Genomic DNA, 41,929 nt, shown 5'->3' on the forward strand with positions numbered 1-41,929 from the left:
TGAATCCTGCGACCGCGGTGCAGGTCACCTGTAGGAGCGAGCTTGCTCGCGATCAACGCTTGACTCTGTAGTCGACTACAGACTATAGCCTATGCACTTGAATCAACATGGACACCGCCATGCAACACCTCAGCATCGGTCAGCTCGCGCGCCGCAGCGATGTCGGCGTGGAGACGATCCGCTTCTACGAGCGCGAGGGGCTGATCGCCGCGGACGGCCGCACGGCGAGTGGTTACCGCCGCTTTGCCCCCGCGGTCACCGAGCGGCTCGGCTTCATCAAGCGTGCCAAGAAACTCGGGTTTTCGCTGACCGAGATCCGACAACTGCTGGAACTCGCCGAGGCGGAAGGCGACCGCGCCAGCGTGAAAGCGCTGGCCGAACACAAACTGGCGGAGATCGAACACCGGATCGGTGAGCTGCAGCGCATGCGGGCAGCCCTCGCCGATCTCACGCGGCAGTGCTCCGGGCATGGTCCCGTTGAAGGCTGCCCGATTATCGAGACGCTCAACGAGGACGCCGGTCATGAGTGACCACTGCGAGCACGAGAAGACCACCAGCGCGAAACAGCAGAGCACCTGCTGTCATGGCAATGCCGCGGAAAGCGCGCCCGAAACCACGGACCACGGAAGCGGGTGCTGCGGCCACGCCGATTCGCGTCCCGCGGATACCGGCAACACGCCCGGCAAGTACATCTGCGCCTGCTGCCCGGGCGTCGAAGCGGACGAACCCGGCAACTGCCCCCACTGCGGGATGGCTCTGCAGCGGGTCGGCGGGTCCGCGACGACCACGCGCTACACCTGCCCGATGCACCCCGAAATCGTGCGCGACGAACCGGGCGATTGCCCGATCTGCGGCATGGCGCTCGAGCCTATGACGGTCACCGCCGACGAGGGTCCGAGTGCCGAACTGGTCTCGATGACGCGACGCTTCTGGATCTCGGCCGCACTGTCGATTCCACTGATCGTCCTGACCATGGGCGGCATGGTCGGCCTTGACGTCGATGCGTGGATCGATCGTTCGATCTCGGGCTGGCTGCAGCTCCTGCTGGCGACGCCGGTCGTGCTGTGGGGCGGCGCGCCGTTCTTCCAGCGCGGCTGGCAGTCGGTCGTCAATCGGCGCCTGAACATGTTCACGCTGATCGCGCTGGGTACCGGTGCGGCGTTTGCGTTCAGCCTGGTGGCATTGCTGTTCCCCGGCATCCTGCCGGCGGCGTTCCTGGAAGGCGGTCACCCACCGCTGTACTTCGAGGCCGCGGCCGTCATCACCACGCTCGTCCTGCTCGGCCAGGTGCTGGAAATCCGCGCCCGCGAGCGGACCTCGGGGGCGCTGAAATCCCTGCTGGAACTGGCACCGCCGCAGGCCGTGCGGATCGATGCCGACGGCAACGAGGAAACGGTGCCACTGGAACGCGTGACCACCGGTGACCACCTGCGCGTCAAACCCGGCGAGAAGGTGCCGGTGGACGGCGAGATCCTCGAGGGATCGAGCAATGTCGACGAATCCATGATCACCGGCGAGCCGATGCCCGTGAGCAAGACTACGGGCGACCGCGTCACCGGCGGGACCGTCAACCAGACCGGCGGTTTCGTCATGCGGGCCGACCAGGTCGGCGGCGATACGCTGCTGGCGCGGATCGTCCAGCTGGTAGCGGACGCGCAGCGCTCGCGCGCACCGGTCCAGGGGCTGGCCGATCGGGTGGCCGGTATCTTCGTCCCGGTGGTGGTCGCGATCGCCCTGCTGGCATTCGGCGTGTGGGCGGTGATCGGTCCCGCGCCGGCACTGAACCACGCCTTCGTGGTCGCCATCTCGGTGCTGATTATCGCCTGCCCCTGCGCGGTCGGTCTGGCGACACCGATGTCGGTAATGGTCGGTCTGGGCCGGGGTGCCCAGGCCGGCGTGTTGATCCGCGACGCGACCGCGCTGCAGACGCTTGAGGGCGTCGACACGCTCGTCTGCGACAAGACCGGCACCCTGACCGAGGGTCGGCCGCGACTGGTGACGATCGAGGCGTGGGACGGCATGGAAGAGGACGAGTTGCTGCGCGCGGCCGCGGCGGTGGAACGCGGGAGCGAACACCCGCTGGCCGCGGCGATCGTCGCCGGGGCGCGCGATCGCGGCATCGAGTTGGGCACGGCAAAGGATTTCGACTCCGTGACCGGCCAGGGCGTGCACGCAACCGTCGGCGGGCGCGTGGTGCTCGTCGGCAACCGTGCGTTGCTGGCCGACGCCGGGATCGACACCGACGCGCTGGAGACCCGTGCGGACGCACTGCGGGGCGAAGGCCAGACCGTCATGCTGGTCGCGATCGACGGCCAGCCGGCCGGGCTGCTGGGCGTCGCCGACCCGATCCGGGAGACCACGCGCGAGGCCCTTGAGCAATTGCATGCCGCCGGCGTGCGCGTTGTGATGTGTACCGGCGACAATGCCACCACGGCCGAGGCGGTCGCGCGCCAGCTCGGCATCGACGAGGTCCGGGCCGGCGTCTCGCCGGAGGACAAACACGCCCTCGTGCAGACGCTGCAGCGCGAGGGCCGGACCGTCGCCATGGCCGGCGACGGCGTCAACGACGCGCCGGCACTGGCCGCCGCTGACGTGGGGATTGCCATGGGCGCCGGCACCGACGTGGCGCTCGAGAGCGCCCCGGTGACGCTGGTCCGCGGCGATCTGCGCGGCATCGCCAGTGCCCGCCAGCTGTCCCGGCGCACGATGACGAATATCCGCCAGAACCTGTTTTTCGCCTTCATCTACAACGGCGCGGGCGTGCCGATCGCGGCCGGCGTGCTCTACCCCGTATTCGGTCTGCTGCTGTCACCGATGATCGGCGCCGCCGCGATGAGCGCGAGTTCGGTCTGCGTCATCACGAACGCGCTGCGGCTGCGGCATGTCGCGCTGCGGTAATGACGGGTACGGCCATGCAGACCAGCGCATCGGTAGCGGCGCATGAAACGCGCGACCTGAACAGTCCGGAGGCCATCTCCGAACTCGTGGACGCCTTCTACGCGCGCGTGCTGGTGGATCCGACCCTCGCGCCGATGTTCACGAAGGTGGCGGCGGTCGATCTCGACCAGCATCTGCCCACCATCAAGGCCTTCTGGCGCAAGATGCTGCTGGGCCGCCCGGACTATGACCGCAACATGGTCGCGCGCCACGCTGCGGTGCACGCGCGCATGCCGCTCACCCGCCGGCATTTCGATCGCTGGCTGGCGCTGTTCACGCGCACGATCGACGAGCGCTTCGCGGGCCCGGGCGCCGACCGGGCCCGGACCCTGGCGGTGCGGATTGCCGCCAATCTGGAACGCAACCTGGACGCGTATGCGGAGGACACCGTAAGGACACGGAAGTAGGCCGGCCTTGCGCGGTCCCGGGCATCCCACCGTGCAATGCCGGCATTCCCCGGCGGCCGATGGTGGTGCGGGAGGCAAATGCCGCGGGCGCCGGGTAAGGCCGGCCTCTCATAGCCCGCTGATCGGGGCGTCATAAAATGTCACCCGCGCCCCTGCGCTTAAAAGCGCCGCGGGGGCCACCGCACGAACGATCCGACGGTGATCAAGGCGAACAGCAGGTACGCCACGTGCGCCTGCCACAGCGCGATGTCGTAATACAGCAGCCGCCCGACCCACTCGGCGATAAAACCGGCCTCGTCCACCGCCTGCCCGCGCCAGCGGGCCTCCAGCAGGGTCAGCGGGCAGTACACCCCGAGCACGACCTCGGCCACGACAATGCCGATCGCGCCAAGATGCAGCCAGCGGAACCAGGGGTTGCGGGTCCAGCGCCACCCTGCGAGTCCGCCCCACATGATCAGGCCCTGGCCGACCACGACAAAGGCCACGTATGCGAGGTGTGCCAGGGCGAGCAGATCGGCTGCGAGATGCGATTGCATTGCTACTCCGGAGTTCCACCGGCCCCGCTCCGGTCCGCTCGATCAGCGATTCATGGCCCCGGGGGATACGGCGTATAGTTCGCACTGACCTGGAGACAGGGTACCGCGGGATACAGACTCCCTCTTCCCCGGAACGTACGGATCATACTGCATGCCCACCAGCGATCACGCCCCCTTCGTACGCCCACTCACCGGGCTCGCCAATCGACTCAACCGCCTGGTCGAAGACCGCCTCTGGCTGAAGGTCATCATCGGGATGGTGCTTGGTATCATCACCGGAGTTCTCCTCGGTCCCGGCGTTGGCTGGGTCGAACCGGCGCTGTCGCATTCGATCGTAAGCTGGCTGGCGCTGCCGGGGCAGCTCTTCCTCGCGCTGGTGCAGATGATCGTCGTGCCGCTCGTGTTCGCGTCCATCGTGCGCGGGATCGCGACCCAGGCGGGCGGCGCCAATCTGCGGCTCGTCGGGATTGGCGGTGGTCTGTTCTTCCTCGTGACCACGGTGATCGCCACCGCCATCGGTCTCGCGCTGGCCATCGCGATCGATCCTGGCGCCTACGTGGACGTCGAACAGCTGCGCAACACCATGGCGGCCCCGGTCACCGCTGTCACGGAGCCGGCAAACCGCCCCGATGTGACCAACCTGCCCGCGCTGCTCGTCTCGCTCCTGCCGACCAACCCGCTGGACGCGATGGCCCAGGGGCAGATGCTCCAGGTGATCGGCTTCGCCTTCATCGTCGGCGTCGCGCTGCTCGGCATGCCACGTGACAAGGCGGTGCCACTGCTGGATCTGCTCGGCTCCATCCTCGAGGTCTGTATGACCGTGGTCTCGTGGGCGATGCGGCTGGCACCGTTCGCGGTGTTCGGGCTCATGACGCGACTGGTATCGACGGTCGGTTTCGGCGTACTCGCGGCCATGACGGTCTATGTGGCGACCGTGCTCGCGGGACTCCTGCTGCTGGTGGCGCTGTACCTGATCATCATCGGGGTCAGCGCCGGCCGGCGACCGCTGGCCTTCCTCGGCGCGACCCGGGAACTGCTGCTGCTGGCCTTCTCGACCTCGAGCTCGGCCGCGGTCATGCCGCTGTCGATCCGGACCGCCGAGCAGGGCCTCGGCGTGCGCGCATCCATCGCGAAACTGATCGTGCCGCTGGGCGCCACGGTCAACATGAACGGCACGGCCCTGTATCAGGGCGTGGCGACGGTGTTCCTGGCGTCGGCATTCGGCGTACCGCTCGACGCGTCGGCCCTGCTGTTCGTCGTCGTGATGGCGGTCATCGCGGCGATCGGTTCACCGGGTACGCCCGGGGCCGGCATCGTCATCCTTGCCATGCTGCTGGAAGGGGTGGGCATCCCGGCGGCGGGTGTTGCATTGATCCTCGGTGTCGACCGGCTGCTCGATATGAGCCGAACCGCCGTCAACGTCGCGGGCGACATGACCGCATGCGTCGTGCTTGAGCGGTTCGCGGGCAAGGAGAAAGCCGCCGCGGCGCCTGCAACCGCGTGATCCGTGCCCGTTCAGGCATCCAGCAGGCGCGCCGCGCGCCGATAGCGGGCGTATTCAATGAAACCGCGAACCGCCCAGATGCCAAAGGCGGCGGCCGCCACCGCCGCCGTGACCGAAGCAGCCCGTGCAGATAGCCCGGCACCCTCGTGCCAGAGACCGAGGGCCGGAATAAGGAGGACGGCGGCGGGGATCGCCGGGAACCAGCCGCGCATGGCGGCCGCCATGCCGCGCGGTTCAACGAGGCGCGCCCCCCAGGTGTGGTTGTCCCAGGCATAGGCTCGATACACGCCGGCCCGCGAGCGGCCGGCCACGGTCACCTGATCGCCCTCGTTGAGCGGCAGCGCGGCCCCATGGCGCAGCTCGACCGTGTTGCCCGCGACCCGGAAGCGATAGATATGAACGGTCGGCGCCGGCCGGCCTGCACGGCCGCGGCCCACCTGGTGCCGTTGATACTCGAGCCGCTCGACGGTGCCCTGCACTCGCTCCATGGCGCGGTCAGCCACCCGCACGCATCACGGCCGCAAGAGCGGCGACCGTGGCGACAAACCGGCGGACCAGGCCGTTACGGACGGGCACGGAAGCAACGCTCGACGTGATCGTCGACGAGACCGACGGCCTGCATGTAGGCGTAACAGATCGTCGGCCCGACAAACCGGAAACCGGCCGCCCGAAGCGCTTTCGACAAGCGCTTCGAAGTGGGAGTCTCCGACGGGATGTCCGCCTCGGAGGCGGGCCGGTTGACCACCGGCTCGCCGTCGACGAAGGACCACAACCAGTCGCTGAAGCGGCCATGGCGTTCGCGCAGATCCAGGAAAGCCCGCGCGTTGCCGACGGCGGCGTTGAGCTTCGCGCGATTGCGCACGATGCGCTGATCCTGCATCAGGCGCTCGATATCCTGTTCGCCGAACGCGGCGACCCGCTCCGGATCGAACCCGGCGAATACCTCGCGGAAGGCGTCGCGCTTTTTCAGGATCGTCAGCCAGGACAGGCCGGCCTGCTGTCCCTCGAGAACGAGCATCTCGAACAGGTGGCGGTCGTCGTGAGCGGGTACACCCCACTCCTCGTCATGGTATTCGACGTAGAGCGGGTCGGTACCACACCAGGCGCAGCGCTCGCGCGTGTCATTACGGTTCGGCAAGGTTCGTCCCGGGGCGGGAGGGGCTGTGACATCATACGCCCTTGCCATACGGTATCGGCAGGGGCCGGCCTATGGGCGCAGGGCGCGTCACGCCGACGCGACCTGTGCGGAATGTGCGGTCGCTCAATACACCAGGGTGTGAACCGGAGTACCCCATGCAACGTATGCGCCGTGCGCGCGCAGTGGCCGCCATCGCGGTCGTCGTATTGCTGGTCGCCGGATGCAGCGGGCCACCGCCGCTGGACCCCCTGGCCGACGACGCCCGCATACTCGCTTTCGGCGACAGCCTGACGCACGGTACCGGCGCGGATGACGGCGATAGTTACCCGGCCGCGCTTGAACGACTGAGCGGGCGCGAGGTCATCGAATCGGGCGTGCCGGGCGAACTGTCCGCGGAGGGACGGCGACGACTGCCCGGCGTGCTGGATGCGGTCGAGCCCGACCTCGTCATCCTTCTGCACGGCGGCAACGACATCCTGCGCGGAAAAGACCTCGGCGCCACCCGAAGGAATCTCGCGGCCATGGTCGACAGCGCCCGACAGCGCGGCATCCCGGTCGTACTGGTCGGCGTGCCAGCCCGGGCGCTGTTTTTCCAGACCACAGCGGACCTCTACTACACGGTGGCCGAGCGCGAAGGCGTGCCCCTGGAGGCGGACATCATGGAGACGATCATCGACAGCCCGGAACTTCGGTCCGACCAGGTCCATCCAAACGCGGCGGGCTACCGGCGCCTGGCGGAGGCGGTGCACCGTCTGCTCGTACGCACCGGGGCACTCGCGTCCTGATGCGTCGCCATACCGGGAACATGGCCCGTAGCGCGCCCGCGTCGAGCGGACCGCGTGGAAATCGGACGAACCCGAACGCGACCACGACTCGAATTCGATCCCGGTATACCCGGCGAAAGGACAGTGGATGAGCATGTATCGATGGGGCATCAGCATCGCGGCCGTCGCTGCAATCGCCGCCGGCGCCTGGTGGCTGCGTGACCAGGGCGTCGCACCGCCATCGACAGACCAGGGCGACAGCCGGGTCGCGGTCGAGGCCGCGCCCGTGGAGACGGGGTCGGTCGCCGACGTGCGGACCTTCACCGGTACCCTGGAGGCCGGTGATGCCTTCACCGTCGCACCGAAGATCGGCGCGCAGATCGAGCGCATCCATGTCGATATCGGCGACCGGGTCGAGCAGGGCCAGGTCGTGGCCGAGCTCGACGACGACGAGGCGACCCAGGCCGTCGCCGAGGCCGAGGCCGAGCTCGCCGTAGCCCGCGCCGAAGTGGAACAGGCGCAGGCGGATGCGCGGCTCGCCCGGCGCGAGTTCGAGCGTACCCGCTCGCTCGCCGAGCGCGATCTGGCCTCGACATCCGAACTCGATACGACCCGGGCGCGCGCGGAAGCGCAGAATGCCGCCGTCGAGGTGGCGAAGGCCCGCGTGACACAGCGCGAGGCCGCGCTCGCGCGGGCGCGGGTGCAGCTCAGCTACACCCGTGTGCGCGCTGACTGGCGCGGTGGCGACAGTGAACGCGTGGTCGGCGAGCGCATGGTGAACGCCGGCGATACGGTCGCCGCCAACACGCCCCTCGTCTCGGTCCTGGGGATCGCGCCGATCACGGCGGCCGTGTTCGCGCCGGAGAGCGACTACGCGCGACTCTCGGGCGGTCAGACCGTGGCGGTCACCGCCGATGCGTTACCCGGCCGGACGTTCCAGGGCCGCATCAGCCGCATCGCCCCACGGTTCGAGAGCGATTCGCGCCAGGCGCGCTTCGAAGTGACCTTGCCGAATGAGGATCGCGCCCTGAAGCCGGGGATGTTCGTGACAGTGCGGGTAACGGTGGCCACGGCCGACGATGCCACCCTGGTGCCCGCGGAAGCGATCGTGCGCCGGCAGGAGGGACCTGGCGTGTACCGGGTGGTCGAGGGCGATCCGCCGACCGTGCAGTTCGTGCCGGTCACCGTCGGTATCGAGGGCGACGATGGCGTCGAGATCCTCGAGCCCGAGCTGTCCGGCCGGGTCGTCACGCTCGGGCAGCAGATGCTCGAGGACGACGCGCCGGTGATCGTCTCGGAGCTGCCGTCGCCGTGAATCTTTCCGCCTTCAGCGTCCGCCGCCCCGTGCTGACGGCCATGGTGACCCTGATCGCCGTGGTCATCGGCGTGATGTCGCTGACGCGGCTGCCGGTCGACCTGCTCCCGGATATCGAATACCCGTACATCACGGTCAACGTGGCCTACCCCAACGCCTCGCCGCAGGCGATGGAGGAACTGGTCGCCAAGCCGATCGAGAACGCGGTCGCCACCGTGCAGGGCATCGAGGAGATCACGGCCTCGACCTCGGAGGGCGTTGCCAACGTCCGGCTGCGGTTCGCCTGGGGCACCGATCTCGGCTTTGCCGCGATGGACGTGCGCGCCGCGATCGACGAGGAATACGAGGACCCGCCGGAAGGAGCGGAGCGCCCGCAGATCCGCAAGTTCGATACCTCCGATGCGCCCATCATGCTCATCGGGGTGTTCAGCGAGATCGACCCGATCGCGCTGCGCAGCATCATCGACAACCGCCTCAGCTACCGGATTCAGCAGGTGCCGGGCGTCGCCCAGACCGATCTCTGGGGCGGGCCGGAACGCGAGATCCAGATCCGCCTGCGCCCGGAGCGCGTGCAGGCGCTGGATCTGCCGCTGGCCGATGTGGTCGAGACCCTGCGCGAATCCAATCTCAACCGCCCCGGCGGCTCCATCGAGCAGGGCTACACGGAATACACCGTCCGTGTGCCCGGGCGCTACGAGAACCTCGACGAGGTCCGTAACGAGATCGTGGCCGTGCGCAACGGCGCGCCGGTGCGTCTCGGCCAGGTGGCGGAGATCGCCGACACGCAGAAACGCGTGACGCGGATCATCCGGATCAATGGCGAACCGGGGATCCGCATCGCCGTACGCAAGCAGTCCGGTGCCAACACGGTCGAGGTGGCCGAGCGCCTGAAGGCCGAGATCGAACGCATGAATGCGGATTTGCCGCAGATCGACATGCGCACGCTGTTCGATACATCCGAGTACATCGAACGCTCGATCCGCAACGCGACCCTGGCGATGCTGGCCGGCGCCGCGCTGGCGATCGCGGTGCTGCTGTTCTTCCTGCGCAACCTGCGCGCCACGCTCGTCGTCGCGACCGCGATCCCGGTATCGGTGATCACCACCTTCGCGCTCATCTACTTCGGCGGCTTTTCGCTCAACCTGATGACGCTCGGCGGACTCGCCCTGGGCGTCGGCCTTATGGTGGACAGCGCAATCGTCGTGCTGGAGAACATCGTCCGCCGTCACGAGGGCAACGGTGAGACGGCGAACCAATCCGCCGACCGCGGCGCCAGCGAAGTGGCGGCGCCGGTGGTCGCGGGCACGCTCACGACGGTGGCGATCTTCGTCCCCATGTTCTTCGCCCAGGAACTCGCCGGGCAGCTGTTCAAGCAGCTGGCGTTCGTGGTCGCGTTTGCGCTCGCCTGTGCCCTGCTGGTGGCCCTGACCGTCGTGCCCATGCTCAGCGCCCGTCTGCTGCGCGGGCGGGCGCTGCGCGCGCCATGGCCGCTGCACGAGATCGGCGAGGCGATCGGGGCCGGGCTGCGCCGGCTCGAGAGCGCCTACGTCCGCCTGCTGGACGGCTTGCTGGGGCGCTTCTGGCGGGTGCTCGGCGCGGCCGTGCTCCTGCTGGGCGCCGCGGTGGCCGCCGTGCCCCTGCTCGGCACCGAGTTCATGCCGGCCACCGACGAGGGCGAGGTCGAGGTGGACGTGGAGTTCCCCGCGGGCACGCGCCTGGACACGGTCGAGCGCGGCACCGCGCAGGCGCTGGAGGTCGTCCGCCGCGAGGTCCCGGAACTCATCAACACCGTCACCAGCGTCGGCTCCGGCTCCTACCGGCCGTCGGAATCCGCGGAGGGCGAGATCCGGATCTCGCTGCCCTCGCGCGCCGAGCGCGAGCGCTCTTCCGCGGAAGTGGCGGCCGATCTGCGTGCGGAGATCGGACCGGTCGCGGGTGCCGAGGTCCGGGTCCGCACCCGGCGTCCGTTCTTCCTGCGCGCCCTGTCCTCCGGGGAAGAGTCACTGGCCATCGAGGTCCGCGGGTACGAGTTCGAGACGCTCGAGGCGCTCGCGCACGAGGTGCAGCGCCGGATCCGCGACATCGAGGGCATCGTCGACACGCGCCTGTCGCGCGAGGGCGGCGAGCAGCAGCAGTTGATCCGCGTCGACCGCGACCGCGCCGCCGACCAGGGCGTGCGCGTCTCGGCCGTCGCGGAGACCGTGGAGACCGCGATCTCCGGGCGCATCGCCTCACGCTTCCTCGACGCCGGCGACGAGATCGACATGCGCGTGCAGTTCCAGGGCAACGAGACCCTGCCCCCGCGCGAACTGCTCGACCTGCGCGTACCCCGCGCCGACGGCGGCCTCGTGCGCCTGGGCAACGTCGCCTCACTGGCGCGCGCCGAGGGCCCGGTGGTGATCGACCGCAAGGACCAGACGCGCTTCATCGAGGTGCGCGGCAACCTGGCTGGTCGCGATATGGGCTCTGTGGTCGACGATGTCCAGGCGGCGCTCGCCGGTATGCCGATCCCCGATAATTACGACATCGTGCTCGCCGGCGATTACGAGGAACAGCAGTCGGCTTTCTCGTCACTGTTTCTGCAGATCCTGCTGGCGATCGCGCTCGTCTACATGGTCATGGCGAGCCTCTACGAATCCTTCCGCGATCCGCTCATCGTGATGGGCTCGGTTCCGCTCGCGCTGATCGGCGTGGTGCTGGTGCTGTTCGCGACCGCGACTACGCTCAACGCCCAGTCACTCATCGGCTGCGTGATCCTGATCGGCATCGTGGTCAACAACGCCATCCTGATCGTCGACCAGGCGAACCGCCTGCGCGCGGAAGGCGAGACCATCAACGACGCGCTCAAAGAGGCCGGCCGACGCCGTCTGCGGCCCATCCTAATGACCGCGATGACCACCATCCTCGCCCTGCTGCCGCTCGCCATCGGCGCCGGCGAAGGCGGCGAAACCCAGGCCCCGCTCGGCCGCGCCGTGGTCGGCGGGCTCCTGTTCTCGACGCTCATCACACTGGTCCTCATCCCGGTCATCTACGAACGCGTCCACCGTAATGATCCGCCTGTCAGGGCGTGACGGTGGTTGGAACCACAGATGGACACGGATGAACACGGATTGGCTCCCGGGCTGGCAGGGCTTCCGGGAGCCTCGCTGAAATCCAGTGCCGAACGAACCGTTTGCTGGAACCACGAATGAACACGAATGGACACGAATGCTGCCGCTTGGGTTGGATCGCTCGCGGGAGCTTCGCTGACAGGCTCATTACGATTCGAACGGACAAGATCACGGAGTGGATGCGGTGTCAGCGCGAGCTCCGGCAGGCCTGGATTTCCCCAAAACCCCATTCGTGTTAATTCGTGTTCATTCGTGGTTCTGAATCCAGGTCCGATGGTGCGAGAGTGCGTCAGCTGAGCTCCCGAAAGCCGTGCCAGCCCGGGAGCCAATCCGTGTTCATCTGTGGTTCCAGTAATCTTCTATCGTGAAACTGTTCTACTGTGATCATTTCGTGTTGCCGTTGCCCGACGGGCATCGGTTTCCGATGGACAAGTACCGGCGGTTGCGGGAGCGCTGTGCCGGGGATGGGCGGTTCGAGTTGATCGAGCCGTCGGCGGCGACGGATGACCAGCTCGCGCTCGCGCACGAGCGCGGGTATATCGATCGCGTGGTCGACGGGACCATGGATCGGCGCGAGGTGCGCGCCCTCGGTTTCCCTTGGTCAGCGGGTCTGGTGGAGCGCTCGCGGCGCTCGAACGGCGCGACCATCGCCGCCGGGCGCGTGGCCTTGGCGGAGGGGGCAGCGGGCAACCTTGCGGGCGGTACGCACCATGCCCAGATCGCCGCCGCGCAGGGCTTCTGCGTGTTCAACGACTGCGCGGTCGCCGCGCGCACGCTCCAGCGCGAGGGTCTGATCCGGCGTGCGCTGGTCATCGATACCGACGTCCACCAGGGCAACGGTACGGCCGAGATATTCCAGGACGATCCGAGCGTCTACACCTTCTCCATTCACGGGGCACGCAACTTCCCCACGCATAAGGTCGACGGCGATCTCGATATCGGGCTCGACGATGGCGCCGACGACGAGGCATTCCTGCGCGCCCTGGAGCGCGGACTCGACACCGCGTTCACGGCTTTCGCGCCCGATCTGGTGTTCTACCTCGCCGGTGCCGACGCCTACGCCGGCGACCGCCTCGGGCGCCTCGCCGTCACCCCCGAAGGCCTGAACCAGCGCGACGCCCTCGTCGTCGACCGCTGCCGCCACGCCGGCCTGCCCGTGGTCGTCGTCATGGCCGGCGGCTACGCCCGCGAAATCGACACCATCGTCGACATCCACTTCGCCAGCATCCAACGCGTCGCCACCCTCGTCTGAGGGTTTCAGGAGTCCGTGCGGCCGCTGTCTGAACCACAGATGGACACAGATGAACACGGATTGGCTCCTGGCCTGGCAGGGCTTCCGGGAGCTTCGCTGAAATCCAGTGCCGAAAGAACCGTTTGCTGGAACCACGAATGAACACGAATTAACACGAATGCTGCCGCTTGGGTTGGATCGCTCGCGCGAGCTTCGCTGACAGGCTCATTACGATTCGAACGGACAAGATCACGGAGTGGATGCGGTGTCAGCGCGAGCTCCAGCAAGCCTGCATCACCTCAACCCCATTCGTGTTCATTCGTGGTTCTGAATCCTGGACCGACATTGCGAGAGTGCCTCAGCGAAGCTCCCCGGAGCTCACGGGGCCACCTGTGCCCTCTGTGTTGATCCGTGTCCATCTGTGGTTCACCACATCGTTCGGCTGACTGGCAAACGGATACGGGACTCGATCAGGCGATGGGTACGCTGCAGGCGCTGGGGAGGGTGAGGTCGACGGCTACGGGGAGGTGGTCGGACTGGCTGTCGTCGAGAACGCTCATGCGTTCGATGCGCAGCTCCGGGGTCGTGAGGATGTGATCAAAGTTATGCAGGGGGCGCCAGGCGGGCCAGGTGTTGAGTTCCGCGATGGGCTCGACCAGTTCCGTGCGGTTGAAGAAGCGGCGCATCTCCGGCGCGCCATGAGGCGCGTTGAAATCGCCCATGACGACCGCGTGCGGGGAATCGGCGATCAACTCGGCGATGAAATCGAGTTGCTGCTGTCGGGTCTGGCGCCCCAGCGCCAGATGCACGACCACGACACTGAGCCGGCCCTCACCGGAACCGAAATCGAGCATGATGCCCCCGCGCCCGGGCACGCGGCCGGGCAGCGCGAAGCGCTGAATGCGGTCCGGTTCGGTCCGCGACAGGGCCCCGATACTGTGCTGGGCCAACCGGCCTACACGGCGATTGGTGCGCTCGATCCACCAGGGATAGCCGCCGCGGCGGGCGAGGTATTCGGTCTGGCCAAGGAAGCCCGTTCGCAGGCTGCCGGCGTCCGCCTCCTGGACGGCGACGAGGTCGTAGCCGCGCATCTGATCGGCGATGGCCGCCAGCGTGCGCAGGCGTTCGCGGTGCGGCAGGATATGTTTCCAGCCACCGGTGACGTATTGGCGGAACGTCCCCGTACGGATACCGACCTGGATGTTGTAAGAGAGCAGGCGGAACAGGCCGCTCCCCTCGGTGGCCCGGGCCTGCGACGACTCAGTCGCGCTCACCGCGTGCCGCCGCCACCCGTTCGTCGATCACCTCGATCATGCGGTCGAAATTGCCGGCCATGCTGCCCGAGGTGATGTAACGCCCGTCAATGACCACCGAGGGCGTTCCGGAAACTCCGTAGGTCTGCTGCAGGTCGCGCGCGCGCTGCATTCGCGTGTTGACGCCGAGGGAGTTCATGGCACTCACGAATTCCTCACCATCGAGGCCGAGGGAGGTCACGAACTCGCCGATCTCTTCCTCGCTCCGCATGCGCTTGCCGTCCTCATGCATCGCACGGAACATTGGCATGTGGAATTCGTCGAGAACCTCCAGCGCCTGCGCGGCGAAGAAGGCCCGTCCGTGCAGCGCCCAGCGCTCCGAGAGTACCGCCGGGATATGCCGGAACTCGACTTCGTCGGGCTTCGACTCCTCCCATTGCGCGATTCTGGGGGCAAACCGGTAGCAATGGGGGCAGCCGTACCAGAAGAACTCCGTGACCTGGATGCCCTCGGAGTCACCCGGGCCTGCGGATGAATCGATGACCCGATAGTCGGCCGCAGGGACCACCGGTGCGAAAGCCAAAAGGCACAGGGCCGCGACTACGGCCTGGATGAAACGCTGCATGATCAGGGCTCTCCGGACGGATTCCATCATCCGACCATCGCGCGCCGCGGAAGTTCAGGTCCACCGCGTCGCAGGGTTCGAGCCGGCCGTATCAGTTGAGGCCGGCCATATATTCGGACACGGCCCGGATCTCTTCGTCGCTCATCTCGCTGGCGAGCGAACGCATCATGGCCGCGCGATCATTCGCCCGCTCGCCGGAACGGAAGTATTCGAGCTGCGTGATCAGATACTGTGCGTACTGGCCGCCGACATCGGGATAATTGGCAGCGGGGTTGCCGCGGCCGCGCGGGCCGTGGCATGCGATGCATGCGGCCACGCCCTTGTCCGGGATGCCGCCGAGATAGATCTTCTGCCCCCGGTCGACGCGTTCCTCGTTGCTGGCACCCATGGTCTTCTGCGGCTGATTCGCGTAAAAAGCGGCCAGATCGCGCATATCCTGCTTGCTCAGATCGGCCACCATACCGGCCATCTGGGCGTTGGCGCGCTCCTCGCCTTTCTTGAAATCCATGAGCTGCTTATAGGTGTAGGCCGCATGCTGCCCGGCGATGTTCGGCCACTGGGCGTTGGGGCTGTTGCCATCGGGCCCGTGACAGGCCGCGCAGGTCTGGCTGAGGGACTTGCCGGCCTCCGGGTCGCCGCCGTCGAGGTACGGCGTACCGTCCTGGGCCTTGGCGGTTCCGGTACCGGTGAGGAGTGCCGCGAACGCGATTGCCGTCACTGCCTTCTTCATGCTCGATCGACTCCGTAGAATGCACCCCGCCCGGCGCCGGACGGCCCGCGCTTGAGCGCCCGAAACTATACCAGAGTACCCATCCCGATCAATTACAGTGGTCCTTGCCCGGAGCGAATCGATGACCGACCCCAATCGCTATGCGCGCGTCGACTTCGGCGGCAGCGTCGCCCGGCTCGCCCAGCTGCCCCCGGACACCGGCCGTGAGGTCGCCTTCGCGGGCCGCTCGAATGCCGGCAAATCGAGCGCCCTCAACGCGGTAACGGGGCGTCGCGGGCTCGCCCGCGTCGGCAAAACGCCGGGGCGGACCCAGTTGATCAACCTGTTCGAACTCGGCGACGACCGTCGGCTGGTGGATCTGCCCGGCTACGGCTACGCGAAAGTACCGGAACAGACACGCCGCAACTGGGAGCGACTGCTCGCATCCTATCTTGAGCAGCGGCAGTCGCTGGTCGGTGTCGTTCTCATCCTCGATTCGCGCCGTGGTCTGACGAGCCTCGACTGGCAACTGGTCGAACTGCTGCAACCGACAGGTGCCGCCCTGCACGGCATTCTGACCAAGGCGGACAAGCTCAGCCGGGGGCAGGCGGCGAAGGCACTCGAGTCCGTACGTGGCGAGCTCGGCCGGGCTGGGGTGGATGCGACGCTGCAGCTGTTCTCGGCGACGCACGGTCAGGGTATCGACGACCTGCACGGCCTGCTCGACGAATGGTATGGCTGGGCGGACATTCCGTAAGAGGGCCCCGGCGCCGCCCTGGGCGTCGGGGCAAGGCATCCCGGCGGTTCGCCGGGTGCCCGCCGAGGGAGGAGGCGGGCTGGCACCCCGGGAAGGGCGCCGTATTGATTGTGACAACACAACGGCGCGTTGGTTCCCCGCACCGGCCGGTTTCCGCAAAGCCGACGCTCGATCCGCCCGCACACGCATCCGAACCCCAGCCCATGCGCGAACAGCCCGGCGGTCAAACCCGGTAAATGCGGTGGCCGCTCCCATCGTCGTCGCGGATTGCGATTACCGCGTTCGCCCGTAGACTGCAGCCGAAGGCCTGACACTGGAAGAGCGCATGGACTCCGCAACGTTGTCGCCGCGCACCGCCGGGGTGCTGGGTTACGCCGGGCTCATCCCGTTCGTGCTCGCGGCCCTCATGCTCCACGGCCCCTGGCCGGGGACAGCGCTGGCCGCGCAGGTTTTCATCGCCTATGGGGCCACGATCCTCGCGTTTCTCGGCGGGATCCAGTGGGGGCTGGCTCTGAGCCCCGGCAGCGGGCGCGCGACGGAGCGCGCGGTCGTGGGCGTTCTCCCCTCGCTGGTCGCCTGGCTGGCGCTTCTGGTGTCGGCAGCAACGGCGACGATCGTCCTCGCGGGCGGATTCGCTGCACTGCTGCTGTGGGAACGCGTCCGGTGTCCGGTCACGGGATCGCCCTGGTATCCCGGTCTGCGGGCCCGCCTGACCGCGGCGGTTCTGGCCTGTCATGCCGCAGCGCTCGCGGGGATCGTGACCAGCGCCTGATCCTGTCCCGGGCCCACTGCATCCGGGCAGCAACGTGCTATCGTCGCCCGTGCAAGAAGCCATAACGCGACGCCCCGAAACGCAAGGCCGCACGGGGCCGTTGCAGCAAAGGACGCCCATGGTTCGAACCGCCCCGCCCCGGAACGATGGCGCCAGCATCGACCCTGATCTGCTGTTCGAGCTGATCGACGCCCTGGTCGCCGTCGCCACCCCCGACGGTCAGGTGATCCGTACCGGCACTCGCTGGTGCCCGCCAGGGGCGGCGCGCGTAAAACGCGTGCACGACTTCTTCACGCCGGCGGACCAGCCGACGCTCGAAACGGCATTGACCACGGCGCGCGATTCCGGCCACACCCACTTCGAAGCCACCCTGGCGACTACGGGACACCGACTTGCCGTGCATCTGGGCATCAGCGACGGGCTGCTGCTCATGACCGCACAACCGCCCACGCCGAACGCGCTGGTCGCCGAGTCGGTCATGCGCCTGGCGGGCGCCGGTCTCACGCTGTTGGATGAGGCGGGTTACTACCGCTACGTCAACGACGCCTACTGTGCCATCTACGGCTATCGCTCCGACGAACTCCTCGGTCGACACTTCACGGCGGTATTCCCCGCGGACGAACGGGCCACCGCGATGGCGCATCATCGCGCCGTACTGCAACGCGAACGCGAAGGCGAAGCGCGGGAACTCTGGGTGGAGCGCCGCGACGGTTCGCCGATGCTCATCGACACCTGCAGCCGCCGCATTGATCTGCCGGATGGTGAAGCACTGCGGCTGGCGACCGTCATCGATATCACCGGTCTGCGGGCAGCCGAGCGGCGTCTCGCCGATACCGAGACCCGCCTGCACGACATCACGGACTCGCTGCCCGGCGCGATCTACCAGGTCGTACTCCTGCCCGACGGCCGCGTGGCCACGACCTATATGAGTGAAGGCCTCGGCGCACTGACGGGACTCCCTCAGGACGCCGACCTGGCCGACTTCGACACGGTGATGGGCCTGATCCCGCCACGGGATGCGCGCCTGGCCATGGAACGACTGAATGCGTCCGCCCGGGATATGAGCCGATACGAGCAGGAATTCCCGCTCGACGGCCCCATCGGCCGACGCTGGATCCAGGCGCGCTCGCAACCGCATCCGCGGGCGGACGGTGCGGTCGTATGGAACGGCCTGATGATCGATATCACGGCGCGGCGCGAGGCGGAGGATCGCCTGGCCGAGGCGGAGCGCCGATTGCGCGCGATCACCGGCTCACTGCCGGGCGCGATCTATCAGTTCCGCCACGCCGCAGACGGGACGTGGCGGTTCACGTACATGAGCGATGGGCTCAGGCGCATCTGCGGCCTGCCCGACGATTATCCGATCGACGATTTCGAGACCTTCCTGTCGCTGGTGCCCGACCCCGAACGCGAGGACCTCATTCAGGCAGTGCGCGTGTCGGAGCAGACGCTCGCGCCGCTGCGGCGCGAGTTCCGTTTGGTCACCCCCAACGGCACCGTTCAGGTCGAAGCGCGCTCGGTACCGCAACCACTGGACAATGGCGAGATCGTTTGTAATGGCCTGCTGGTCGACGTGACCGACCGGCAGACGGCGCGGGCCGAGGCCGATCGCCTGAACGCGATCCTGGAATCGACCCCCGACTGCGTGGCGATCACCGATACCCAGGGCGACATCCACTGGCTCAACGCCGGCGGTCGAGCACTGTTGGAACTGGCGGATGACGCGACCGTGACTGGCCGCTCGTTTTTCGATTTCGTAAGCGCCGAGGACCGACAGCACATCCTCGATCACGCCAGCGTCGAGGCGGCCCATCACGGAACCTGGTCCGGCGAGGCGACTATCGTGACCGCCCGCGGCCGGCACCGGCGGGTGTCCCAGACGATCCTCTCGCACCGGGATCCGTCAGGGCGGATCGAGCGGTTCTCCACGGTGATCCGCGATCTCTCCGAGCGGGTCGCGGTCGAGGCGGATCTGCGCGCCAGCGAGGAACGTTTCCGCCTGCTCTACCACCATACGCCCACCATGATGCACTCGATCGATGCCGAGGGGCGTCTGGTCGCGGTCAGCGATTACTGGCTGGAGCAGTTCGGCTACACACGCGAGGAAGTCATCGGCCGCCAGTCGATCGACCTCTTTACGCCGGAATCCCGCCGCCGAGCGCTGGAAGAGATCCGCCCCACGTTCTGGCGCGACGGCCGTTGCCGCAACATCCCGTTCCAGATCGTGCGCGCCGATGGCGAGATCCGTGATGTGCTGCTGTCCGCGGATTGCGAATACGATCACGACGGCAACATCGTGCAGGCGGTGTCGGTAATGGCCGATGTCAGCGACCGCATGGCGATCGAGCGCGAGCTGGCCGCCAGTGAGGCACGCTTCCGTTCGCTCTACGACAACACCCCGGTGATGATGCACTCGATCGACCGCGATGGGCGCATCATCGATGTGAACGACTACTGGCTCCAGCACCTGGGCTATCCGCGCGAGGAGGTAATCGGCGCCTACTCCCGCGACTTCCTCAGTCGGGCCTCGCGCGAGAAGGTCGAGCGTATCGACTTTCGCCGACTGATGACCGACGGCGTGATGCGCGACGAGCCCATGCAGATCGTGCGCGCGGACGGGCAGATCCTCGACATCCTGCTCTCGGCGACCGTGGAATATGACGACGCCGGGCGGATGCTGCGCTCGCGCACGGTAATGATCGACGTCACCGAGCAGTTGCGCGCGGAGTCCGATTACCAGGATATCTTCGAGAACGCGACCGAGGGGATTTACCGCTCCAGCCCGGACGGGCGGCTCCTGCGCGCCAACCCGGCACTCGCGCGGCTGCACGGTTACGACACCGAGGCGGAACTGCTCGCCGGGATGGAGAACATCCATGCGCAGTGGTTCGTGGACTCGGACAGCCGCACGCGCCTGATGGAGGCGCTCGAGCGCCATGACCGGGTCACCGATTTCGAGGCCGAGATCACGCGCCTGGCCACCGGCGAGCGGATCTGGACGAGCGAGAACGCCCGTGCGGTCCGTGGGGCCGATGGCCGGGTCCGCTATTACGAAGGGACGGTCCGGGATATCACCGCGCAATACCGGGCGGCGCGCCTGGCGGAGGGTCGCGGCCGCATCCTCGAGATGATCGCCCGTGACCGCCCGCTCAATGACATCCTGCGGGAACTCGTTGCCCTCATCGAGCGCCAGCACGACGACCTCACGGCGGCCATCTTCCGGCTCCGCGACGGCCGTCTCCAGACCGCGGCGGCGCCCCGGCTGCCCGCGCCCTGCACCGCCACGATCGACGGCCAGCCCCCGGAGGCGGCTGGAAGCGCAATCGCGGGGACGCTGGGGGCGGATCGGCCGGCGACCGACGAGTTGGCGGAAGACGACGAGAGCCGCTTCCGGCGGACGGCCCGTGACGCCGGTTTCCGCGCGATCAGCGCGGTCCCGGTCCGCGATCAGCAGGGAGCGACTCTTGCGGTCGTCGCCGCATTGACGACGGCGCGAGAGAAAGACCGCCGAGACGATACGCCGCTGCTCAACGAGATGGCCCAGATCGCCTCGATCGCGATCGAGCAGGACCGGCTCGCGCAGGAACTCGTGCGCCAGGCCCAGTACGACACCCTCACCGACCTGCCCAATCGCGCTTTGCTGACCGACCGTCTCGAGCGCGGCATCCTCGACGCCAGACGCAGCGGCGAGGAACTGGGCGTCCTGCTGCTCGACCTCGACGAGTTCAAACTGGTAAACGACACGCTGGGCCACAGCGCCGGCGACCAACTCCTGCAACAGGTCGCCGCCCGCCTGCGCAACTGCGTCCGCGACTGCGACACGGTTGCCCGCCTGGGTGGTGACGAGTTCGTCATCGCCGTGCCCCTGCGGGAGGAACTCGATGCGACCGAGGTCGCCGAGCGGGTGCTGGCCTCGCTGCAGCCGAGCGTACAGGTGGCCGGCCGCGACGTGACGGCGCGGCCCAGCATCGGCATCAGCATCTTCCCCCAGGATGGGCAATCGACCGAAGCCCTGATGCAGACCGCGGACACTGCGATGTACGCGGCCAAGCATGCCGGCAAGAACCGCTACCGGTATTTCGCCGAGACCATGAACGCACAGGTCAGCGAGCGGCTGCGGCTCGAAGCCGAACTGCGCACGGCGCTCGCCGAGGATCAGCTCGAACTCTACTACCAGCCGCAGATCGACCTGCCCGGGCGCAACCTGGTCGGCGCCGAGGCGCTGCTGCGCTGGAACCATCCGGAGCGGGGGCCGCTCACGCCCGGGCAGTTCCTCCCGGTCGCGGAGCGCGGCCCGCTGATCGGGCAGATCGACCGTTACGTCCTCCGCGCCGCCGCGCGTGTACTGGCGGAGTGGCAGGCCGCCGGCGAAGACATCATCCTCGCGGCCAACATCTCCGCACGCGAACTCCACTCCGCGGACTTCGGCGCCGAGGTTGCCCAGGTACTCGCGGATACCGGTGTCGATCCCAATGGGCTGGAACTCGAGATCACCGAAAGCATGCTGATGGTCGATTTCCAGCACGCAAGCCGTCAGCTCAATGACCTCAAGGCACGCGCACCTGGACTGCGGATCGCCATCGACGACTTCGGCAGCGGCTACTCGTCGCTGAATTACCTCCGCCACCTGCCGATCGACACGCTCAAGGTCGATCGCGCTTTCGTGGCGGATATCGACGCCCCCGAAGACGCTCCCGCATCGGCCGATACGGCCCGGGCAATCGTGCGGACCATCGTCGAACTCGGGCGCAGCCTCGGCCTGACCGTCATCGCCGAAGGCGTCGAGACCGCCGCTCAGGCAGATCTGATGCAGGAACTGGGCTGCCACAACGCCCAGGGCTACTGGTTCGACCGGCCACTCCCGCACGGCGATTTCGAGGACCGGCTGCGACAGACCGGGCGCTGATCCCGACAGTCGATATCCAGGCCTCAATGGCGCACAGCTGCGCGCCCCCAGGCCAATCACCGGCCGATTGGCCGAGCCTCCCCGAATTCCATATCTCCCCGCAGGCGCGAGCCGGAGCGCGACAGCTCCCGGATGCCCGGCCGGCCCAAGACGGGAAAGCGGTAGCTCGGCCAAAATTTTTAAGCCCGAGAACTTGAATTCAGCCTCGGCTATACTTACAGTCCTGATTAGACTCAGTCTAAAGCCAAGGCACTATGACCGCCGCCATCCTTGCCGCCAAACGCGGCCTGATCGATTTCCACCGCGCCGCGCGCGAGTTGATCTCGTGGCGCGTGCTCGTACCGGTGGCACTGCTGGCACTCGCCGGGTTCGCACCCGAGGCCGGACGCATCATGGTCGACACCATCGCCGAGGCCTGGCTGCAGGTCAGCGTGTTCGTCGCCGGCACGCTGGTGCTGATCTACGGCATCGAACGGCTGTTCCGCTTCAACCTCGCGGATACGCTGCAGGCACACCCGAAAGTGCAGGTCCCGGTCGCCGCGTTCCTCGGCGCTTTGCCGGGCTGCGGCGGCGCCATCGTCGTGGTCACCCAGTACGTCAACGGCCAGGTCGGCTTCGGCGCCCTGATCGCCGTGCTGACCGCCACTATGGGCGATGCCGCTTTCCTGCTGCTCTCGCAGGAGCCGACCACGGCACTGATCGTATTCGCGCTCGGTCTGGTGGTGGGGTCCATATCGGGTTGGCTGGTGGAGGCCCTGCACGGACCGGATTTCATGCGCCGCCAGGCCCTCGCCGACAGCGACGAGGCCGAGCGGCGCGCGCGCATGGGCCGGCGCCCGCGGCAGACGACGCGCCTCAATCCGCTGTGGATGGCCCTGATGGCACCGGGTCTGGTGTTCGCGCTGCCGATCGCCGCCCAGGTCGATCCAAACCAGTGGTTCGGGCCACTCGCGGCCTATGAGCCGGTCACCTGGCTCGGGTTCGCCGGCGGCGTCCTGGCGCTGCTGATGTGGAGCGCGTACCTGACGACCGAACCCGGTCAGGTCAACAACGCGCCCTGCAAGACGGGCAATCCGAACGACCAGACCACGGCGCCACCCACCCTGCGTTCGCGCGTGATCAACGACACCAACTTCGTGACCGTGTGGGTCATCGCGGCCTTCCTGCTGTTCGAGCTGGGCGTCCACTTCACCGGCGCCGACATCGGTGGCTGGTTCTCCGGCTGGCTGGTACTGACACCGCTGATCGCCGTCCTGATCGGCTTCCTGCCGGGCTGCGGGCCACAGATTATCGTCACCGGCCTGTACCTGACCGGGGCGATCCCGATGGCCGCGCTGCTGGGCAACGCGATCTCCAACGACGGCGACGCGCTGTTCCCCGCGATCGCACTGGCGCCGCGCGCGGCGATCGTCGCCACGCTCTATACCGGGATCCCGGCGCTGATGGTCGCGTACGCCACCTTCTTCCTGATGCACTGAGGCGCCACGAATCGCCGAATCGGGCAAACAAGGGGGTGGTGGGGTTACCGACGCGATCCGGTCCGTGAGGCCGCATCCGGATTCGGGTTAGTATGCCGGCATCATGAGTCCACTACGCGCGCTGCCGCTCCTTCTGGCCCTTTTTGCGTCCCCCCTCGCCCTCGGCGGCGAGGCGGAGGATCTGTTCGCCGCCGGCGTCGAGGCCGCCAATGGCGGCAACCTCCCCGAGGCGGCGGAGCGGTGGCGCCAGGCGGCGGCGCTGGATCATGCCGAGGCCGCGTTCCGCCTCGGGGCCCTGTATGAGGAAGGGCGCGGCGTCGAGCAGGACCATGAACGCGCCCTGCACTGGTACCACCGCGCCGCCGAGCACGGCAGCGAATCGGCCTGGTTCAATCTCGGCCACATGTACGCCAAGGGTCAGGGGGTGGCGAAAGATGCGGCCGAGGCCGTGCGCTGGTACGAGAAGGCCGCGCGCAACGAGAACGTCTACGCGCAATATGCCCTCGGCATGATCCACTTCCACGGCGGCGCCGGCCTCGAGCGCGATCTGGAATCCGCGTGGTTCTGGCTCACGGTCGCGTCCGACAACTTCGGCGCCAACGCCTTCCGGGACAACGCCAACGACGTCCGCGGGCGCGCGGCCGATCGGATGACCGAGGCCCAGTTCAGCGCGGCCAGGCAGCGCCTGCAGGACTGGCAGGCGGAGCAGAAGTGACCGGGCCGGCCACCGGGGCCCGCCGCCGCGGCTGGTTCCGGGTGCTGCGCGCAGGCGCACTCGCCGCCGACGCCGCCTACCTCGTGGCGTGGATTCTCTCGCCGGCGGCCGTCTGGGCGCCATGGGTCATCGCGGCCGGCCTGGCGCTCGGCGGTGCATTGATCATCCGCGCCCTGGGTGACGACAGCCCGGGACGGCCCTGGCCACAGTACTGCCTGCCCCTGCTGCTGCCGTGCAGCGTGGCTGCAGCCGCGCCGCGCACCGGTTCGCGCTCGCCCCACGCGCGTCGCATCGGGCTCGCGGTGGCACTGACGGCCATCATCGCGACAACGGTGTCCGGAACCGCCGACCAGCGCCTGTTCGACCCCCTGCTGACGCCGCTCGACGAGCCGGCGGCGGAATACGTCGACCGGGCCCTGCTGCAGGCGGGCGGGACGTATGTCGGCGCGCGGGCACTGGAACGGCTGCTGGCCGTCGCCGGGGACATCTCCATCGGGATCGGCTTCGTCGAAGGGCGACCCGGTCAGATTTTCGAGCCGCTGCGCGATCTGCTCGACCGCTTCTCGACGGTGGTCCTCGCCGCGCTCGCCTCGTTGACCCTGCAGAAGGTGATGCTCGAACTCGGGGGCGACGTCGCCCTGCCGCTGTTCGCATCGGCTGCGGCGGCGCTGGCGGTGGTGGCCCTGATCGCCGGGCCGCGGCGGCAACTCGCGCGATCCTTCGCGTCCGCTGCCGGCCTGATGCTCGGTACCGCGGTCCTCCTGCGGCTGCTGCTGCCACTCACCGGGCTCGGGGTGGCCGCCATCGCCGGCCATGTCCTGGAGGAGCGCCAACAGGCCGCCACCGCGACCGTCGAGCGCGCCGCCGGCCAGGTCGGCCTCGACGTCGATCTCGACCGTGCCCCCGGTGAAGTCACCGGTCCGTCAGCCGGTAACAGTTCCCTCGGCGAGCGGATGGGCACGCTCAAGGATCAGGCCCAGTCGCTGCAGGCGGTCGATCAGGGCTGGCTCGACTCGCTGTTCAACGCGCTGATCGATCTTGTCGCGGTGTTCGTGATCGAGACGCTGATCGCGCCTCTCGCGGTCCTGTTCCTGCTCTGGCGGCTGTGGCTGCGGCTGGCCGCGGGACTGCGCATGCCCTTCGATCGCGATCCCGCGCCCGCCCTCGAGAATCGCTGATTCCCCGCGAATTTTTTCGTGGGATTCAGCCGGTCCGCCGCCGCTCCGGCATGCTCTCGAGGATGCCCGCGCTGATCACCAGCAGCGTGCCGACCGCAACCAGCGGGCCGAACGGCTCGGCGGCGAGCAGGGCCGCGGAGATCGTCCCCACGATGACCTCGCTCATGAGCAGGATGCCGACCCGGGCCGGCTCGACCACCTGGGTCGCCGCGACGAACGCGGTCAATGACAGCGCCCACCAGCCGATACCGATCACCAGCGTCCAGGCGAGCGCCGGCAGCAGCTGGGTCGCCGTAACCCCGGGCGGCACGGTGCCGGCCAGTAGCGGGGCCAACGCGAGGGCGGCCACCAGGCCGCCCAGGCAGAACACGAAGTTCGTCTCGGCGGGGCGGGTACGCGAGTGGCCATGGATGCCGGTCGACGCGATCGACCAGAGCAGGCCGGAAGCGAGTCCGAGCCAGTCGCCCGGTTCATGGGGAAGCGGCAGGCCCCCATGGCCACCCCGCAACACGAGGCCGATACCGAGGAAACCGGCGACCAGTGCAGCATAGCGCCACCATGATATGGCGTGGCCCAGCCAGAAACGCGCGATCAGCGTGCTCCAGATCGGCGTCAGGTAGAACAGCAGGATGACAACGGCCACCTGGCCGTAGAGCAGACCGTTCGAGTACAGCACGAAGGCGGCACCACCGGCCGCCACGCTCAACAGGGCCCGAGGGGAGGCGTCCGCGAGGCGTACACGGCCCCGCCACGCAGCGGGCGCGAGGACCAGCAAAGCCACCACCAGCACCGCGACGGTCGCCCATGGACCGGCGGTCGCCAGCGCGTCGAGGCGCCGCAAGGGTAACCAGTAGAGCCCCCAGAGGGCGCCCGCCGCGACGATCAGGATTGTGGCCGTGCGCGGCCCGAGCGAATGGGGCTCGTTCATGGGCGCCAGAATCCACAGCGGACGGTGCCCCGTAGACACGGCGGGGCAAGGAAATGGTGCCGGCGAGAGGAATCGAACCTCCGACCTATCGATTACGAATCGATTGCTCTACCGACTGAGCTACACCGGCACGGTCAAACTCGGGGCCGCGAAGGATAGCCGCCCGTTGGCCCGCTGTACAGGGGGTGTGGGCCAGTACCTGCAGTGTACCGCCCCATGGCGATCGAATCAGCCGGAGCCCGGCGTCGCCCGCACCCCGGCGGCCGGCGGCCAGAGGTAGGGGGTCGGGTCGAGCGCGGGCGTCCGGCCGGCGACCAGGTCCGCCGTGAGCGCGGCCGAAGCGGGCGCCGTCACGATGCCATTGCGGAAGTGGCCGGCGTTGATCCACAGGCCGGCCAGCGCCGGATGGGGCGCGATGGTCGGAATCCCGTCGTCGGACCCGGGCCGCAGCCCCGCCCAGTGCGCCCGCACGGGGGCCTCGGCAAGCGGCGGCAACAGTCGCGCGGCCGCGTCGAACAATTCGGCGCGGCCGCTGTGGGTCGCGGTCGAATCGAAACCGGCGTCCTCGACCGTGCTCCCGGCGAGGACCGTGCCATCGGCGCGGGGGATCAGGTAATACCCCTCCGTCAGCACGATCCGCTCCAGCAGTCCGGGGGACGCCGCGAACGCGAGCATCTGCCCGCGCACCGGACGGATGCCGGGCGGCTCGGCATCGAGGCCGCTCAGCAGGCTTTTACTCCAGGCCCCCGCGCAGATCACCACCGCGTCGGCTTCGATGCGACCGACCGTCGTATCCAGGCCGACCGCGCGGCCGCCGGCGTGCGCGACTCCGGTGACCGGAGTGCGCTCGCGGAGGGTCACCCCCTCGCCCACTGCGAGTGCGATCAACGCGCGCAGCAGGCGCGGATTACGGATGCTCGCGATGTCCGGCAGCAGCCACGAATGCCCGGCCGGGGGCTGCAGGCCGGGTACCATCGCGGTCACCTGCCCGCGATCCAGCGGGGTCGCCGCCACGCCCTGACGCTCGACCCAGGCACCCACCTCGGCCGGGTCATCGTCATCGATGACGATCATCCCGCCGGTGCGATACTCGGGATCGATGCCGGTGCGCTCGCGCAGGGTCTCGGCGAGCCCGGGCCATAGGGCCTGGGAGTGCCCGGCCAGGGCATTGACCGCGTCCGGGAACCGCCACGGATGCAGCGGCGACAGGATGCCGCCGCCGGCCCAGGAGGCCTCGCGCCCGCAGGCGCCGCGCTCGACCACGGTGACATCGAATCCGCGCGCCCGCAGTTCGCGGGCGGTAAGCAGGCCGATCAGCCCGCCGCCGGCGATGAGGGCATGCGGCATCGGAATCGCCCGTGAAACAGGGGGTAAGGGAAAAGTGGAGCGGCCGACCGGAATCGAACCGGCATCACAACCTTGGGAGGGTTGGGTTCTACCGTTGAACTACGGCCGCATCGCGGTCACATAGTAGTGGTGGGTATGCCACCACGCAACTAGTGGGCCATGCGGGCAGTTCGGTTACTCTCTGAGCGGACATGGCGGTTCAGCACAAGGCGCGCCGATCGAGCGTAGCGCCTCTTACGTGAGTGAGGCGCAACGCCGTGATGGACCGCCATGTCCGCTCCCGTAGGGCGGCGCTGTGCGCACCTGTCGCGGCGTTGCTCGTTACTCGTGTAGGACGCGCTACACTCGCTCCTCGCGCCTTGCGACAGGCACGCACAGCGCCGCAGAGAATAACCGAACCGCCCGCATGGCCCACTAGCATCGGCCCCGAACCGAAACATCCGTTGGGGCGGGCGCCGGTGTAGAATGTCGCGCCGGAACGGCGGCGGGGACGATCGCAATGCTTGTCAGTGTGAACGGTGAGGAATACGAACTGCCCGAGGCGGTCACGGTCGCCGAACTGGTCGAGCGCGTGGGCCTGGCGGATCAGCGTATCGCGCTGGAGCGCAACCGCGAGATCGTCCCGCGCAGCGAGTACGCAGCGACGAAACTCGCCGAAGGCGACCGCGTCGAGATCGTCCGCGCCATCGGCGGCGGCTGAGAATTACGCTTTTCATCCATTTATCCAGGGGCGCCCGAGCGCGCCGCGGGAGCGATCATGACCACCGCGACAGCGGCCAGCACGACGGCCCGACAGGACGATCCGCTGATCGTCGGCGAGCGCCGGTTCCATTCGCGTCTGCTCGTGGGCACGGGCAAGTATGCGGATTTCGAGCAGGCGCGCGCGGCCATCGACGCCAGCGGCGCCGAACTGGTCACCCTCGCCATCCGTCGCACGAACCTCGGCCAGAACCCGGACGAGCCCAACCTGCTCGATCATCTGCCGCCGGATCGGTTCACGCTCCTGCCCAACACGGCGGGCTGCTACACGGCGGAAGATGCCGTGCGGACCTGCCGTCTGGCGCGCGAACTGCTCGGCGGTCACACACTGGTCAAGCTGGAGGTGCTGGGCGACGAGCGCACGCTGTATCCGGATGTCCCGGCGACCCTGAGCGCCCTGGAACAGCTCGTCGCCGATGGCTTCGAGGTGATGGTGTACACCAGCGACGATCCGGTGATGGCCCGCAGGATGGAAGACGCGGGCGCCCAGGCGATCATGCCACTGGCGGCCCCCATCGGCTCCGGCCTCGGTATCCAGAACCGCTACAATCTGCTGGAGATCATCGACAACGCCCACGTCCCGGTGCTCGTCGATGCCGGTGTCGGCACCGCCAGCGACGTCACCATCGCCATGGAACTCGGCTGCGACGGCGTCCTGTTGAACACCGCGATCGCGCACGCCAAAGACCCCGTTCGCATGGCCGAGGCCATGAACCTCGGCGTCCGCGCGGGCCGCGCCGCCTTCCAGGCCGGCCGCATGCCCCGCCGCCGCTACGCCTCGGCCTCATCGCCCGAGGAGGGGACTTTCTTTTAGAACCACTGGCGGGGAACCACAGATAAACACAGATGGACACGGATTGGCTTCGGGGCTCATATGGCTCCGGGGAGCTTCGCTGACGGGGTGTCGAAGGACTGGGCCACGTTTTGAACCACGAATGAACACGAATGCACACGAATGGTGGATTGAGGGCAAGTAACCCTCATGGGAGCTGCGCTGTGAGGCTGTTGGCTGACTGACCGCATTGCGGCGAGAACCGTCGCTCAGCGAAGCTCCAGCGACATTTCCGCTCCACGATGGCCCATTCGTGTTTATTCGTGTTCATTCGTGGTTCTTCTCGACCAGGTACCAGTGACGCAGCGGCATCAGCGAAGCTCCCCAACCACACGCGAACCCGACACGCCACTCCGTGTTCATCTGTGTCCATCCGTGGTTCGCAGTTCTTTCATAGCCGTAAGTCCAACCCGGAGTCCTCGTGACCGAGCAGTCTGATTCGAGCAGTGAGCGCATGCGGCCGATTCGCAGTTTCGTGCTGCGTGAGGGGCGTCTGACCGATGGGCAGCGGCGGGCGCTCGAGGAGCTCTGGCCGCGTTACGGCGTGGATGCGGAGCAGCCGATCGATCCGCCGGCGCTGTTCGGGCGCCAGGCGCCGGTGTGGCTGGAGATCGGGTTCGGCAATGGCGAGGCCCTGCGGCACATGGCCGGTCAGCATCCGGAGGTCGATTTTCTCGGGATCGAGGTCCATCGCCCGGGCGTTGGTCGGCTGATGAACGCCCTGGCGGAGGACGGTTTGACCAATGTGCGCGTGCTGCGCGCCGATGCCGCCGAGGTCGTGCGCGAGCGCATTCCGGATGCCGCGCTCGACCGCGTGCTCGTGTTCTTTCCCGATCCGTGGCCCAAGAAGCGGCATCACAAGCGCCGCCTGATCCAGCCAGCGTTCCTCGATGCGCTGGCGCGGGTGCTGCGCCCCGGGGGCCAATTGCACCTGGCGACGGACTGGCCCGATTACGCGGACCACATGCGCGCGGTCGTCGGCGGCCACCCGGCGTTCGAACACACGGGGGCCGACGAGCACCAGCGCCCCGCGTACCGTCCGGCGACGCACTTCGAGGCGCGTGGCGAGCGCAAGGGCCACCCCGTGCGTGACCTGCTGTATCGGCGGGCGACCGAACCCTTCGCAGACGCCAACTGAGTTCGCGCACGGCCCGACGGACCCCCGCATCGCCAAAGGGCCGCGACGCGGTATCATGCGTGCTTCGACAGGCGCGCCGCCATTCGGTGACGGCGCCCCACGGTCCTTCGGGAGGAGACGATGTCGCTGGAACACCCGATCGTTGCCGTAACCGGCTCATCCGGCGCCGGGACCTCGACCGTGCGCAATGCCTTCGAGGCCATATTCCGGCGCCAGGGCATCACGCCCGTCTATATCCAGGGTGACAGCTTCCACCGCTACACGCGTGCGCAGATGGCTGCCGAGATCCAGTCGGCGCAGGATCAGGGCCGCACGATCAGTCACTTCGGTCCCGAGGGCAATCTGTTCGATCAGCTCGAGGCCCTGTTCCGCGAATACGCGGAAACCGGCCAGGGCTGGCGCCGGCTCTATCTGCACAATGCCGAAGAGGTCGCGGAATACGGCGGCAGCGTGGCCGAGGGCGAGTTCACGCCCTGGGAGCCGTTGCCGGATGGCACCGATGTCCTGTTCTACGAGGGCCTGCACGGCGGCGTGGTCACGGCCGACTACGACGTCGCGCAGCACGTGGATTTCCTGGTGGGGGTGACGCCGATCGTGAACCTGGAGTGGATCCAGAAGATCCACCGCGATGCCGCCGCGCGCGGATACACGCCGGAGGATACGGTCGAGACGATCAAACGGCGCATGGACGACTACGTCGAATACATCACGCCGCAGTTCTCGCGCACCGACATCAATTTCCAGCGCGTGCCACTCGTGGATACATCCAATCCCTTCGTCGCGCGCGAAGTGCCTTCGGCCGATGAGAGCCTGGTGGTGATCCGCTTCGGCGACGCGACCCGCTCGCACATGGACTTCCCCTACCTGCTGGCGATGATCGAGGGGGCCTTCATGGCGCGTCCGAACACGCTCGTGATCCCGGGCGGGAAACTGGGGTTCGCGATGGAACTGATCCTCACCCCGTTCATCGAACGCCTGAGCCGGGGTGAGCGCATCCGTGAATGAAGACGCTGGCCGGCGGCACAGTCGCTGACCACGACGACCACGATTCGTAACGACACAACCCGACCCTCCGGAGCCAGAACATGCAGTACCGCCCACTCGGCACCACCGACCTGCGGGTCAGCGAAATCTGTCTCGGCACCATGACCTGGGGCCAGCAGAACACGGAGGCCGAGGCCCACGCCCAGCTCGACCTCGCCACGGAGCGGGGCGTGAACTTCATCGACGCCGCGGAGATGTACCCGGTACCGCCGCGGGCCGAGACGCAGGGCCTGACCGAGCAGTACATCGGCTCCTGGCTCGCGCGGCGCACCGACCGCGACCGGCTGGTCGTGGCCACCAAGGTCGCGGGGCCGTCGACCAACATGGACTGGCTCCGGGGCGGACCCCAGCTGAACGCGCGCCACATCCGCGAGGCGGTCGACGCGAGCCTGCAGCGGCTGCAGACCGATTACATCGATCTCTACCAGATCCACTGGCCCGCGCGGCCCGCGAACTACTTCGGCCGGCTCGGCTATGAACCGGACGGCGATACGACGGCCGCGATCGACACGATCGAGGAGAACCTCAATACGCTCGCGCGGCTGGTAGAAGAGGGCCGAATCCGGCAGATCGGGATCTCCAACGAGACACCATGGGGCACGATGCAGTACCTGCGTCTGGCCGAGCGCGACGGCTTCCCGCGCGTCGTTTCGATCCAGAACCCCTACAACCTGCTGAACCGGGCCTTCGAGGTCGGTCTCGCGGAATTCGCCCACCGCGAACAGACCGGGCTGCTCGCCTATTCACCGCTCGGCTTCGGTGTGCTCAGTGGCAAGTATGCCGACGGCGCCCGCCCGCAGGGCGCGCGCTTGACCGAGTTCCCGCAGTTCGCGCGTTACACGAAGGACCACGCGGTCGCCGCGACCGAGGCGTATGTGGCACTGGCCCGCGAGCGCGGGCTTTCCCCGGCGCAACTCGCACTGGCGTTCGTCAACAGTCGCCCGTTCGTGACCGCCAACATCATCGGTGCCACCACGACGGAGCAACTCGAGGAAAACATCGGCAGCGCCGATGTCCGTCTGGACGACGAAACCCTGGAGGCGATCGAGGCCATCCACGCGCGGCATCCGAATCCCGCACCGTGACCGGTTCCGGTCGGTCCGCCAACGACCCCGGCGAACCGCGACTGGCACGATCTTCGCTTCGAACCATGGGGCGACGTTCCCCTGGAGACCCCATGATGGCCGATCGGCAGAGTGTCTGCGGGATACCATCCCCGCGGCGTGCAGGCCAATGCATGCTGGCGCTTCTGATTTCGGCCAGCGCCGACCCAGCCACCGGGATGGGGGCAACCATCGAAGCACGGGTCCTTTCGAGCGACGGCCCGGTCGCCAACGCCGTCGTTCATGCGACACGCACCGATGGCGAATCCCTGCCGCGTCCGGGGAACCCCGAAGCGGTGATGGATCAACGCGGCCGTGAATTCGCACCGCACGTGCTGCCCGTACTGGCCGGCACTTCGGTCCGTTTCCCCAACAGCGACGACACCCGGCATCACGTCTACTCGTTCTCGGACGCGCAGACGTTCGAACTCCAGCTCTATCACGGCGAGACCGCCCGCCCGGTCACATTCGGGCAGCCCGGTGTCGTCACCCTGGGCTGCAATATCCATGACTGGATGCTCGGATATATCTACGTGCTGGACACGCCCGCATTCGCACGAACGGGCGCCGACGGCGACGCCCGTATCAAGAGCCTGCCGCCCGGTGAATACGAGGTCTCGGTCTGGCATCCCCGCCTGGTCGACGGGGCCTCTCCACAGGCCCGTGATGCCACCATCGATGAGTCGGGAACGGCGACCCTGAGCTTTGAGATCGAGGTTTCACCTCCGCGTGATCGGGGCCAGCGTGGTTTCGGCGACCGGGATGAGGAATCGCTGGAAGAGGCGTTCGACAGGTAACCGCGTGATCCGCAATCGTTTCCAACGCAAGCTGGCGCTTTTCTTCACGGCGCTCGTCGCGAGCGTCCAGCTTGCAGCCGTCGTTGCGGTCGTCGAGGCGACCGACCGCAATGTGGCCCGCCAGGTGGAAGAGGAACTGGCGGTCGGCTCCCGCGTGGTCGCGCGCCTGCTGGAACTGCGCGAGCGCCAGCTGCTCCAGTCGGTGCGGGTGCTTACGGACGACTTCGGCTTCAAGCGCGCCGTGGCGACCGGCGATCACCCGACCATCCGATCGGCACTCGGCAACCATGCGGCACGCATCGACGCCGACATGGCCGCGGTACTCGATCCTGACGGCAGCGTACGTGCCGGCACGCGCTCCGATCTTGATCGGGGCGACACGTTCGCGATGGAAGCGCTGCTCGACCGCGCGATCGAGACGAACGAGGCGGTCGGCTTCGGCCTCATTGGCGAGCGCGCCTGGCAGCTCGTCATCGTGCCTGTACGGGCGCCGGTACCCGTCGCGTGGGCCGTCCTCGGCTTCGCCGTCGACGATGCGCTCGCGGGCGAGCTGGCCCGATTGACGCGTGCCGAGGTCAGCTTCGAGCGCGTCAACGATGCCCGCGCGAGCGTGCTCGCGACCAGCCTCGAAGATACCGCGCAGGCGGTGAACCCGGGCATGCCGACCGAGGGCGAGGACGTGCGCACGGTGGATACCGAGGCCGGCCGCCAGCTGGTCACCACCCGCCGCCTCGCCGCCACCGACAGCGGTCAGCTGGTGGCGACCCTGCAGACGCCACTGGCCGCCGCGCTGGCGCAGTACGAGCCGCTCAAGCGGCAGTTGCTCATGCTCGCCGGGCTCGCGCTCATCATCACCGTGATCGGTGCGGTCTGGCTGGCACGGACCGTCAGCCGGCCGGTACGCCAACTGGTCGATGCCGCACAACGGATCGCGGCGGGCGACTATGCCCATCCGGTAGCGATCGGGCAGCGCGATGAGTTCGGCGCGCTCGCAACGGCGTTCAACCGGATGCAGGAAGCAGTCCGCGAGCGCGAGGACCGGATCGTCCACCAGGCCTACCACGATGAACTGACCGGCCTGCCCAACCGTGCCCTTATGCGTGACCGGCTGCAGCTGGAGCTGGAGCGGGCCCGGCGCGAGGGGCATTGCGTCGCCGTGGTTGTCATCGACCTGAATCGGTTCAAAGAGATCAATGACAGCCTCGGCCACGAGATCGGCGACGCGGTACTGAATACCGTCGGCCAGTCTCTGCGCACGGCCCTGCGCGCAAGCGACACGGTCGCCCGACTGGGGGGCGATGAATTCGGCGCGGTCGCGGGGTGCGAGGACACCGACGACGCGATGGCGCTCGCCGCGCGGATCGAGCATGCCTGGGACAACCCGCTCGATCTGGGGCCGACCACGCTGCGGATCGATCAGAGCATGGGGGTTTCGGTCTATCCCGAGCACGGCGATACCGTCGAAACCCTGTTGCGGCGTGCCGACATCGCGATGTACGCCGCCAAGGAGCGTAATGCGCGCGCCGTGCTGTATGAAAACGGCTGGGACGAGCGCCACCAGTATCAGTTGACCCTGATCGCGGATCTGCGTGATGCGATCGACAGCGACCAGCTGACCCTCGAGTACCAGCCGCAGATCGACCTGCGCGATGGCGGCATGAGTCACGTGGAGGCGCTGCTCCGCTGGAATCACCCGCGCCTTGGCAGAGTATCGCCGCAGGAGTTCGTGCCGCTCGCCGAGAATGCCGGCTTTATCCGGACCCTGACCCGCTGGGTCCTCGGCGAAGTCGTGCGCCAGGCCGGCCGCTGGCGTGCCGAGGGCATGGACCTTCACGTATCCGTGAATATCTCGGCGCTCGACCTGATCGACGACAGCCTGCCGGATTTCGTCGCCACCACGCTCGCGCACCACGGCGTCCCGCCCGAACGCCTGGCGCTGGAGGTCACCGAGAGCGCGGTCATGCAGGACACGGCGTTCGCGCTCCGGGTGCTCCAGGGGCTCAAGGGGACCGGTGTCCGTCTGTCGGTCGACGACTTCGGCACGGGCCAGTCATCGCTGGCGCAGCTGCGCCGCCTGCCGGTGGACGAGCTCAAGATCGACAAGTCCTTCATTTTTGATCTGAAGGAAAACAGTAACGATGCGAGCGTCGAGGCGATCGTGCAGTCGGCGATCGACCTCGGCCACAATATGGGCCTGTCGGTCGTCGCCGAGGGCGTCGAGACCGCGTACTCTCATGCGTGGCTGACCCGGTCGCAATGTGATCTGGCCCAGGGGTACCTGTTCAGCCGCCCCCTCCCCGCGGATGATTTCATGGCCTGGGTGCGCACCTGGGACAGCAAGAGAGGCAAAGAGTGAACCACGGGTACCGAAGGCTTCGTCGACGAGTGCTCGCGTTCATGACGGCGGCGATCGGCCTCGCGGCGCTGCCCGCTGCCGCGACCGCCGGCGGCAAACTGATCGGCACCGGCGGAGCCACGCAGATCGAGGGCGCCGCCGGGGGCGGTATCGTGCCCTGGGCCATGCTCGGCGGCTACGGCACCGAGGGCGAGAACGGTGCGACCGCGTTCTTCTCCAGCGTGGACACGGGCGACTATCGGCTCGATGCCGTTGGTGCCGGCTTTGTCTGGAACAATCGTGTCGAGGTCTCGTTCGCCCGGCAGGATTTGGACACCGGATCCCTCTCGGCGGCCTTCCCCGCGCTGATCGCACCGGACGCGCGCATCGGCCAGGACATCTTCGGTGCCAAGCTGCGACTGCTCGGGGACACGGTGTACGGCCGCTGGCCGCAGGTCGCCCTCGGGATCCAGCACAAGCGCAATCGCGATTTCGACATCCCGTCCGCGGTCGGGGCCCGCGATGATTCGGGGACGGATGTCTATCTCTCCGTGGGCCGGCTCCTGCTTGCGGGCCTGGCCGGCCGCAACGTCTATCTGAACGGCACGATCCGCTCGACCCGTGCCAACGAACTCGGCCTGCTGGGCTTCGGCGGTCCGGACAACGACGGGCGCGAACTCGTGGCCGAGGCGAGCGCCGCCATCTTCCTGGACCGCCGGACCGCGATCGGCGTGGAATACCGGCAGAAACCCGATAACCTCGCGTTCGCGGACGAGAGCGACTGGAGCGATGTCTTCGTCGCCTGGTTCCCGAGCAAAAACCTGTCGCTGTCCGCCGCCTGGACCGATCTTGGCTCGATCGCGACGCTCGACGATCAACGCGGGCTCTACCTCTCGGTGGAGGCCGCATTCTGAGGTGATGATGCCAAGACACAGCCCAAGAGCCTGCCCGAGGAACCTGGCCGGCCTCGCGCTCGTGCTCCTCACCGCCTGCGCCGGCCCCAAACCCGCACAAGACGCGGAACTCTATGAGGCGCTCGGTGAGCGATCCGGTATCCGCGCGATCGTCGACGAAACACTGCAGAATGTCGCCGATGACGCGCGCATTGTGGACATCTTCGCGGACTCGGACATCGGCCGCCTGCGCACGAAAATCGTGGAGCAGATCTGCGACATCAGCGGTGGCCCCTGCAACTACAGCGGCGATTCGATGAAACGCTCGCACGAGGGACTCGGCATCGACGCGGCCGAGTTCAACGCCTTCGTCGAAGACCTGCGCACGGCCATGATCGACCTGCGGGTGCCCGAATCGGCACAGAACCGTCTGCTCGCACGCCTCGCCCCCATGCGCGAAGACATCATCGAGCGGGACGGTCCGGAAGACTGAGCAGCGCAACCCCCGACCCGCAAACGTAGGCCGGCCTTGCGCGCTCCACGACAGCATATACCGGCCCGGGGCGTATCACCGCGCAACGCCGGCATTCCCCGGCGGCCGATGGCGGCGGATGACTGAAACACAACGGGCGCCGGGAAAGGCCGGCCTACTCGTCAACCTGCCAGCTTCATTCACTCCACTTGCGCCGCGCACGGGCCGACGCCGCCGATCCGGTTCATGGTCGCTTCGAGCCACTCCCGGGCTTCCGCATTGATCTCGTCCGGGGTCTTGCCCTCCGGGGTGATGGACTCGCCGATCACCACCGTGATGGTCCCGGGCCATTTCACGAAGCTGTGCCGCGGCCAGAACTCGCCTGCGTTATGCGCGATCGGCAACACCGGTACGCCCGTTTCCGTCGCGAGGATCGCCCCACCCATGCGGTAGCGCTCGGTGCGCCCGGGCGGCACGCGCGTGCCCTCGGGGAAGATCATGATGGACCAGCCGGCGGTCAGCCGCTCGCGGCCCTGCGCGACCATCTGCTCCACCGCCGCCCGCCCTGCAGCCCGGTCGATCGCGATCGGGCGCATGGCGCTGTAGCCCCAGCCGAAGAACGGAATCCGTAACAGTTCGCGCTTGATCACGTGCACCTGGGGCTGCAGAAGCATCGCCAATGCCATCGTTTCCCAGGTCGACTGATGTTTCGCGAAATAGATATGCGGCCGGGTGGGGATATTGGCACGACCCTCGACACGCCAGCGCAGACCGCAGACGAGGCGCAGGGTGTAGATGTTGATCATGCACCAGATCCGCGCGAGACCGTAGCTCCAGCGCGAGGGAATCAGCCAGCCTACGACCGCGATCAGCAGGCCGAAGAACGTAGTGCTCACGAAGAACGCGCACCAGAAGACCGTCGACCGAAGGTAAACGGAGAGGGGCGGACGCGGGCGGTTCACGCCGGCGCATCCCCGGCGGCCAGCCAAGCATCGGCGAACGCGGCCAGGTCGTCATAAACCGCGACGTCCGCCAGGTCATGTCCGGCGACCAGGGTCGCATCGCCATTGCCGGTGCGCACGAGGATCGGCCGCGCACCGGCGGCACGCGCCGCCTCGATGTCGCGCCAGGAATCGCCGACATAGGGCACGCCTTCCAGGTCCACGCCGAGACGCTCGGCGATCTCGAGCAGCATGCCCGGGTGCGGTTTGCGGCGCCACGCGTCGCTGCCGGGCCCGTCGGGAGAATACACGACCGGGTCCAGCCGGCCACCGTGGCGCTCGAGCTCGCGCGCGATGTGGTCATGAATCGCGGCCAGATCGGCCTCGCTGAAGAGCCCGCGGGCGATGCCGGACTGGTTGGTCGCAAGGGCGGTACGAAAGCCGGCCCGGTTCAGGCGGGCGATCGCCTCGAGACTCCCCGGCAACGGGTGCCACTCGGCGACCGACTTGATATGGGCATCCGATTCGGCGTTGATCACACCGTCGCGATCGAGGATGACCAGCGGAGCGGGCACGGTCAGGAGCTTGTCCGGGAAATCTGTGCCGTAGCGAGCGCGTGGCACAGCGAGGCGATTTGTTCGATCGCGAAACGAGCATGGTGGGCGCCATGTGAGTTGAGCGATCGGACAAAGCGGCCGTTGTGGTACGCGCGCAGTAGGCTCATGGTTTCCCGGACAAGCTCCTACTGCACCCGTGAGAGATCCGCGATCCGCAGGAACAGACCGCGGGCACGGCCGAGCAGCGCGATGCGGTTGGCGCGCAGCGCGGCATCGTCGGCCATGACCATGACGCCGTCGAAGAAACGGTCCAGCGGCTCGGCCAGCGCGGCCAGCCGCGCCAGCGCACCGGCGTAGTCGCGCGCTGCGACCAGTTCCCCGATCGCGTTGTCGAGCCCGGCGACGGCACCGGCCAGGTCGCGCTCGGCGTCGTCCGCGAACAGCCCCGGATCCGGCTCGGACCCGACCTCATCATCGGCCTTGCGCAGGATGTTGCGGATGCGTTTGTTGGCCTCGGTCAGCGAGGCCGCCTCGGTACGCTCGCCGAAGGCATGCAGCGCGCGGATGCGGGCGTCGAAATCGACCGGACGCGAGGGACGGCAGGCGCGCACCGCCTCGAAGAGATCCGGGGCGAAGCCGGCGGCCGTGTAGTAGACGCGGAAACGTTCCATCATGAAATCGAACACGGTCTCGATCCCGGCAGTGGCCTCGACCGCCGGGTCGTGTGCGGCCGCGGCCTCCTGCAGCGCCGTTTCCAGATCCAGATCCAGACCGCCCTCGACGATAATCCTCAGTGCGCCCAGCGCAGCGCGGCGCAGCGCGAACGGATCTTTGTCACCGGTCGGCGCCCGACCGATGGCGAAGATGCCCATCAGCACGTCGAGACGGTCCGCGAGCGCGAGCGCCTGCCCTTCGCGGGTGCGCGGCAGCGCATCTCCGGCGAACGCGGGCCGATACTGATCCGCGATCGCGAGGGCGACCGTCTCCGCATACCCTTCGGCGGCCGCGTAATAGCCGCCCATCAGGCCCTGCAGCTCGGGGAACTCGCCGACCATTTCCGTCAGCAGGTCACACTTGGCCAGGCGCGCCGCGGTCGCCGTGGCCTCGGTGTCGGCACCGAGGCGCCCGGCGAGCCGCCCCGCCAGCGATTCGATCCGTTGTGTACGGTCGTGGAGCGTGCCCAGCCGGCGCTGGAACACCATCGCCTTCAGGCCCTCCAGGCGCGACTCCAGCGGTTGGCGCCGGTCCTGTTGCCAGAAGAACTCGGCGTCGGCAAAGCGCGGCTCGATCACGCGTTCGTTACCGTGGCGGACGACCTCGGGATCGGCGCTGGCGATGTTGCTCACGGTGACGAACGCGGGCAGCAGCGCGCCGTCGCCGTCGTAGACGGGGAAGTACTTCTGGTGGTCCTTCATCACGGCCACCAGGGCCTCTGCCGGCACGTCGAGGAAACGGCGGTCGAACCGGCCGGCCAGCGCTACTGGCCACTCGACCAGCGAGGCCACTTCCTCGAGCAGCTCCGGATCGATATCGGCCTCGCCCCCCGCCTCGCGGCCCGCGGCGATCACCTGTTCGCGGATCCGCGCCTGACGATCCGCGAAACCGGCGACCAGATGCCCGGGATCGAGCAGCAGGCTTTCATAGTCGGCGGGACGTCCGAGCTCAATAGCGGCGGGGTAGTGGAAACGGTGCCCCCGGCTTGCACGGCCCGTGCGCACGCCCAGCAGCTCGGCATCCACCGCCTGCTCGCCGAACAGCAGCACGGCCCAGTGCACGGGCCGCGGGAAACTGACACCCGGCACACCCCAGCGCATACGCTTCTTCGCCGGCAGCTCGTTAAGTACCCTGGTGACCAGCTCCGGCAGCAACTCCACCGTGGCCTGCCCGGCCTGATGCTCGGTATGGAAAAGGTACTCGGCCTTGCCGGTATCGCGCCGCTCGAGGTCGGCGACGGCGACACCGTGGCGGCCGGCGAAGCCCTCCGCGGCTTTTGTCGGCGTGCCGTCCTCCGCGAACGCGGCGCTCACCGGCGGGCCCCGATGCTCCACCGATTCGGCGGTCTGGGCGCTGGCGACGCCATTCAGCCGTACCGCGAGACGGCGCGGTGTCGCGAACGGCTCGGGCTCGCCGGTGAACCCGATCCGCGCGCCCTGCAGGGCAGTCGCCAGGTTGGCGCCGAAGGCATCCATCAGCGCCTTCAACTCGCTCGACGGGAGTTCTTCGGTGCCGATCTCGACCAGCAGATCGCGTGCCTCAGCCATGCCCCGCCTCCACTTCGGCCGTAGCGCGCACCAGCGGGAACCCGAGCGCCTCGCGCTTGGCGTAGAACGCCTGCGCGACGCCGCGCGCCAGATCGCGGATACGCAGGATGTAGCGCTGGCGCTCGGTGACCGAGATCGCCTGGCGCGCGTCGAGCAGGTTGAAGGTGTGCGACGCCTTCAGGGTCTGTTCATAGGCCGGCAGCGGCAGCGGTTCGTCGCGCTCGACCAGGCGCTTCGCCTCCGCCTCGCAGGCGTCGAACCAGGTGAACAGCGCGTCGGTGTCCGCGAGCTCGAAGTTGTAGATCGACTGCTCGACTTCGTTCTGGTGGAACACGTCGCCGTAATAGACCGTCCCCTGCGGGCCCTCGGTCCAGACCAGGTCGTAGACGTTCTCGACGCCCTGCAGGTACATCGCGATCCGCTCGAGGCCGTACGCGATTTCGCCGGAGACGGCGTCGACATCGAGCCCGCCGACCTGCTGGAAGTACGTGAACTGGGTGATCTCCATGCCGTCCAGCCAGACCTCCCAGCCGAGCCCCCAGGCACCGAGTGTCGGCGATTCCCAGTCGTCCTCGACGAAACGGATGTCATGCACCAGCGGATCGACGCCGAGCGCTTCGAGCGAACCCAGATAGACGTCCTGGATATCCAGCGGCGACGGCTTGAGCAGCACCTGGAACTGATAGTAGTGCTGCAGGCGGTTGGGGTTATCGCCATAGCGCCCATCGGTCGGCCGCCGCGAAGCCTGCACATGCGCGGCGCGCCACGGCTCCGGGCCGATCGCACGCAGGAAGGTCGAGGGATGGAACGTCCCCGCGCCCACTTCCATGTCGTAGGGCTGCATCAGGACGCAACCCTGCCCGATCCAGTAGTTCTGGAGGCGCAGGATGAGGTCCTGAAACGTAATCGTACTGGTAGACAGCTGCTCGGCCACGGGCGGCGTCCGGGGTCAATGAAAGCGCGCCAGTATAGCGATGCTGCCCGCGGGATGCAGCCGGTCGGTTTCCGCCGACGTTGCGGGGCTACCTTTGGATGCCGTGCTGGTGGTGATTCGCGTCCGAAGGGGTCTCGCCAAGGCGCGGAGGGCGCCAAGGGACGCGAAGGAAATAACAAGTACCTGTAGGAGATTCTATGTCTCCCCCTCAAGCGGTTTTCGGCACGTAGTCGGTCTCGTTTTTCATCAGCGC

At 67.9% G+C, this 41,929-nt stretch carries 35 protein-coding genes and 2 tRNA genes; 23 read left to right on the top strand and 14 right to left on the bottom strand.

The window, feature by feature from the left end; translation table 11 throughout:
* Window positions 1-119 precede the first annotated feature (119 nt).
* From A0W70_RS15675 to A0W70_RS15685, 3 genes are read left to right on the top strand one after another with little or no spacing between them, the layout of a single operon-like run.
* Window positions 120-530, top strand: a complete 411-nt coding sequence (locus A0W70_RS15675; protein ID WP_075109897.1) for a MerR family DNA-binding protein — start codon at window positions 120-122, stop codon at window positions 528-530.
* Window positions 523-2,898 carry a copper-transporting P-type ATPase gene (locus A0W70_RS15680; protein WP_067564065.1) on the top strand — a complete coding sequence of 792 codons (2,376 nt, stop codon included), beginning with the start codon at window positions 523-525 and terminating at the stop codon, window positions 2,896-2,898. The genes A0W70_RS15675 and A0W70_RS15680 overlap by 8 nt, the downstream gene beginning before the upstream one ends.
* A gap of 14 nt (window positions 2,899-2,912) precedes the next feature.
* On the top strand, window positions 2,913-3,344 hold the full coding sequence (locus tag A0W70_RS15685; RefSeq protein ID WP_067564175.1) for a group III truncated hemoglobin: 432 nt from the start codon (window positions 2,913-2,915) through the stop codon (window positions 3,342-3,344).
* Window positions 3,345-3,502: 158 nt separating this feature from the next.
* Here the strand turns inward: A0W70_RS15685 and A0W70_RS15690 are convergent, their stop codons facing one another.
* On the bottom strand, window positions 3,503-3,880 hold the full coding sequence (locus A0W70_RS15690; RefSeq protein ID WP_067564070.1) for a DUF2784 domain-containing protein: 378 nt from the start codon (window positions 3,878-3,880) through the stop codon (window positions 3,503-3,505).
* A 151-nt stretch (window positions 3,881-4,031) separates the two neighbouring features.
* On the opposite strand from A0W70_RS15690, the gene A0W70_RS15695 reads away from it, so the two are divergent.
* A complete protein-coding gene (locus tag A0W70_RS15695; protein ID WP_067564074.1) occupies window positions 4,032-5,384 on the top strand; it encodes a dicarboxylate/amino acid:cation symporter in 1,353 nt (450 codons plus the stop codon).
* Window positions 5,385-5,395: 11 nt separating this feature from the next.
* Here A0W70_RS15695 and A0W70_RS15700 read toward each other — a convergent pair whose 3' ends face one another.
* Window positions 5,396-5,872, bottom strand: coding sequence for a hypothetical protein (locus A0W70_RS15700; protein ID WP_067564077.1), 477 nt, complete (start codon window positions 5,870-5,872; stop codon window positions 5,396-5,398).
* A gap of 74 nt (window positions 5,873-5,946) precedes the next feature.
* Entirely contained in the window at window positions 5,947-6,522 is a 576-nt protein-coding gene (locus tag A0W70_RS15705; protein ID WP_067564081.1) for a DNA-3-methyladenine glycosylase I, read from the bottom strand.
* 155 nt (window positions 6,523-6,677) lie between these two features.
* Here A0W70_RS15705 and A0W70_RS15710 point away from each other — a divergent pair, with 155 nt between their 5' ends.
* The 4 genes from A0W70_RS15710 (at window position 6,678) to A0W70_RS15725 (ending at window position 12,963) form a co-directional block, all read left to right on the top strand.
* The gene (locus tag A0W70_RS15710; protein ID WP_245675908.1) at window positions 6,678-7,307 is read left to right on the top strand and encodes an arylesterase; all 630 of its coding nucleotides are present in this window, start codon (window positions 6,678-6,680) and stop codon (window positions 7,305-7,307) included.
* Between the two features lie 127 nt (window positions 7,308-7,434).
* A complete protein-coding gene (locus tag A0W70_RS15715) occupies window positions 7,435-8,601 on the top strand; it encodes an efflux RND transporter periplasmic adaptor subunit (protein ID WP_083331080.1) in 1,167 nt (388 codons plus the stop codon).
* A complete protein-coding gene (locus A0W70_RS15720; protein ID WP_067564090.1) occupies window positions 8,598-11,672 on the top strand; it encodes an efflux RND transporter permease subunit in 3,075 nt (1,024 codons plus the stop codon). Before A0W70_RS15715 ends, A0W70_RS15720 begins: the two co-directional genes overlap by 4 nt.
* A 403-nt stretch (window positions 11,673-12,075) precedes the next feature.
* Window positions 12,076-12,963, top strand: coding sequence for a histone deacetylase family protein (locus tag A0W70_RS15725; RefSeq protein ID WP_067564094.1), 888 nt, complete (start codon window positions 12,076-12,078; stop codon window positions 12,961-12,963).
* Window positions 12,964-13,412: 449 nt separating this feature from the next.
* Here A0W70_RS15725 and A0W70_RS15730 read toward each other — a convergent pair whose 3' ends face one another.
* The 3 genes from A0W70_RS15730 to A0W70_RS15740 all read right to left on the bottom strand — a co-directional run bounded on the left by A0W70_RS15730 (window position 13,413) and on the right by A0W70_RS15740 (window position 15,550).
* Complete coding sequence (locus tag A0W70_RS15730) at window positions 13,413-14,216, bottom strand: endonuclease/exonuclease/phosphatase family protein (RefSeq protein ID WP_067564099.1); 804 nt, start codon at window positions 14,214-14,216, stop codon at window positions 13,413-13,415.
* Window positions 14,203-14,820: a thiol:disulfide interchange protein DsbA/DsbL gene (locus A0W70_RS15735; RefSeq protein WP_070990067.1), complete on the bottom strand. Its 618-nt coding sequence runs from the start codon at window positions 14,818-14,820 to the stop codon at window positions 14,203-14,205. Before A0W70_RS15735 ends, A0W70_RS15730 begins: the two co-directional genes overlap by 14 nt.
* A 91-nt stretch (window positions 14,821-14,911) precedes the next feature.
* A complete protein-coding gene (locus A0W70_RS15740; protein ID WP_067564106.1) occupies window positions 14,912-15,550 on the bottom strand; it encodes a c-type cytochrome in 639 nt (212 codons plus the stop codon).
* 121 nt (window positions 15,551-15,671) lie between these two features.
* On the opposite strand from A0W70_RS15740, the gene yihA reads away from it, so the two are divergent.
* The 6 genes from yihA (at window position 15,672) to A0W70_RS15770 (ending at window position 25,335) form a co-directional block, all read left to right on the top strand.
* Entirely contained in the window at window positions 15,672-16,286 is a 615-nt protein-coding gene (gene yihA, locus A0W70_RS15745; protein ID WP_067564109.1) for a ribosome biogenesis GTP-binding protein YihA/YsxC, read from the top strand.
* A gap of 325 nt (window positions 16,287-16,611) precedes the next feature.
* The gene (locus A0W70_RS15750) at window positions 16,612-17,058 is read left to right on the top strand and encodes a DUF3429 domain-containing protein (RefSeq protein WP_067564113.1); all 447 of its coding nucleotides are present in this window, start codon (window positions 16,612-16,614) and stop codon (window positions 17,056-17,058) included.
* Between the two features lie 118 nt (window positions 17,059-17,176).
* On the top strand, window positions 17,177-21,964 hold the full coding sequence (locus A0W70_RS15755; RefSeq protein WP_067564116.1) for a PAS domain S-box protein: 4,788 nt from the start codon (window positions 17,177-17,179) through the stop codon (window positions 21,962-21,964).
* A 254-nt stretch (window positions 21,965-22,218) separates the two neighbouring features.
* Window positions 22,219-23,442 (top strand): putative manganese transporter, encoded by a 1,224-nt coding sequence (locus A0W70_RS15760; protein WP_067564119.1) that lies wholly within the window; start codon window positions 22,219-22,221, stop codon window positions 23,440-23,442.
* 103 nt (window positions 23,443-23,545) lie between these two features.
* Window positions 23,546-24,157 (top strand): tetratricopeptide repeat protein, encoded by a 612-nt coding sequence (locus A0W70_RS15765; protein WP_067564123.1) that lies wholly within the window; start codon window positions 23,546-23,548, stop codon window positions 24,155-24,157.
* Window positions 24,154-25,335 carry a hypothetical protein gene (locus A0W70_RS15770; protein ID WP_067564128.1) on the top strand — a complete coding sequence of 394 codons (1,182 nt, stop codon included), beginning with the start codon at window positions 24,154-24,156 and terminating at the stop codon, window positions 25,333-25,335. Before A0W70_RS15765 ends, A0W70_RS15770 begins: the two co-directional genes overlap by 4 nt.
* Window positions 25,336-25,360: 25 nt before the next feature.
* On the opposite strand, the gene A0W70_RS15775 is transcribed toward A0W70_RS15770, so the two are convergent.
* The 4 genes from A0W70_RS15775 to A0W70_RS15790 form a co-directional block, all read right to left on the bottom strand.
* The gene (locus A0W70_RS15775; protein ID WP_067564131.1) at window positions 25,361-26,263 is read right to left on the bottom strand and encodes a DMT family transporter; all 903 of its coding nucleotides are present in this window, start codon (window positions 26,261-26,263) and stop codon (window positions 25,361-25,363) included.
* Window positions 26,264-26,317: 54 nt separating this feature from the next.
* Window positions 26,318-26,393 (bottom strand) — tRNA-Thr (locus tag A0W70_RS15780).
* 98 nt (window positions 26,394-26,491) lie between these two features.
* Window positions 26,492-27,610, bottom strand: a complete 1,119-nt coding sequence (thiO, locus tag A0W70_RS15785) for a glycine oxidase ThiO (RefSeq protein WP_067564135.1) — start codon at window positions 27,608-27,610, stop codon at window positions 26,492-26,494.
* Window positions 27,611-27,645: 35 nt separating this feature from the next.
* Window positions 27,646-27,719 (bottom strand) — tRNA-Gly (locus A0W70_RS15790).
* A 390-nt stretch (window positions 27,720-28,109) separates the two neighbouring features.
* On the opposite strand from A0W70_RS15790, the gene thiS reads away from it, so the two are divergent.
* The 9 genes from thiS to A0W70_RS15835 all read left to right on the top strand — a co-directional run bounded on the left by thiS (window position 28,110) and on the right by A0W70_RS15835 (window position 37,004).
* A complete protein-coding gene (gene thiS, locus A0W70_RS15795; protein WP_067564140.1) occupies window positions 28,110-28,310 on the top strand; it encodes a sulfur carrier protein ThiS in 201 nt (66 codons plus the stop codon).
* A gap of 57 nt (window positions 28,311-28,367) precedes the next feature.
* Complete coding sequence (locus A0W70_RS15800) at window positions 28,368-29,183, top strand: thiazole synthase (RefSeq protein WP_067564144.1); 816 nt, start codon at window positions 28,368-28,370, stop codon at window positions 29,181-29,183.
* A gap of 439 nt (window positions 29,184-29,622) precedes the next feature.
* Window positions 29,623-30,339: a tRNA (guanosine(46)-N7)-methyltransferase TrmB gene (trmB, locus tag A0W70_RS15805; RefSeq protein ID WP_067564148.1), complete on the top strand. Its 717-nt coding sequence runs from the start codon at window positions 29,623-29,625 to the stop codon at window positions 30,337-30,339.
* Between the two features lie 120 nt (window positions 30,340-30,459).
* Window positions 30,460-31,344 (top strand): phosphoribulokinase, encoded by an 885-nt coding sequence (locus A0W70_RS15810; RefSeq protein WP_067564152.1) that lies wholly within the window; start codon window positions 30,460-30,462, stop codon window positions 31,342-31,344.
* 80 nt (window positions 31,345-31,424) lie between these two features.
* On the top strand, window positions 31,425-32,468 hold the full coding sequence (locus A0W70_RS15815) for an NADP(H)-dependent aldo-keto reductase (protein WP_067564155.1): 1,044 nt from the start codon (window positions 31,425-31,427) through the stop codon (window positions 32,466-32,468).
* A gap of 92 nt (window positions 32,469-32,560) precedes the next feature.
* The gene (locus A0W70_RS15820) at window positions 32,561-33,283 is read left to right on the top strand and encodes a hypothetical protein (RefSeq protein WP_139150911.1); all 723 of its coding nucleotides are present in this window, start codon (window positions 32,561-32,563) and stop codon (window positions 33,281-33,283) included.
* A gap of 4 nt (window positions 33,284-33,287) precedes the next feature.
* The gene (locus tag A0W70_RS15825; protein WP_067564162.1) at window positions 33,288-35,639 is read left to right on the top strand and encodes a putative bifunctional diguanylate cyclase/phosphodiesterase; all 2,352 of its coding nucleotides are present in this window, start codon (window positions 33,288-33,290) and stop codon (window positions 35,637-35,639) included.
* 41 nt (window positions 35,640-35,680) lie between these two features.
* Window positions 35,681-36,532: a DUF3034 family protein gene (locus A0W70_RS15830; protein ID WP_067564182.1), complete on the top strand. Its 852-nt coding sequence runs from the start codon at window positions 35,681-35,683 to the stop codon at window positions 36,530-36,532.
* Between the two features lie 7 nt (window positions 36,533-36,539).
* The gene (locus A0W70_RS15835; RefSeq protein ID WP_067564187.1) at window positions 36,540-37,004 is read left to right on the top strand and encodes a group I truncated hemoglobin; all 465 of its coding nucleotides are present in this window, start codon (window positions 36,540-36,542) and stop codon (window positions 37,002-37,004) included.
* A 179-nt stretch (window positions 37,005-37,183) separates the two neighbouring features.
* Here A0W70_RS15835 and A0W70_RS15840 read toward each other — a convergent pair whose 3' ends face one another.
* The 4 genes from A0W70_RS15840 to glyQ form a co-directional block, all read right to left on the bottom strand.
* Complete coding sequence (locus A0W70_RS15840) at window positions 37,184-37,879, bottom strand: lysophospholipid acyltransferase family protein (protein ID WP_245675909.1); 696 nt, start codon at window positions 37,877-37,879, stop codon at window positions 37,184-37,186.
* A gap of 62 nt (window positions 37,880-37,941) precedes the next feature.
* Window positions 37,942-38,499: a D-glycero-beta-D-manno-heptose 1,7-bisphosphate 7-phosphatase gene (gene gmhB, locus A0W70_RS15845; RefSeq protein ID WP_067564191.1), complete on the bottom strand. Its 558-nt coding sequence runs from the start codon at window positions 38,497-38,499 to the stop codon at window positions 37,942-37,944.
* Window positions 38,500-38,666: 167 nt separating this feature from the next.
* Entirely contained in the window at window positions 38,667-40,742 is a 2,076-nt protein-coding gene (gene glyS / locus A0W70_RS15850) for a glycine--tRNA ligase subunit beta (RefSeq protein WP_067564168.1), read from the bottom strand.
* A complete protein-coding gene (gene glyQ, locus A0W70_RS15855) occupies window positions 40,735-41,676 on the bottom strand; it encodes a glycine--tRNA ligase subunit alpha (protein WP_067564172.1) in 942 nt (313 codons plus the stop codon). Before glyQ ends, glyS begins: the two co-directional genes overlap by 8 nt.
* Between the last annotated feature and the right edge of the window lie 253 nt (window positions 41,677-41,929).

The sequence above is a fragment of the Halofilum ochraceum genome (genome assembly GCF_001614315.2).
Classification (GTDB): Bacteria; Pseudomonadota; Gammaproteobacteria; order XJ16; family Halofilaceae; genus Halofilum; species Halofilum ochraceum.

What these genes read in the sequence shown, in the direction of transcription:
- A0W70_RS15675 (WP_075109897.1), top strand. Translation starts at nt 120, where the DNA reads ATGCAACACCTCAGCATCGGTCAGCTCGCGCGCCGCAGCGATGTCGGC.
- thiS (WP_067564140.1), top strand. Translation starts at nt 28,110, where the DNA reads ATGCTTGTCAGTGTGAACGGTGAGGAATACGAACTGCCCGAGGCGGTC.
- A0W70_RS15760 (WP_067564119.1), top strand. Translation starts at nt 22,219, where the DNA reads ATGACCGCCGCCATCCTTGCCGCCAAACGCGGCCTGATCGATTTCCAC.
- A0W70_RS15735 (WP_070990067.1), bottom strand. Translation starts at nt 14,820, where the DNA reads ATGCAGCGTTTCATCCAGGCCGTAGTCGCGGCCCTGTGCCTTTTGGCT.
- A0W70_RS15810 (WP_067564152.1), top strand. Translation starts at nt 30,460, where the DNA reads ATGTCGCTGGAACACCCGATCGTTGCCGTAACCGGCTCATCCGGCGCC.
- A0W70_RS15680 (WP_067564065.1), top strand. Translation starts at nt 523, where the DNA reads ATGAGTGACCACTGCGAGCACGAGAAGACCACCAGCGCGAAACAGCAG.
- A0W70_RS15755 (WP_067564116.1), top strand. Translation starts at nt 17,177, where the DNA reads ATGGTTCGAACCGCCCCGCCCCGGAACGATGGCGCCAGCATCGACCCT.
- A0W70_RS15775 (WP_067564131.1), bottom strand. Translation starts at nt 26,263, where the DNA reads ATGAACGAGCCCCATTCGCTCGGGCCGCGCACGGCCACAATCCTGATC.
- A0W70_RS15750 (WP_067564113.1), top strand. Translation starts at nt 16,612, where the DNA reads ATGGACTCCGCAACGTTGTCGCCGCGCACCGCCGGGGTGCTGGGTTAC.
- yihA (WP_067564109.1), top strand. Translation starts at nt 15,672, where the DNA reads ATGACCGACCCCAATCGCTATGCGCGCGTCGACTTCGGCGGCAGCGTC.
- A0W70_RS15835 (WP_067564187.1), top strand. Translation starts at nt 36,540, where the DNA reads ATGCCAAGACACAGCCCAAGAGCCTGCCCGAGGAACCTGGCCGGCCTC.
- thiO (WP_067564135.1), bottom strand. Translation starts at nt 27,610, where the DNA reads ATGCCGCATGCCCTCATCGCCGGCGGCGGGCTGATCGGCCTGCTTACC.
- A0W70_RS15800 (WP_067564144.1), top strand. Translation starts at nt 28,368, where the DNA reads ATGACCACCGCGACAGCGGCCAGCACGACGGCCCGACAGGACGATCCG.
- A0W70_RS15820 (WP_139150911.1), top strand. Translation starts at nt 32,561, where the DNA reads ATGATGGCCGATCGGCAGAGTGTCTGCGGGATACCATCCCCGCGGCGT.
- A0W70_RS15815 (WP_067564155.1), top strand. Translation starts at nt 31,425, where the DNA reads ATGCAGTACCGCCCACTCGGCACCACCGACCTGCGGGTCAGCGAAATC.
- A0W70_RS15695 (WP_067564074.1), top strand. Translation starts at nt 4,032, where the DNA reads ATGCCCACCAGCGATCACGCCCCCTTCGTACGCCCACTCACCGGGCTC.
- A0W70_RS15700 (WP_067564077.1), bottom strand. Translation starts at nt 5,872, where the DNA reads ATGGAGCGAGTGCAGGGCACCGTCGAGCGGCTCGAGTATCAACGGCAC.
- A0W70_RS15685 (WP_067564175.1), top strand. Translation starts at nt 2,913, where the DNA reads ATGCAGACCAGCGCATCGGTAGCGGCGCATGAAACGCGCGACCTGAAC.
- glyS (WP_067564168.1), bottom strand. Translation starts at nt 40,742, where the DNA reads ATGGCTGAGGCACGCGATCTGCTGGTCGAGATCGGCACCGAAGAACTC.
- A0W70_RS15740 (WP_067564106.1), bottom strand. Translation starts at nt 15,550, where the DNA reads ATGAAGAAGGCAGTGACGGCAATCGCGTTCGCGGCACTCCTCACCGGT.
- A0W70_RS15765 (WP_067564123.1), top strand. Translation starts at nt 23,546, where the DNA reads ATGAGTCCACTACGCGCGCTGCCGCTCCTTCTGGCCCTTTTTGCGTCC.
- A0W70_RS15690 (WP_067564070.1), bottom strand. Translation starts at nt 3,880, where the DNA reads ATGCAATCGCATCTCGCAGCCGATCTGCTCGCCCTGGCACACCTCGCA.
- A0W70_RS15715 (WP_083331080.1), top strand. Translation starts at nt 7,435, where the DNA reads ATGAGCATGTATCGATGGGGCATCAGCATCGCGGCCGTCGCTGCAATC.
- A0W70_RS15830 (WP_067564182.1), top strand. Translation starts at nt 35,681, where the DNA reads ATGACGGCGGCGATCGGCCTCGCGGCGCTGCCCGCTGCCGCGACCGCC.
- A0W70_RS15710 (WP_245675908.1), top strand. Translation starts at nt 6,678, where the DNA reads ATGCAACGTATGCGCCGTGCGCGCGCAGTGGCCGCCATCGCGGTCGTC.